The following is a 54682-nucleotide window of genomic DNA, read 5'->3' as shown; positions in this document are numbered from 1 at the left end:
GCGCCGGTGCCGCGCAGGCTTTCCAGGGCGTCGCTGAGGCTCTGGGCGAGGCGGTCGGCGTCTTCGTTGTCCAGGCCGGGGGCGAGCAGGGTGAATTCGCCGCCGCGGCTGCGGGCGGCCAGCCAGTCGGGGTTGCCGCGCTCCTCCACCCGCTTCTTCAGGAGTTCGCCGATCGCGCCGATCAGGGCGTCGGTGCGCTGGCCGCCGAGGCGCTGGTTGAGGCCGCCCAGGTCATTGACCCGCAGCAGCAGCAGGTAGCCGGCGGCGTTCTGCTCGGCCACGGCCAGCTGGTTGCCCAGGCGGATGTCGAACTGGCGGCGGTTGGCCAGGCCCGTGAGGCTGTCCTGGTAGGCCTCCTCGCGCAGCTTCTCGCTGCGCGCGGCCTCTTCGGCGAACAGGGTCTTGAGCTTGTCGACCATCTGGTTCATGGCCAGCACCACGCGCTTGAGTTCGGGTGTGCGCGGCACCCGGGGCAGGGTGAGGAACTCGCGGCGGCTGATGGCCTGGGCCTGCTGCACCATGTTGTCCAGCGGGCGCAGCTGGGTGCGCAGGAGGAAGCCGCCGAGCACGGCGCTGACCAGGCCGCAGAGCAGCAGCCAGAGGAGGCTGCCGATGGCGCTGTCCCACAGCTTGGCCAGGGCGAATTGCGGGTGGCTGAGCACCTCGACCCGCGCGGCCTGCTCCCAGCCGCGCATGATCAGGGCGTCGCCGCCCTGGGCACGCAGGTCGACCAGTTTCACGAACCAGGCGGGCACCTTGTCCGAGGTCGGGTCGGCCTGGCGTTCGACGATGACCTTTTCGTCGGCGATGTTGACCACGCGGATGCGGGCGAAGTAGCCGCTGTCGAAGATGGAGCTGACCATCAGCTCGATCATCGCCGGGTCGTCCACGTGGGGCGTCATGGACAGGGCGAGGGCGGTGGCGGCGTCCTGGGCGTGGGAGCGCAACTGGCTGCGTAGCTGTTCCCGGGAGCTTTCCACCCCGGCGAGGAAGCTGCCGGTGAAGGCCACCACCAGGAACAGGCAGATCGCCAGAAACAGCTGCTTGAGTAACGACATCGTCTATCCCTCTCCAATGGCGAAGCCTTCGGCGCGCATCTTTTGCAGGATGTCCTGCCAGCGCGAAAGCTTCTTGCTGTCACCACTGCGCTTGCCGGCGGTGTACAGGCCTTCGGCGTTGAAGGCGTACACGGGCAGCAGGTCCTTGCGTTGCGAGGCCGGCCTTATTTCGCCGATCAGGTTGTCCAGCACCAGCGGGTCCGAGCTGGGGCTGGCGTAGTAGGTGAGCACCATGTGCGCCTGGTTGTAGTTGAGCGCCTTGACGTAGGTGATGCGCAGCTTCTCGGACGGGATGCCGAGCCGGCGCAGGGTGAAGTACTTGGCGATGGAGTAGTCCTCGCAGTCGCCGGCGCCCTTGACCAGGGCTTCGACGGGGGTGGCCCAGTAGTCGTTCTGGCCCCAGTTGCGCTGGTCGTCGACGAAGCGCAGCTGGCGATTGAAGAAGCGATTGACGGCGGCGAGCTTGTCTTTCTCCGGCAATGCGCCGCTGCCGTCGATCAGCACGCTCCAGGCTTCGATGCGTTCCTTGGCGGTGCCGAGGCTGCCGTAGCGCTTCTGCGCGTTTTGCAGGATCAGGCCGAAATCCCAGTTGGCGGCGACCGCCGAGACCAGCAGGCAGGCGAGCAGGGCCAGCCACGTCGTCCGTGGCCGTCCTTGCTTCGCTTTCGCACGCCGCCCTAGCCGCATCATCAGGGTCTCCGCCCTTGGATCAGTGCAGTCTAGGTGGTGGTCGGGCTTTTTGCCGGTGGGCTCGAAGGATGTTGCGGGGTGGGCTCAGTCGCGCCCCAGGGTCTTCTGGCGAAGGATGTAGAGGGTGACCAGCACGGCGCTGGTGAGCATGAAGCCGCGCGCCCAGGGCAGGGGCACGAGGTAGCAGGAGAAGGCGATGCTGATCCACATCAGGCCGATGGCGTAGACCTTGCCCTTGAGCGGGATGCCGTTGCCTTCGAGGTAGTCCCTGATCCAGGGGCCGAGATGCCTGTGGTTGACCAGCCAGAGGTAGAAGCGCCGCGAGCTGCGCACGAAGCAGGCGGCGGCGAGGAGGAGGAAGGGCGTGGTCGGCAATACCGGCAGGAAGATGCCGATCACGCCCAGGGCGACGGCGAGCCAGCCGACCACCAGCAGTACGTAGCGCACTGCCGGGCTGCGGCTCTGGCGGATGTCACCGTGCGCCATCAGCGCGACCGTCTCAGTGACGCGGCTTGAGCAGGGCGGGCTTTTCTTCCGGGGCGTTGCACAGCAGGAACAGGGCGGTCAGCAGCTCGGGGATCTGCTCGATCATCTCGTCGACCAGGTTGCGATCGGCGGCGATATCGGCGAATTCGGGCTGTTCGTCGAACAGGCCGGAACCGACCATGATCGGCAGCAGCAGCTCGCTGACTTCCTCTTCGGCGTCTTCGAACCACACGGATTCGCGCAGGAACACGCCTTCCATGAAGCCGATGCACCAGCCGCGCAGGTCGGAATCATCCGGGTCGTCGCCCAGGTCGAGGTCGCAGGGCATCTCCGGGTCTTCGTCGCTGGCCAGCTGGCGGGCGATGTGGGCCTTGAGCAGCAGCAGGGTGGCTTCGATCTCCTCGCGCTCGGCGTCGCTGCGGTAGTGCGGCGGCTCGGCGAACAGGGCGTCGATCCACTCGCGCTCCGGAACCTGGTCCGGGCAGATGCACAGGGCGGTCAGGTAGCCATGGGCGGCCACGTAGTCCAGGGCTTCTTCGTGCAGGTCATCGGCATCGAGGAAGGCTTGCAGGCGGGACAGTTGCTCAGCGAAGGACATCGTGGGACTACCTTGAGGAATAAACGAGGGTGGATTCTAGTCGAGTGGAAGGCCCGCGGCAAAAGCGACCCCGATGGGCGAGGGCTTCCTCGGGCGTTTGCTGTCGTATAATGCGCGGCTTCCTTCGGAGACCCGCATGCTCGACCACGCCCAGCGCATCCTCAAAGACGTATTCGGCTACGACGCCTTCCGCGGCCACCAGGCGGCGATCATCGACCGCGTGGCCAAGGGCGGCGATGTGCTGGTGCTGATGCCCACCGGCGGCGGCAAGTCCCTGTGCTTCCAGGTGCCGGCGCTGATGCGCGACGGATTGGCGGTGGTGGTTTCGCCGCTGATCGCACTGATGGAGGACCAGGTCGCCACCCTCGACGAGCTCGGCGTGGCCGCCGTGGCGCTGAACTCCACCCTGAGCAACGACGAGCAGCGCGATATCGCCGACCGCATCCGCCGGGGCGAGATCAAGATGCTCTACCTGGCGCCGGAGCGCCTGGTGCAGCCGCGCATGCTGGCCTTCCTGCAGAACCTGGACATCGCTCTGTTCGCCATCGACGAAGCCCACTGCGTATCCCAGTGGGGGCACGATTTCCGTCCGGAATACCTGCAGCTGGGCCAGCTCGCCGAGCTGTTCCCCGAGGTGCCGCGCATCGCCCTGACCGCCACGGCGGACATGCGCACCCGCGAGGAGATCGTGCAGCGCCTGCACCTGCAGAACGCCGAGCGCTTCCTGTCGAGCTTCGACCGGCCGAACATCTTCTACCGCATCGTCGCCAAGGACAGCCCGCGCAAGCAGTTGCTGTCCTTCCTCACCGAGCGCCGTGGCGACGCCGGCATCGTCTATTGCCTGTCGCGCAAGAAGGTCGATGAGGTCGCCGCCTTCCTTTCCGAGCAGGGCTACCCGGCGCTGCCGTACCACGCGGGCCTGCCCAGCGACCTGCGTGCCTACCACCAGAAGCGCTTCCTCAACGAGGAGGGGCTGATCATGGTGGCGACCATCGCCTTCGGCATGGGCATCGACAAGCCCAACGTGCGCTTCGTCGCCCACCTCGACCTGCCCAAGTCCCTGGAGGCCTATTACCAGGAGACCGGCCGTGCCGGCCGTGACGGCCTGCCCGCCGATGCCTGGATGGCATACGGCCTGCAGGACGTGCTGCTGCTCAAGCAGATGCTCAACAATTCCGAGGGCGACGAGCGCCACAAGCGCATCGAGCAGCACAAGCTCGACGCCATGCTGGCGCTGTGCGAGGAGATCCGCTGCCGCCGCCAGGCGTTGCTGGCCTATTTCGACGAGGAACTGCCGCAGCCCTGCGGGCATTGCGACATCTGCGTCGACGGCGTGCAGACCTGGGACGCCACCGAACCCGCGCGCCAGGCGCTCTCGGCCATCTACCGCAGCGGCCAGCGCTACGGCGTCGGCCATCTGGTCGACCTGCTGCTGGGCCGCGACAACGAGAAGGTCCGCGCCGCCGGCCACCAGCACCTGTCGGTCTTCGGCGTGGGCAAGGCGCTGTCCGAAGGCGAATGGCGCACGCTGTTCCGCCAGCTGGTCGCCCGTGGCCTGGCGGATGTCGACCTCGACGGCTTCGGCGGCCTGCGCCTGACCGATGCCTGCCGCCCGCTGCTGCGCGGCGAGGTGAGCCTGCAACTGCGTCGCGATCTCTCGACCAAGGCGCCCAAGCCGGCGGCCAGTGCCGCCAGCCAGCTGGTGCGTGGCGAGGAGCGCGAGCAGTGGGAGGCCCTGCGCGCCCTGCGCCGCAAGCTGGCCGAGGAGCACAGCGTGCCGCCCTATGTGATCTTCCCCGACGCCACCCTGCTGGAGATGCTGCGCAGCAAGCCCGGCACCCTGGCGGAAATGGCACGGGTCAGCGGCGTCGGTGCGCGCAAGCTGGAGCGCTACGGCGAGGCCTTCCTCGAAGTGCTCAACGGCGGAGCCGACGCCGCGCCGGCGCCGCGCGCGGTGGCCGACCTGCGTCACGAACTGGTCAGCCTGGCCCGTGCGGGCATGACCCCGGCGCAGATCGCGCGCCAGCTCGACTGCACCGAGAAGAACGTCTATTCGCTGCTGGCCGAGGCCATCAGCGAGCAGCAGTTGAGCCTGGAACAGGCGCTGGACCTGCCCGAGGAGATGCTCGGTGCGGTGCAGGACGCCTTCCTCGATGGCGAGGGCGAGCTGCCCAGCGTCGCCGAGGTGGCCGAAATGCTCGGCGGCAAGGTCCCCGATGGCGTGCTCCACTGCGTGCGTGCCGCGCTGCAGGCCGAGTTCGAGTCCTGAGGCCGCCGTCACGGGGGCGCCGCATAAGACGCGCCCGACGACTTGTGGCGGATTCCGCCTGCTACTAATGTGCACCTAGGCCTCCGGCCGGCGATGTGAGGTCGCCGGCCCCGACAGGAGGCGCAGGGCCCGCGACGATGGACCGTCTATGTGAGGTAGGCGGTGTTCCGCACGGGCCCGAGGCTGCAAGGCCGGGCGCAGCAGTATGTCCCGGGCCCATAAAAAGAAGAGGTGGCAGTGTCGACACTCAACGCCTGGCTGGACGAAGTACGCCCCAATCCCTATGCCGATCAACTTGCCCTGGGATTCCGGCAACTGCGGTTCGTCCGTCCCCTGGAGCAGGAATACCGCAATTTCTTCCTCGAGCAGACCTTCGACCTCAAGCGCATCGCGCTGCTGCTCGGCTTGCCGATCTGGCTGGCCTTCGCCTTTCTCGACTTCCACCTGATCGCTTCCTCCGAACGCTGGTGGATGCTCGCCGTGCGCCTGGGCGTGCTGGTGCTGCTGGTGGTCTGCGGGCTGCTGATCCTGCAGCGGCGCCATGTGCACCTGCTGGTGCCGCTGAGCCTGGTGTGCGTCGGTGCGCTGGGCATCGGCGCGGCGGCGGTGGTGGCCATCGCCCATCGGGTCGACCCGTCGTTCCCCTATGAAGGGCTGCTGCTGGTGTGCATGGCGGCCTATTTCGTGGTCGGGCTGCGCCTGGGCGAGGCGTTGCTGGTGTCGGTCCTGATCCTGGTGGCCTATGTGGCGCTGGAGCTCTGGGCCGGGCTGCCCTGGCCGCGTCTGGTGAACAACCTGCTGTTCCTCGTGTTCGGCAACCTGGTGGGGGCGGTGGGCTGTTACCTGCTGGAGTTCAAGTCCCGCGAGCACTTCCTCGTCAGCCGGCTGATGCGCATGCTGGCCGAGCACGACAGCCTGACCGGCCTGCACAACCGGCGCAGCTTCAACCGCCAGCTGGAGCGCGTGTGGCGCCAGGCCCAGCGCGAGGGGCTGCCCCTGGCGCTGCTGCTGTGCGATGTCGACCACTTCAAGGCCTACAACGATCTCTACGGCCACCAGGGCGGTGACCAGGCCCTGCAGCGGGTCGCCGAGGTGCTGGAGGACGCGGCGCGACGACCGCTGGACATGGCGGTGCGCCTGGGCGGCGAAGAATTCGCCGTGCTCCTCTACGGCACGCCGGAGGCTGAGGCACGGCAGTGCGCGGAGAACGTGCGCGCGGCCCTGGAGCGCCTGGCCATCCGCCACGAGGGCTCCCAGGTCGCCGAGGTGCTGACGATGTCCATCGGCCTGGCCTGCATCGCGCCGGGCAGCGACACGCCGCTCGGCCAGCTCTACGAACTCTACGAACATGCCGACCGGGCGCTCTACGAGGCCAAGGCCTTCGGGCGCAACCAGGTGGTGGCGTAGTTCGTCCCCCGGGGTGGCGCGGTGCGTGACTGCGTGGACTGGTACGCCGGTGCTAGGATCTGCGCCTTCCCCACCGACGAGCCCCGCCCATGGACACGCTGATCAGCGCTGACGGCCAGCCGCACTACGGCCTTTTCGACGGCACCCCCGGCCTGGTTAATCACCGTGACTTCGATTTCCGCTCGCCCATGGGCCGTCGTCTCGGCGCCCTGGCGAAGTGGCGGCGCTTTCACCAGTTCCAGTATTTCGGCCTGATCAGCGACCAGCTCATCGGCGGCTGCGCCCTGGCCGACCTGAGCCTGGCGGGCGTGGGCTTCGTCTACCTGTTCCACCCGGCCAGCGGGCGCATGATCGAGCGCCAGTTCAAGCTGCCGCTGGGGATGGGTACGCGCTTCTCGCAAGCCCCGGACGACGGCGTCTGCGAGCTGCGCCAGGGCCGCAACCTGCTGCGCCTGGAGAACTCGCCGAACCCGAAGGAGAAGCGGCTGCTGGTGGAGCTCGACGACGGCACCCGCATCGACGCGCATTTCTCCGAGGACGAACCGGCCTTCCAGCCCATGAGCCTGTGCACGCCTACCGCGGTGAACGGCTGGGTGTATGCGCGCAAGGTGGCGGGCGTCACCTGCCGGGGCGAGGTGCGCTGCGAGCTGGGGGATTTCGACCTGCAGGCCATCGGCGCCTTCGCCCACCACGACTGGTCCGCCGGCTACATGCGCCCGGAGACCTTCTGGAACTGGGCCTGCCTGTCCGGCGAGGCGCAGGGGCGGCGGGTAGGGCTGAACCTGTCCTGCGGGGTCAACGAGACCAGCTTCACCGAGAACTGCTTCTGGATCGATGGCGAGCTGATCAAGGTGGATTGCGTGCGTTTCGCCTTCGATCGCGACCGGCCGCTGGAGGAGTGGCGGATCACCTCCGCCGACGGCCAGGTGGAGTTGCGCTTCGTGGGCACCGGGTTGCACAAGGAGCGTCTGAACCTGGGCTTCATCGCCAGCAACTTCAAGCAGATCTTCGGGCGCTTCGATGGCGTGCTCCGGCCGCATGGGCGGCCGGCCCTGGAGATCGATGGGCTGTGGGGCTTTGTCGAAGATCAATATGTGAAGTGGTAGATACAAAGCTGCGCTTGCTCCCGGCTGTCGCCTATGGTTAGCTCGCTAATTATTAGTTTAGGCAGTTAGAGTTCGTTTCAATGTCCCATACCGATCAACACCGCTTCGCCATGCAGCTCGCGCAGATGTCGCGAGCCTGGCGGGCGGAGCTGGATCGCCGGCTCGTCGACCTCGGCCTGTCCCAGGCACGCTGGCTGGTTCTCCTGCATCTCGCCCGCTTCGAAGAACTCCCCACCCAACGTGAACTGGCGCAGAGCGTCGGCGTCGAGGGCCCGACCCTGGCCCGGCTGCTCGACAGCCTCGAGGCCCAGGGGCTGGTGCAGCGCCTGGCCGTCGCCGAGGACCGCCGGGCGAAGAAAATCACCCTGTGCCCCAAGGCGCGGCCGCTGATCGAGAAGATCGAGGCCATTTCCAACCAGCTGCGCAGGGAGGTCTTCACCGGCATCGATGAAGACGAGCTGCGTCGCTGCCAGCAGATCCACGCGCAGATACTGGCCAACCTGGAACGGCGTTGATGCAGGACCTCGAGGCCCTGCACACGCGCTTCGGTCCGCGTTATCCGCAGTTGCTGCTCGGCCTGCTGATGGTCGGCAGCATGGCGATGATCCTCGCCTCCACCAGCATCAACGTCGCCCTGCCGGCGATCATGGCGGACTTCGCCATCGGTCGGCCCCTGGCCCAATGGCTCGCCACCGGCTTCCTCGCCGCGATGACCGCCGGGCTGTTGCTCGCCGCCTGGGCCCAGTCGCGCCTGGGCGCGCGACGCACGGTGCAGGTCGGCCTGCTGGTCTTCACCCTCTGTTCCCTCCTGGCGCTCGCCGCCACCTCGGCCTGGGAGCTGATCGCCCTGCGCATCGTCCAGGGCGCCTGCGCCGGGATCATCCAGCCGCTGGCGATGGTGCTGATCTTCCGCATCTTCGCCGAGGGTGGCCGGGGCATGGCCCTGGGCATCTACGGGCTCGGGGTGATGATCGCGCCGACGCTCGGCCCGACCATCGGTGGCTACCTCATCGACCACTTCGGCTGGGAGGCGGTGTTCTGGTTACCGCTGCCCATGTGCCTGCTGGCGGCGCTCGGCGCCCAGTGGCTGATGCCGTCGGACCGCGACCGGCGCACACCGGGCGTCGACCTCGTCGCCTTCCTCTACCTCGGCGTCGCGCTGTTCGCCCTCCTCGGCGCCCTGGCCGAGGCCCAGCGCTTCGGCTGGCTGGCGCCGAGCTGCTGGATTCCCGGGCTGCTCGGCGTGCTGGCGACCCTGGCCTTCGTCCTGCGCAGCCGTGCCAGCGAGCGACCGCTGCTGCCCCTGTCACTGTGGCGGCACGCCGCGTTCCGCAAGGCGAGCGGGGTGGCGCTGGTGCTCGGCCTCGGTCTCTACGGCTCCACCTACCTGATCCCGTTGTTCCTGCAGACGGTCGAGGGCTACAGCGCCGGCCGCGCGGGGCTGTTGCTGCTGCCCACGGGCGTAGTGCTGGGCCTGGCGTCCTTCATCGGCGGCTGGCTCAGCGACAAGCTTTCCGCCGCACTGCTGCTGGTGGCCGGCCTGCTGGTGTTCGCGGCTTCGAGCCTCGGGCTGGGGCTGGTGGAGAGCGGTGCGTCCTTCGTGTTGCTGTGCTTCTGGGCCTGCGTCGGCCGCCTCGGGCTGGGGCTGCTGCTGCCGGCGCTGAGCACCGGTTCGCTGGATGTGCTGAGTGCCGAGGAACTGGCCCTCGGAGCGGGCGCCATCACCTTCGTGCGCCAGCTCGGCGGTGCCTTCGGCGTCAACCTGGTGACCTTCTTCCTGGAGTGGCGCCACCATGCCGGCGGCGGTGATGCGCTGGCCGAAGCCCTGGCGTTCCAGCAGACCTTTTGGCTGGTCGCGGGGCTTTTCCTGCTCGCTCTGTGGCCCGCCTGGGGCGTCAAAGCGACAAAAGGCTGACGTGGCTCTATAAATGTTCGCCAAGGGTGTGAAATACGTCACTTTCATGGCGAACTTGAAGTAAGATTCCTACAGCCTGATGGCCCAAGGCCGGTACGCCGGGCAATCTGGGAATTTGCATCCATACTTATTTTCTGTTGGGTTTCAGGGATCGTTTCCCAACGCGTCCACTTTCAATGCCAACGCCTGACTTTCGCCCCTCCATGGATACCGGATCGTAGGGAGGTGGCCGTGGCGTTCGAGCCGGCATGACCGGGGGAGGGCACATGGCTCGAGTCAACAGGATCCTCGTTGCGTTTGCATCGGGACCCATCCTTTATTCCGGCCTGGCGTCCGCCATCGGCCTGGGCGAGATCACCCTGCATTCCGCGCTGAACCAGCCCCTGGAGGCGGAAATCGGCCTGCTCGACGTGGGCGACCTGACCGACAGCGACATCAAGGTCAGCCTGGCGTCGGCCGAAGTCTTCGAGCGTTCCGGCGTCGACCGCGTGCTGTTCCTCAACGACCTGCGCTTCAGCCCCATGATCCGGGGCTCCAGCGGCCGCATCCGCGTGGTTTCCAACAAGCCGGTGCGTGAGCCCTACCTGAATTTCATCGTCGAGGTGGCCCGGCCCAACGGCCGCCTGCTGCGCGAATACACCCTGTTGCTGGACCCGCCGGAGTTCTCCGCCTACAACCCCGTGGCCGCGCCGCTGGGCGCTGCCGCCAGCCAGCGCGACGGCCGCCGCGGCGATGCGCCCAGCAGCACCCGCCAGCCTGCCCCTGCAGCCGCGCCGCCCGCCACCCAGGGCAAGCGCTACACGGTGGTCAAGGGCGACAGCCTGTGGGCGATCGCGCAGCGCCAGAGTGCCGGTAGCGGCATGAGCACGGCGCAGATGATGAACGGCATCCATGCGCTCAACCCCAGCGCCTTCGCCAATGGCGACCCGAGCCGCCTGAGCGTGGGCCAGAGCCTGCTGCTGCCGGATGCCGCGACGCTGTCCGCGAGCACCTCGACCGCTCCGGCCACCGCGCCGGGCAGTGACGTACGGGCGACCTCGGGTAGTGCCCCCGGCCCGGTCCCCGCGCCCGCCAACCCGGGCCAGCCGGCGCCGCTGCCGCAGCAGATCGCCGAAGTACAGCGTCGTGTCGACACCGAGCTGCTCAACAGCGAGAACGAACGCCTGCAATTGCGCCAGGACATCGCCGACCTCCAGCTCAAGCTGGAGAACCTGCAGCGCCAGATGGAGCAGAAGGATGCCCAGCTGGCGCGCCTGCAGGGCGCCCTGGACACCCAGGGTGCCGAAGGCGCGAGCGTGCCGCCGGCAGCCGATGCCGTCGCAGCGGACGCCAGTGTTGCGGGCAGCCAGGCCCAGGACCCCGTCGGTTCCCAGCCGCCGATCACCCCGGGCGAAACCCAGGCGCCGGCCTCCAGCGAAGCGCCCGCGCCCGACCCCGTTGCCGACGCCGTGCAACCGCAGGCGGCTTCGCCGGACGCCGCGCCCCAGGTGGCGGTCGAGGCGCCGGCTGGCCCGGACGCCTGGTCCCGTGGCCTGCTGGCCATCGGTGGCGTGCTGCTGTTGGCCGTCCTGGCCCTGGTGCTGCTGCGCCGCCGCCAAGGGGCTCGCCCCGAGGAAACCGGGCTGGAGCACGAACCCGAGCCCAGGGTGCGCCCGGCTGCCGTGGCCGTCACTGCCGAGCGCCCGCGCATCAGTGCCGTGCCCCGGTCCCGGGCGGAGCCCGTGGCCGCCACCGCCGCTGCGGTGGCCGCCGTGCCCGCGCCTGCACCGGCGCAGCGCCCGCAGCCCCAGCCCGTTGCCCCGCGTGCCTCCAGCGATTCCCTGGATGGCGCCAACATCTACATCGCCTACGGTCGCTTCAGCGATGCCGAGAGCGCTCTGCGCGCGGCCATCGTCCAGGAGCCCAAGCGCACCGACCTGCGTTTCCGCCTGCTTGAGGTGCTTGGCGAGCTGCGTGATCCGAGCGGCTTCGCCGCCGAGGAGCGGAGCCTGCTGGAGATGGGCGTCGGCCCGGCGCGTATCGAGCAGATCAAGGCCCGCTACCCCGGCATCGATCAGAACCACAGCGCCGAGCCGATGCTGGCCGATCCGGAGTTCGTCCTCGCTGACGAGGCTTCCGACCAGCCCCCGGCCGCGCTTGTCGTGCACCGTGACGACGAGCTGACCGACGAGTTCCAGCTCAACCTCGACGACCTGCCGCTGGATGCCGACTGGGACAGCCTCAGCCCCTTCAAGACCGAGGCGCCCAAGGCCAAATCTGCGGGCAAGGCCGAGCCGGTGCAGCACCACGTCGACCCTGCGTTCCGCAGCAACCTGCAGGACATGCCCGAGGTGTTCGAACTGGATGACCTGGAGCAGGCCGACCGCCTCGAACTGCCGGACCTGCCCCAGGCCGAAGAGTTGGGCGAACTGACCTTCGACTTCGAGGACCCGCTGGAGGCCGATGACGACCTCGACCACCTGGCCGCGCGCCAGGAGAACCTGATGAAGCTCAACCTGGCCCTGGCCTACATCGACCAGGGCGACGTCGAAAGCGCCTGCAGCATCCTCAACGAGGTGATCGATGGCGGCGACGAGGAGCAGAAGCAGGAGGCCCGCCAGCTGCTGGCGAAGATCGCCTGACCGCTTGCGCAACACCCCAAAGCCCGGACTTCGTTCCGGGCTTTTTCATGGCTGAACCCTGCACGTATTGCCTGGCAGCGCTTCGCGGGCAGAGCCCGCTCCTGCAGGGAAGAGAGTCGGAGGCTTAGAACACGCGGCCGAGCTTGAGGTAGAGCGCCTGCTCGGACGCGTCGTTGAGGCCGTAGCTGAAGTCGAGCGGGCCCAGCGGCGTGTCGAAGCTTATGAACAGGCTGCCCGCATTGATGTAGCCGCTGTCGAAGCTGTTGTCGTGGTTCCAGGCCCGGCCGCGTTCGAGGCTGGCGCCGAGATAGAAGGGGAAGTCCAGCGGCAGGAACGAGCGCTGGGTCATGCGCCGGTAGTAGACCAGCCGTGCCAGGGCGACGTTCTGCCCGGAGATGGAGTCCTCGCGATAGCCCGACAGCTGGCGTGCACCGCCGAGCTGGAAACTGGAGGTGACCACCTCGGCGCTGTCCAGCGTGCGTCCGTAGCGGCCGCCGAGGACGAAGGTGTTGGCGTCGCTGGAGAGTGCCTTGTCCAGGCTCAGCTCCCACTGGCGGTAGCGGTCGTCGGAGCCCAGTTCGGGGTCGTACTGGCGCAGGGTCACCTTGATGTCCTCGCCCTCGTGCGGGTAGTCCACGTTGTCGAGGGTGTCGAACGAGTACTTCGCCTCGTAGTAGCCCTCGCTGAAACTGAAGCTGGGCAGGCGGCGGTCGCCGATCCGCACGTCGGCATCGCCCCAGGCCTGGCCGATGCCGAGGCGCAGCTCGCCGTTGTTGGCGATCTGCCGGCCGATGTTGAAGCCATAGCCGTAGCGCTGCAGGCGGTATTCGGCGATGGGGTCGTTGTCCAGGGTGGCGTCCACGTTCTGCGCCTCGGCGGCGAGGTAGGGGGCCACGAAGTAGCGCGAGCCGTAGTCCAGCGGCTGGTAGAACTCGCTGTAGAGCTCCTGGTCGCTGCCGATCTGGGCCCGGGTGAGCCATTCGGCGCCGAGCGTATTGATGCCGTTGACCCGGTAGCTGGCGCCCAGGTTGAAGGTACTGCCGCCGCGCATGTCGTCGTCCAGGCTCAGGCCCAGGCGCAGGTAGTCGGTGCCGGTGCGCTTGCCGCGCGCGTTGATCACCAGCACGTTGCCGTCCTTGCGCTTGACCACGCGGTAATGCACCTGCTCGAAGTAATCCAGGCCGTAGAGCGTGCCCATGTCGCTCTGCAGGCGCTCCAGGTCCAGCGGCTTGCCGGTTTCCTGGCGGATGATGCGGCGGATCACCTCGTCGCCCACCTTGGAGTCGTTCTCCACGCTGATGCGGGCGATCACCGGGCGGCGCTCGACCGGCAGGCGCGCCTCCTCCAGCACGGCCTCCTGCCGGCCGCCCGGATGGGCCAGCGGAGCGAAGCGGTTCTTGAGGATGGTGGCGGCGCGGTAGCCGGCGTCGATCATCTCCCGCGCGCGGCCGAAGTCGGTGGCGGAGAAACCGGCCAGGGGCGGCTGCACCAGGATGTCGTCCGGGCCGAGGGTGGCCAGTTGCGCCTCGGAGTTGCGCCGGGTCATCAGGGTCACCGACTGGTTGAGCACATCGACCACCGTGAGCAGTTCCTTGCGCCCGCGCAGCGGGGTGCCGATGTCGACGGTGATCACGAGGTCGACACCCATCTCCCGCGCCACATCCACCGGGATGTTGTCCACCATGCCGCCGTCCACCAGCAGCTGGCCGTCCACCTCCACCGGGGCGAACACCGCCGGGATCGACATGCTGGCGCGGATCGCCTGGGGCAGGTGGCCCTTGCGGAATACCACCTTCTCGCCGGTGGAGATGTCGGTGGCCACGGCACGGAAGGGGATGGCCAGGCGGTCGAAGTCACGTGTGTCGCTGGTGTGCACCAGCAGGCTCTCCAGCAGCAGGGCGAGGTTCTGGCCCTGGATCACGCCGAGCGGCAGGCCCAGGCTGCCGTCGTCGCGGAAGCTGAGCTTCTGCTTGACCAGGAAGTCGCGGTCGTCCTGCTTGCGGCGGAAGGGGACGTCGTCACGCAGCGGCGCATCGGAGAGCGCCTGGCGCCAGTCGATGGCCAGGGCCAGCTTCTCCAGTTCGTCGACGCTGTAGCCCGAGGCGTAGAGGCCGCCGATCACCGCGCCCATGCTGGTGCCGGCGATGGCATCGATGTGCACGCCCTGTTCCTCCAGCGCCCGCAGCACGCCGATGTGCGCCAGCCCGCGCGCGGCGCCGCCGGACAGCACCAGGCCGATGCGTGGGTGGGCCTGCTCGGCCAGCGCGGCCAGTGGCAGGACAATGAGAGCGAGGAATAGAAGCACGCGGCGCATAACGCATCCCTGGTCAGGCGGGGAGGAAAAGGCCGCTATTATAGGCACCCCGCACTCCACCACCGAGCATCGCCATGCCCAGCGCCAGGCCCGAAATCGTCATCACCTATTGCACCCAGTGCCAATGGCTGCTGCGCGCCGCCTGGCTGGCCCAGGAGCTGCTCAGCACCTTCGCCGAGGACCTCGGCCGGGTGGCCCTAGAGCCGGGCACCGGCGGTGTGTTCCGCATCACCTGCGATGGCGAGCAGATCTGGGAGCGCAAGGCCGATGGCGGCTTCCCCGAGGCCAAGGTGCTCAAGCAGCGGGTCCGCGATCGCATCGATCCGACGCGTGACCTGGGCCACAGCGACCGGCCCTGAACCTTCTTGCCCCAGGTCAAGCCCGACCCGTTGGTGCAGGCATAGCCTGACGGCATTCCCCTTTCCTGGAGTGCCGTCATGAGCATCATCGTCACCGGTGCCGCCGGCTTCATCGGCAGCAACCTCGTCCGGGCCCTCAACCAGCGTGGCGAGACGGACATCATCGCCGTCGACGACCTGACCGAGGGCGACAAATTCCGCAACCTCGCCGATTGCGAGATCCGCGACTACCTGGACAAGCGCGACTTCGTCCCGCGCTTCGCCGAGGGCGCCTTCGGCATGGTCCGCGCGCTGTTCCACCAGGGGGCCTGCGCCAGCACCCTGGAGGCGGACGGGCGCTACATGATGGACAACAACTACCGCTACAGCTGCGAGTTGCTGGACGCCGCGCAGCGTCGCGGCTCGCCCTTCATCTATGCCTCGTCGGCCGCCGTCTACGGCGCGGGGCGGGTCTTTCGCGAGGCCCGCGAGCACGAGCGGCCGCTGAACGTCTACGGCTACTCCAAGTTCCTCTTCGACCAGCGCGTGCGTCGCCTGCTGCCCCAGGCCCGTGCCCAGGTGGTCGGGTTGCGCTACTTCAACGTCTACGGCCCGCGCGAGGGGCACAAGGGACCGATGGCCTCGGTGGCGCTGCATTGCTTCCAGCAATACCGCGCGCACGGGCGGGTGCGGCTGTTCGAGGGCTGCGACGGCTTCGCCGATGGCGAGCAGCGGCGCGACTTCGTCTCGGTGGAGGACGTGGCGCGGGTCAACCTGCATGTTCTCGACCACCCTCAGTGCTCGGGCATCTTCAACCTCGGCACCGGTATCGCCCGGCCCTTCAACGCGGTGGCCATGGCGGTGATCAACGCCCTGCGCGCCGAGGCCGACCAGCCACCGCTGGGCCTGGCCGAGCTGGTCGAGCGCGGGGTGCTCGTCTACGAGGCCTTCCCCGAAGCCCTGCGCGGGCGCTACCAGAGCCATACGCAGGCGGACATCGACCTGCTGCGCGAGGCCGGTGCCGGCGAAGGGTTCCTCGACCTGGAGACCGGCGTGGCGCGCTACTGCCGCTGGCTGCTGGAGCAGGAGCGGGCCTGAGGCGGGCGTGTATCAGGACGTTTACCCCGGCTTTACACAGGGCTGACGCCCGCCGGTGCGGCCCCGGCGAATAATGCTCTCGGGCGGCCGCGATCCTGCTGCCGCCGTGCAGCGAGGTGAACGATGTCCTTGAAAACAACCATGACGCTGGCGTTGCTGGTGCTCGGCCTCTCCACCCAGGCGTTCGCCGGCCCGGGCCCGGGAGGTCCCGGCGGGCCCGGTCCGGGCGGCCCCGGCGGCTGGGGCCCTGGTCCGGGCGCTGGCGGGCACGGTCACGGCCTGCCTTCGGGCGCACGGGAGCTGTGGATCGGCAGCGCGCTGTATTTCGTCGCCGCCGGCACCTACTACCTGTGGAACGCCGACGTGCAGCGCTACGAGGTGGTGGCCCCGCCGCCGGTGGTGCAGGGCAACAGCGTGGCCAGCTACGAGGTGATCGCCTATCCGGCCAACGGCCAGAGCGTCGAGCAGCAGGGCCGCGATCGTTACGAATGCCACGGCTGGGCGGTGTCCCAGAGCGGCTTCGACCCGGCCACCATGACCCGCCCGGTGGGCAGCGACAGCACCGAACGCTACCGCCGCGCGCTGGGCGCCTGCCTGATGGGACGCGGCTACAGCGTCAACTGAGAAGCCGGGCCGCGTTGAACCGTGGCCCGGACTCCAGCCTGGGGCCCCGGCGGCCTCGCTTCTGTGCTGAAGCACGGGCTAGGGTTCAGTGCGCCGCTTCGGCGGGCTTCACAGCGTTGGCTTTGCGCGTCGGGAAGGCGATGGCGATGATGATCAGCGCGCCACCGGCGAGCATGCGCAGCGAGGGCTCCTCGCTGAACAGCCACCAGGCGAAGGCGATGCCGTAGACCGGCTCCAGCGCGAAGATCACCGCCGTGGTACGGGCGTTCAGCACCTTCAGGCTGGCCACGAACAGGCTGTGGGCGAGGCCGGTGCAGAGCACGCCGAGCAGGGCGATCCACAGCCAGTCGATGGCCCGTACCGTGGGCAGCAGCGACCAGCCCAGGGGCAGCACGCAGACGACGATGCAGAGGTTCTGCCAGAGCGCCACCTTCACCGGGTCCAGCCCACGGGTGCTGGCGCGGTTGAGCAGCGACAACAGGGAGAACAGCAGGCCGGAGAGGATGGCCGCGATCAGCCCCTGGGTGGCGTCGCTGGCGAAATCGAAGGCCGGGGTCACCAGCACCAGGCCGACGCTGACCAGGACGACCACCAGCATCTCGCGCAGGTGGATGCGCTCGCGGAACAGCAGCCCCTCCAGCAGCAGCGTGAAGGCCGGGAAGCTGGCGAAGCCCAGGGTGGCGATGGCCACGCCGCCGACCTTCACCGCCTGGAAGAACAGCACCCAGTGCCCGCCCAGCAGCAGGCCGCCGAGCAGCAGCAGGGGAACCTGGCGCCGCGACGGGGAGCCGCCCCGGGCGCCGCCGACCAGCCGGGCGAACAGCGCCAGGGCGAGGACGGCGAACAGCGCCCGGCCCAGAGTGATCACCAGCGGCGTGGTTTCCGCCAGCTTGCCGAAGATGCCGGAAAGGCCGAAGAGCAGGGCACCCAGGTGGATGGCGAGCAGCGCGTTGCGTTCGTTCATGCCAGGCGCGCACCGTTGGGCAGCGGCTTGTCGAAGCCGGCCAGCACCACCTTGCCCTCGGCGTCGTGGACGCCGGTCACCAGCACCTCCGAGCGCACTCCGGCGATGCGCTTGGGCGCGAAGTTGCAGACGCACAGCACCTGGCGGCCGACCAGCTCCTCGGCCCTGTAGTGCGCGGTGATCTGCGCGCTGGAGGTCTTCACCCCGAGTTCGCCCAGGTCCACCTCCAGTACGTAGGCCGGCTTGTTGGCCTTGACGTTGGGTGCGGCGGAGACGACGGTGCCGACGCGCAGCTCAACGCGTTCGAAATCCGCCCATTCGATGGTCGATGACATACAGCCCCCTTGTTTGACGATGGCCGCAGTCTAGAGGGCCGAGCGTCGGCTTGTCTGTCGCAGGGCTCGCGGGTTTCGTCGCGATACTCGCGTCACTCGCGCGCGCGACGCAGCGTGCGCGGCGTCACGCCGAACTCGCGCGACAGCGCGGCGGTGAAGGCGCTCTGCGAGGCATAGCCCACGCGGGCGGCGACCTCGGCCACGCTCAGGGCGCTTTCGAGCAGCAGGCGGCGGCCCTGGAGCAGGCGCCGGGTACGCAGGTAGTCCATGGGCGTCTGCCCGGTGGCGGCGAGGAAGCGGCTGTGGAAGCGCGCCACGGAAAGGCCGCAGAGCCGCGCGAGGTCAGCCACCTGCAACGGGCGTGCGGCGTGCTGGTCGATGTGGGCGTCCAGCGCCGCGAGGGGCAGTTCGCCGGGCTCCGTCGCGGCTTCGCTGCCCGGTGCCACCAGGCTGGCGAGCAGCAGGCCGACGCCCTGGGTGGCGATCACCGGGTCGTCGATCGGGCTGGCGGCGAGCCAGCCCACCAGCTGGCTCTGGGCGGGATTGAGCTGCAGCGCACCGGGCGTCTCCAGCAGGCGCCGGCTGGCATCGAAATGCCCGCCGAGCGTGCGTTGCAGCCAGGTGTCGTCGGGCACGTCCAGCACCAGGCACAGGCTGCCGCGCGGGCTGCCGCAGGCATGGTGCTCACCCGGCGGGACCACGGCGAGGTTCTGCCGTTCGACCCGCGCGCCGATGCCGCCCACCTCGAACTCCAGGCTGCCGGTGAGGCCGAACACCAGTTGGGCGTGGTCGTGGCTGTGGGCGAGCAGGTCGTGGTTGTAGCGGCGCAGGGTCAGCATCGGGTTCATGGGGCGGTCCTCGGCAGGCCGCCAGTCTACTCCGTGGCGCGGGCGCCGGCAGTGTCATCGTTCTGCAAGCTAACCGTCACCTGCACTTCACCGGGCCTGCGCAAGATCGGAAAAACCCAGCTGGAGGCCGCCCATGAGCAGCGTTCAACGCCTGGAGCCGGTCGACCCGGCTCGTCCCCGCAAGCAACGCGTCCGCACCCTGTGGATTTCCGACGTTCACCTCGGCACCCGCGACTGCCAGGCCGAGCACCTGGCGCGCTTCCTCAAGCGCCACCACGCCGACCGCATCTACCTGGTGGGCGACATCATCGACGGCTGGAAGCTGCGCAGCGGCATCTACTGGCCCCAGGCGCACACCAACGTGATCCGCCGCCTGCTGACCATGAGCAAGCGTGGCACCGAGGTGATCTACGTCACCGGCAACCACGACGAATTCCTGCGTCGCTACTCCAGCCTGCTGCTCGGCAACATCCAGCTGGTGGACGAGGCGATCCACGAGACCGCCGACGGTCGCCGCCTGCTGGTGATCCACGGCGACCAGTTCGACGTCATCACCCGCTACCACAAGTGGCTGGCCTTCCTCGGCGACTCGGCCTACGAGTTCACCCTGACCCTCAACCGCTGGCTCAATCACTGGCGCGAGCGCTGGGGCTACGGCTACTGGTCGCTGTCGGCCTTCCTCAAGCACAAGGTCAAGACGGCGGTGAACTTCATCAGCGACTTCGAGGAGTCCATTGCCCACGAGTGCGTCAAGCGTGGGCTGGACGGCGCCGTCTGCGGCCACATCCACCACGCCGAGATCCGCCAGGTGGGCGGCGTCGAGTACATGAACTGCGGTGACTGGGTCGAATCCTGCACCGCGCTGATCGAGCACTGGGACGGCACCATCGAGCTCTACCGCCTCGCCGACGACCAGGCGCGCCTTGCCGCCGATACCCGGCAGCCCGCCCTCGAGCCGGCTGCATGAGGGTCCTCATCGTCAGCGATGCCTGGGCGCCCCAGGTCAATGGCGTGGTGACCAGCCTGCAGGCCCTGGTGGCCGAACTGCGCGGGCTCGGCCACCTGGTCAAGCTGCTGTCGCCCCGCGACTTCCGCTCGCGCCCCTGCCCGACCTACCCGGAGATCCCGCTGGTGTGGGACCTCTGGCGCGTCGGGCCGGCGATCCGCGATTTCCGCCCGGATTGCGTGCACCTCGCAACCGAGGGGCCGCTGGGCTGGGCGGCACGGCGCTGGTTGGTCAAGCGTGGCCTGGCCTTCTCCAGCGCCGTACACACGCGCTTTCCCGAATATGTGCACGCCCGCTGGCCGGCGGTGCCGCTGGAATGGGGCTACGCCGTGCTGCGCGCCTTCCATCGCCCCAGCCAGACGGTGCTGGTGACCACCGAGCGCCTGCGTGGCGAGCTGGCCGGGCGGGGGCTGGGGCACCTGTCGCTGTGGCGCAAGGGCGTGGACACCCGCCTGTTCCACCCGCGCCCGCAGCAGCCCCGGCCGCTGAAGCCGGTGTTCCTCTACGTCGGCCGCATCGCCCCGGAGAAGAACCTGCGGGCCTTCCTCGACCTGGACCTGCCCGGCGAGAAGTGGCTGGTGGGTGATGGGCCGCAGCGGGCCGAACTGGAAGCGGACTATCCCGATGCACGCTTCCTCGGCTACCGCCACGGCGAGGCGCTGGCCGAGGCCTATGCCGGCGCCAGCGTGCTGGTCTTCCCTTCGCGCACCGACACCTACGGGCTGGTGATGCTGGAGGCCCTGGCCTGCGGCACGCCGGTGGCCGCCTTGCCGGTGCCGGGTCCGCTGGACGTGCTGGAGGCGGATGTCTCCGGGGTGCTCGACGAGGACCTGCAGAGTGCCTGCCTGCGCGCCCTGGAGCTGGACCGTGCCACCTGCGCCGAGCGGGCCGCGCGCCTGTCCTGGCGGGCGTCCGCCCAGGAGTTCCTGGCACGCCAGCCGCTGCTGGACGGCGAGCTGTGTGGCGAGGCGGTGGCGGAAGGGTCGTTGTCGTAGGGCACGCAGCAATGTATCCGCGTAGCCGCGCGGTCTGGCGCTCCGCATTGATGGGGTTCGCTCCGCTCTACCCATCCTACGAAAGCTCGAAGCTTCGTCGTAGGAGGTGACGTGCGCACCGAAGAGCGCCCGTGAGCGCAGCGCAACCGTCCTCGCGGTGCCTGATGCCTGCACCGCGCCCATGAAAAAGGCCGCCCGAGGGCGGCCTTGCTGTGACCCATTCGGTCAGAGAATGACCTTGTCGCGCAGTTTCTCGGCGGCCAGTTGCAGCGCCTGGATGACCTTTTCCTTGTCGTAGTTCTGGATGCCGTTGGTGTCCAGGTACATGGAGAAGCCCGGCAATTCGTGCTCGACGTAGCTGGAGGTGGCGCCCAGGTCGCGGCGGAAGTCCACCACCTGGTAGATCTGCACGGGGCGAGCGAAGCCCTTGACGGTGATCTGGCCCTTGTCGCGGCACATGATCACGTCCTTGATCAGCGAGTAGGTCTCGTGGGAGATGAGGATCTCGCCGGCCTCGGAGGCGCTTTCCAGGCGGCTGGCCAGGTTCACGTCGCGGCCGATGATGGTGTAGTCCATGCGCGTGTCGGCGCCGAAGTTGCCCACCGTGCAATACCCGGTGTTCAGGCCCATGCGGATTTCCAGGGGCTTGGTGATGCCCTGGGCGCGCCACTGCTGGCGCAGCACCTTCATGTGCTTGCGCATGGCGATGGCCATGGACACGGCGGCCACGGCGTCCTTCTTGGCGCCCTGGGTGGAGGGGTCGCCGAAGAACACCATCACGCAGTCGCCGACGAACTTGTCGATGGTGCCGCCGTATTTCAGGGCGATCTTCGACATCTCGTTGAGGTAGTTGTTGAGCAGGTCGGTCAGGGCCTCGGCCTCCAGCTCTTCGGACAGCTCGGTGAAGCCCTTGATGTCGGAGAAGAACACGGTGAGCTTCTTGCGCTGGGTCTCCAGGCGCACGTGGCGCTTGCCGCTGAAGATCATTTCCCAGACCTGCGGCGACAGGTATTTGGCGAGGTTGCGGGCCAGGCGCGCGGCCTTTTCCTGCTCCAGCTTGATCTCGCTGCGCGCCAGCGCCAGGCGCAGGCCCTGCTGGTGCACGAAGAAGGCGGTGATGCAGACGTAGAGCGTGGTGAAGCAGATGCTAACGAAGGACACCAGGGCCGGGGTCGCGAGCTTCAGGTCCGGGTGCGCGACCACCGTGGTCAGCACCGTGGCGCTGGCGGCCACGAGGATCGCCAGGCCTAGCTGGCGCAGGCCACCGATGATCAGTGCGCTGAACGACAGGGTGAGCATGAACATAAGGCTCGGCACCACCGAGAATCCGAGCAGGGCCGCGCCGGCGCCGGCGTGCAGGGCGTCGATGAACAGCAGGATCAGGTGGGTGCGCTCGGGGTGGTCACGCTTGAAGCGCAGGCTCAGGTGATGGGCCAGGTGCGGATAGAGCAGGGCGTAGGGGACCATCCACAGCACGTCGTAGGAGAAGTACTGGATGTAGCTGCCGGCGGCGATGCTGGCGGCCGTGGCGATATAAGCCAGTACGCGAGAGTAATACTCGCGAAGCGGCGGGGTCGGAAGACTGCTTAGCCGGTCTAGATTGGCTGACTTCATGTAAACGAACGATCCCTGATGATTTTCTGACGCGACGTACGGGCGTCCGATGGTCTGCAAGACCTGAGCCAATGCCTGGCGGGTGCGGGATCATAACCAAGTGCCACTACGGCGGCCAAGCATGGCCGCCGAACGGTGGCACGGCCTGGACGTTCAGCTCGCGTTGCGCTCCATCACGGCCTTGTAGATCGACTGCCGGGGTTGGGCGAAGACGCGGCGCAGCATGGGCTCGAAGAATTCCAGGGGCAGGTGTTCGGCCTCGGGGTCGAAGGCGGCGGCATCGTAGCGTGCGCAGAACTCGATGGTCTGGCGGTACTGCGGGTGGTCCTTGAACTGCTCGCGCAGGTGGCGATCCAGGCCCAGGTGATGGAAGAAGTAGTAGCCCTGGAAGATCGCGTGCTTCTCCACCATCCAGTGGTTCTCGGGGCTGACGAAGGGCTTTAGCATCGCCGCGGCGATGTCGGCGTGGTTGAAGGAGCCGAGGGTGTCGCCGATGTCGTGGAGCAGGGCGCAGACCACGTATTCCTCGTCCTGGCCGTCGCGGTGGGCCAGGGTGGCGGTCTGCAGCGAGTGGGTCAGGCGATCGACCGGGAAGCCGCCGAAGTCCCCATCCAGCAACTTGAGATGGGTGAGGATGCGGTCCGGGAGCTGGGCGGCATAGCGGGCGAAGTCCTGGGCGATGATGCTCCAGTCCTCGGCGGTGCCGTCTTCCATGTGGGTGAAGCGGGCGTGGGCATTCATCAGGGGCCTCTCTTGTTGTTGTTTTCGGGGGTTCGCCGCTAGAAGCGGATGCGGCCGGTGAAGGCGTCCTTGAGCATCACCCAGTCGCCCATCAGGCTGTAGAGCGGGTACTTGAAGGTGGCGGGGCGGTTCTTCTCGAACACGAAGTGGCCGACCCAGGCGAAGCCGTAGCCGGCGACGGGCAGGGCCAGCAGCCACAGCCACTGCTGGGTGGCGAGGGCGTAGGCGAGGATGCTCAGCACCAGCAGGCTGCCGACGTAGTGCAGGCGGCGGCATACGTCGTTGCTGTGTTCCTGGAGGTAATAGGGGTAGAACTCGGCGAAGCTGCTGAAACGCTCGGCGGGCGCGGTGCTCATGGGGATGTCTCCTCTTTCTTGTAGGAAGAGAGTGTAGGACTGGTACCTTTCCAGACCAGTGACATTAGGTGCCAGTTTAGTATCCTGGCGCGCCGCCCCATGTTTCGGGCCTTACAGCCCGATTGCTGCCATCTCTGTGGCATTTCCACCGAATAGACGTACTGCCTTCTCACCTGCGCCTGGGTCTGCTGACGGTATCCATCGCCCGTCAATCCTGGCGATCATCGTCCAGTCTTTGTGCCCCATCTGTTTGGCTGCCCACATTGCTCGACGGATATCCTCAGAGCTGTCCCAGGGAGGCCGCTGATCGGGTTGATGAACATCCGCCCGCCGGCGAGGAACGTCTGGCTGCTTTGCAGTAGCAGCGCTTCTCGCGCCGGAGCTTCGGCGCAGCCGGCACCTTGGCCGCTCTTATCTCTGCCCTCACTACCCGGAACTCACCGGCCGGCCAGTCGATATTCCCCCGCTCCAGCGCAATGAGCTCGCTGTGCCGCGGGCCTGTCCAGAAGGCGAAGCTGTGCACGCAGATCCTTCGGAGCAGCCGCCAAGATGGCTTCCTGCTCCTCAACGGCGAAAGGGGCTACATCATCGTCCTGTTGATCGCACCTTTAGTTCGATACTCACAGCCAGCAAGAGGTTGGAATCGATCAGCTCATCGTCCACAGCATCGCTCAAGGCTTTGCGCAGATAACTCCGCAGGTTGGATAAGGTCGTTTGTCGGCCAGTCGGGCAGGCGTCGCGACAGTGGTCTATGCCTCTCTACGCGATCAAGCATGGAGGGCACGGAAATGCCTGAGTACAGAGATGTCGATGGAAGAAGTTGGAATATCGACGATTGGCCTGGCCATTCGTATAAGGCGATGGTCATCAATCGCGCTTACCGTCAATCGCTATTCGCCGTAGAGGATATTCGTGGGCAGAGGCAGATTTTCTTCCGGTGCGAATGGTGTCAGCGCTGGATCACCTCGGCCGGTATACAGGGCGATCACACAGCGCCGCAGCGATTGGAACAGGACGCCGTGCAAGGTCTGACAGCTGGCCTATTTTCGGATTCGCTCTATAACCTCACCCTGTCCTGCCAGGAGTGCAACGGCGGCACCCGGAAGAAGGCTGCTCGACAGAGTCGTAGTTCCTTTAAGCGCGACCGCGAGGCTCAAGATCCGCAACCTGTCGGCGGGCAGTAGAGCTATAGCCAGGACTTCGAGTCCTGGCTTCAAGAGTTTTTGGTGTGATGCAGCTGCGGTTCGTAGCTGTTGATCTCGTCTCTAGTGTGCGCTTTGTGGCGCTTGGCAGTGTTATGGCTCAATGATTCTGGATACCCCGATAGGGCGTTAAGCTTTGCCCAGCCATGAGATGTGTGCGTAACCACACATTGGATCGGCAGTTCACAGTGAGCGACCCCAACCAAGTGTGGTGCGGTGATGTGACATACATCTGGGCGGGTAATCGCTGGATCTATCTGGTAGCAGTCATGGATTTGTAGCGTGGCTATGCCAGCCAAGGACAAGCTGGGGCTGATGTGCTGCGCTACCTGACGGATTACTACAACCATCAATGGCCACACAAGCTACAACGGCAACAGAACGCCAGCGGAAACTAATCACTGGCCGGATAAACCTAAACGAGTGTCCAGTTTTCGTTGACCACAACACCCCTCGAAATGGTGCAGGAAGGCTAGACCAGAGGGCTGCCCTAAATATCGGCGAAGTAGACCATGAGGAGGAACGCGACTCCAGGAAGGACCGAAAACAGCCCGAAGCGAATGCTGATTGCTTTGAGGAACTCCGACGGCTTGGAAGGCAGCTTACGCAGAGCGCCCCAAGCAGCTCCAACTGCGAAATAGACCGCGATAAACCTGATTTCCCCCCCCCCAATCGCTTCTGGCAGTAGCCCTACCAGCAACGCAGGCACGACCACTAGCAAGGAGACCCAGTGGACGAGTTTCGGAAGGCAAAAAAGAAGGATGGCGCCCGAGATGATGAATGCGATCCCATTGAGGGCCGCGGAGCTTTTGCGAGAGAACATTCCATGTCCTTGGTGATTTCAGGAGCGGCATTATCGCCGAACCCGGCCAACATCTCGACATCCTTCTACTGGGATAAAGATGGAGAGACCGCCGGCTTCAGGATGAGGGGCGAAAACAGCAAGGGAGGGTTCTGCTGTTCAGGGGGCAATCAGTGGCAGAGCTGACCGGCATGGCCTACTGGGCGACGCGTCCGCACATGATGATCTCCCCACAGAATAGACCAGGGCCTGGGCGGTAGTTGCATTTGCGCGGTGCTGGCCTTGAGCTATACCGGTCAAACCAACATCAGGGAGGATCAGGTATGACTCTAAGAGACATAGGAATGTTTGTGTGGGGTGGCATCACTGTGGGGCTGGCCGCTTTTGCTCTGTATGTACTGTGGCAGGCGGGGGCGCACATAGTACTGGTGGATGGAAAGCCGAAGCTGCAGCCGTTTGAGCTTCTGGGTTTGTACGTGGCCTTGAAGGAAAACGACAGCTTGGTGGCTGGAATCTTGGGTTTCAGCGGTCTGGCTTGGTCTCACTTCTACAAGGGTTCGGATGCCGGCTAGCTGAGTCGTATGAGGTGTAGGGCGGAATGAAAAAGCCCCGCACTGGGCGGGGCTACTAGCTCATGGTTGGTACTGGTATCCGCGGGTTGTTGCGATGCCTCTGAGCTCTTTAGCCTTCCTTTCGATCTCTTTCTTTGACTTCCCTTCGAAGTCTATAACTGCGTGCTCTGGAAATGGGTCAGGATCTGGCTTGGAGGGGAGTTCCAAATCTGTGCATTCCTTAACAGTAACTCCAAGAACACCTGTAGAGCGAAAGCCTAGAGTTTCAGTGAAATGCTGGTGCGAGAGGCGTGCGGTAATCAAGTCACCGTCATAGCATGAAAGTTTGTTTTCATCTTTTGGGGTTGGTGAAAATACTTGTGAAGTGACTCTTCCTGATTGAACAAAGCTCGGATTCACTTGGCGAAGAAGCATAGTGTCATCGTTCATTGAATGTCATCCATGACGAACTTTACAGATTTATTTATGGTCTGCTCCAGTCTCTCAAAATTTTCAAGAGAGAACTCTTCAAACCAATCTTCCTCCTGCTCAGAGGAAAGGTCGTGAACTTCGACGGCTTTACGCCGGAAGTCCAGTTTGATACTGATGTCATGGCTCTTGCTTTCCCATTCAAGTTGCACTCCACCTTCTTCGGTTGGATAAATGAATGGGTAGCAGCTGCTCGGGAATCGCTCAGAAAAAAAGTGCTCCAGCCAATCCAAATCGGAGGCCTTTGGCGCCAATCCGATTCCATCTAGCCAGCCATCTTTTAATAGGCGAAGCTCATCAATTCTTGCAAGTGGATCATTCATATCTATGATGACCACCTCTTCAATACTTTCAATAGACTGCAGTCGGCCTGTTCTGTCGTACCGGCCGACACCTTTTACCGAAATTTTAATGCCATTTCGGTATCCATTGGTAGCTTCCAGTATGGTGTCAAGATGAACGGCATCCATCTTGACATCAATCTTCCTCCCTCCAGGAGTCTGGATCTCAAAACTCATTCGGTTCTGATTTATCTCAGGAACCAATCCTCTTATAATAATTTCGTCTGTGATGATTTGATTCTGAGATGCTAGCAACAGAAGCCGTCTTGTCGGCTTAGTAAGCGTTCCTTTCCTAATGCTGTTCGGGAATAGCTCTAAAGCCTCACCATCTCTGAGACTTCTGCCAAATCGATCAAAATATCCGAGGAGCGCTGTAGGAACATGTTGCGTGATGTTCTCTTTATATACAGCAGCGTCTATGGCTCTGCCAATGCATTCAGTGGCGCGAACGAAGTACTCTTCATTCGCTGGGGGCAAAAGACCTCCGGTGCCATCATCGTATGAAAAGGCAATTGCTGGTATGGCACTTCCATTTCTAACGCCGGATAGCGCAATCGAAAGCGCGGCAGCAAAGCCCTTTGGACTTCTGACCCTTCCGTCGTGATCTTGTACATATAGCCACTTTGCGACGGCAATAATAAACTCCTCCAGTACTGAAATATCCTTAAGTACCTCGAGGGGAATTGTGTGGTCATCGAACCGCCGTCCAATAAGTCTTGGCTCAATCAGCTGTTTTTTCATTTGAATTCCGTTTCATTTATGGCTATTGGCTCTGCAGTTTAGTCAAGCTTTTTTGGCATTCCAGAACACAATGGAATCACCGTTGCACAAACCTGGTAACCACCTGGAGTCACTCCCCCATGATCCTCCGGTACTCCAGCTGGTACTGGTCATATGGGAGGTTCTGCTGCTGGAGTAGCTTGATCCGTTGTTCCTTCGGTAGACTGATTGCCTCCGCAGCGGTCGGCTGCGGCTTTGGCGGCAACGCACGCGCTGTTTTGATCTCCGAGATCATCTCTTTAGAAATGGCCGCGAGCTGCTTGTCAGTCATCGCTGAGAAGATGCCTTCCCAGGCCGTGGATCTAGTGTCATAGGTCCGGCTTCCGTACTCCTGTCCAGTCTCCCCGTCTCGGATTGATACGCTGGACATGACCCAGGCGTTGCCGCTCCACAGGCCTAGGCCGTAGCGCATGCTGGTCGTTACGTAGCGGAACTTGCTGACATCGATTACGAGGAGGAGGGCGGGAGCGTCCGTTGCTCGGGGCGCTCCATACTGATCGATGACCTTGTATCCGTATGGATAGGCCTCAGTTGCCAGTGCCTTCTTCCACATCGTGCGGAACCGACCCCAGTCTTCGCTGGAGGTAACCTTCTGGTCTCCGCGGAAGTTCACAACTAGGTTTGCGCGCGTATCGGCAGGTAGCGCTATATCAGATGAGGAACCTTTCTTCACGTCTGCAGCGCAGCCGCAGAGTAGAGCCAAGCCAGCAGCGAGAATTGCTGCACGCATTGCGACCTCCGTGTCATGTATATGGCGTTACGCAGTCACAATAAATGCACTGTGGCGGGTGAGCAATGGGCCGGGTAGCCTGTCATTAAGCTGGCATAACCAGCCCAATTCAGACCCGTTATACCCCTTTTTCGGTGGAGCAGTTTCGCCGAAACCCGCGTAAACACTGGGCCTTACATTCACCCTCTTGGGTTAGTATCCTTCGTCGCCAGACCCTGTCCTGTGGTCTCCGTCTGACAGAACAAGAAGGCGCCATGAGCGAACGTACCACGTCATCGAGCTGGGCCCTGGGGATCGTCCAGGCGCTGGAAATGGGCGGCGTCGACTGCCGCAACCTGTTCCCCGAACTGGGGCTCGACTACGCCGCCCTGAACGATCCCGATGCCCGCTTCCCCCAGGACGGCATGACCCGCCTGTGGCTGCGCGCGGTGGAGCTGTCGGGCAACCCGGCCATCGGCCTGAACATGGCCAAGGTGGTGAGGCCGGCGTCCTTCCATGTGGTGGGGTATGCGCTGATGTCCAGCCGCACCCTCAAGGAAGGCTTCGCCCGCCTGGTGCGCTACCAGCGGATCATCGCCGAGGGCGCGGACCTGAGCTTTCGCGCCACGGCCGAGGGCTATGCGCTGGTCCTGGCGATCCATGGCGACCGCCTGCCGCCGGCACGGCAGAGCGCCGAGGCGTCCATGGCCTATTCCCTGGCCTTCTGCCGCTGGATGACGGGGCGGCCGATCAACCCGCTGGAAATCCGCTTCCAGGGCCCGCCGCCTGCGGACATGGAGCCCTATCGCCAGGTGTTCCAGGCGCCGTTGCGGTTCAACGCCGAGCACTATGCGCTGCTGTTCGACCGCGCCGACATGGAGACGCCACTGCCCACGGCCAACGAATCACTGGCGCAGTTGCACGACCGCTTCGCTGGCGAGTACCTGGCGCGTTTCTCCGGCAGCCGCGTGACCCACCAGGCGCGCCAGGTACTGTGCCGACTGCTGCCCCAGGGCGAACCCAAGCGCGAGGTGGTGGCCAGCACCCTGCACCTGTCCCAGCGCACCCTGCAGCGCCGCCTGCAGGAAGAGGGCACCAGCTTCCAGCAATTGCTGGACGACACCCGTCGCGAGCTGGCCGAGCAGTACCTGGCGCAGCCCAACCTGACGTTGCTGGAGACCGCCTACCTGCTGGGCTTCGCCGACCCGAGCAACTTCTTCCGCGCCTTCCGCCGCTGGTTCGATGTCACCCCCGGCGAGTACCGCGCGCGCCTGTAATCGCCTTTCGGGGTCTGCAGGACGTAGAAGGCCGTAGGGGCGACTTCAGTCGCCCAGCGGCGCATGCGCCGCCTGGCATCCGCCGCCGCCCGATCTCCACCTGAAAAGCGAGAGCCGATTCGCACGGCACGACCTGCAGGCCTCAGCGCGTGCGGGAGCCTCAATGCCTCCAGAAATACGGCGTGCAGATCACCAGCACGGTGATGATTTCCAGGCGGCCCAGCAGCATGCCCATGGAGAGCAGCCACTTGGCGCCGTCCGGCAGGCTGGAGAAGTTGCCCGCCGGCCCGATCACCTCACCCAGGCCCGGGCCGACGCCGGACACGCTGCTGGCGGCGCCGGTGAGTGCGGTGATCCAGTCCACCCCCATCAGCGACAGCCCCAGGGCCATGACGCAGATGGTGATGGTGAAGAAGAAGGAGAAGGTGAGGATCGAGCGGACGATCTCTTCGTCGAGGCGGTGGCCGTTGTATTTCTGCTTGATCACCGCGCGGGGGTGGATCAGCTGGTAGAGGTTGGCCTTGAGCAGGATGTAGGCGACCTGGAAGCGGAAGATCTTGATGCCGCCGGCGGTGGAACCGGAGCAGCCGCCGATGAAACCCAGGTAGAAGAACAGCATCAGCGAGAAGTTGCCCCACAGGCTGTAGTCGCCCAGGGCGAAGCCGGTGGTGGTGAGGATCGAGGTGGTGTTGACCGCCACGTGGCGCAGGGCGTCGAGCCAATGCAGCTCGGTGGTCGCCCAGTACCAGGTGCCGAGCACCAGCCAGATCACCAGCAGCAGGCCGAGGAAGCCGCGCACCTGGTGGTCCTTGATCAGCGCCTTGCGGTGCCCGCGCAGGGTGGAGACGTAGAGGGCGAAGGGCAGGCTGCCGAGGATCATCACCACCACCGCGACCCAGTGCACGGCCGGCTGGTGCCACTTGGCCAGGGATTGGTCGGAGGTGGAGAAGCCACCGGTGGAAATCGCCGACATGGCGTGGTTGACCGCGTCGAAGGCGTTCATGCCGGCCAGCCAGAAGCCCAGGGTGCCGAGCAGGGTGAAGCTGACGTAAACCAGGACGATGAACTTGGCCACCATGTGCGAGCGCGGCATGACCTTGTCGGAGCGGTCGGAGGACTCGGTCTGGAACAGGCGCATGCCGCCGATGCGCAGCAGCGGCAGGATCGCCACCGCCATGCCGATGAAGCCGATGCCGCCGAGCCAGTGCAGCAGCGAGCGCCAGATGAGGATGCCGGGTGACATGGTGTCCAGCCCGCTGAGCACGGTGGCACCGGTGGCCGTGATGCCCGACATGCTCTCGAAGAAGGCATCGGTGTAGCTGATGTGCTGGGTGAAGAGGAACGGCAGCGCGGCGAAGATCGCCACCACCACCCAACTGGAAACGGTGAGCAGGTACATGTCGCGCGGGCGCAGGTGCACGTGCTCGGGGCGCCCGGGGATGACCAGCGCCAGGCCGGCGAGGAAGGTGATCAGGCTCGACCAGACGAAGGAGTGGATGTCCTGGGTGCGTTCGAAGATGAACAGCGTCAGCACGGGGATGGCCATGCTCACGGCCAGGGTGATCAGGAATATGCCGATGATGAAGCCGATGATGCGCAGGGTCGGCAATGCCATGGGTCGAGCTCTGAGTTGTCGAGGTCGCCATTCTATCCGGGCTGGGCGACCTGTCCATGCTCGCCGCCTCCGGGGTTCAGTGCTTCCAGAAGGCGCGGGTGAAGAGCACCAGGACGGTGAGGATCTCCAGGCGGCCGAGGAGCATGCCGAAGGTCAGCAGCCATTTCGCCGCATCCGGCAGGCTGGAGAAGTTGCCGGCCGGGCCGATGGTCGGTCCCAGCCCGGGGCCGACGTTGCAGACCGCGGTGGCGGCGCCCGTGATGGCGGTGGTCCAGTCGAGGCCGATCAGGCAGAGGCCCAGGGCGATGACGCCTATGGTCACGGTGAAGAAGAAGGAAAAGGTGATCAGCGAGCGGACGATTTCCTCGTCGATGTTGTGCCCGTTGTATTTCTGCCGGATCACCGCTCGCGGGTGCACCAGTTGCTGCAGGTTGGCCTTGAGCATGACCAGGGCGACCTGGAAGCGGAATATCTTCAGGCCGCCGGCGGTGGAGCCGGAGCAGCCGCCGACGAAGGTCAGGTAGAAGAAGAGCATCACCGAGAAGCTGCCCCACAGGGTGTAGTCGCCCAGGGCGACACCGGTGGTCGTGACCACCGAGGTGACGTTGACGGCGACGATGCGGACGGCGTCGATCCAGCTGTTTTCCGAGTTGGCCCAGAACCAGGTGCCGAAGAGCAGCCAGGTGGTGACCAGGAAGAGGATGAAACCCCGCACCTGGTGGTCGCGGACAAGGGCCTTGCGGTTGCCGCGCAGGCTGGCGACATAGAGGGTGAAGGGCAGGCTGCCGAGGATCATCACCGCCACGGCGACCCAGTGCACCGCTGGCTGCCGCCAGTTCGCGATGGAGCTGTCGGAGGTGGAGAAGCCTCCGGTGGAGATCAGCGAGGCGGCGTGGTTGATGGCGTCGAAGGGGGTCATGCCCGCCAGCCAGAAGGCCAGGGTGCCCAGGGCGGTGAGGCTGATGTAGACGAGGAGGATGTATTTGGCCGCCATGTGCGAGCGCGGCATCACCTTCTCGCCCCAGTCGGAGGATTCCGTCTGGAACAGGCGCATGCCGCCGATACGCAGCAGCGGCAGGATCGCCACGGCCATGCCGATGAAGCCGATGCCCCCCAGCCAGTGCAGCATCGAGCGCCACAGCAACAGGCCGGGCGAGGCGGAGTCCAGCCCGGTGAGGACGGTCGAGCCGGTGGTGGTGATGCCGGACATGGTTTCGAAGAAGGCATCGGTGTAGCTGATGTGCTGGATGAGCACCATCGGCAGCGCCGCGAAGCAGCACACGACCACCCAGCTGGCGGTGGTCAGCAGGTACATGTCGCGGGGGCGCATGTGCACGTGTTCGGGCCGGCCCTGGGCCACCAGGGCGACGCCTGAGATGAACGTGATCAAGCTCGACCAGGTGAAGGCACTCAGGTCGTCGGTGCGATCGAACACCAGCAGCGCCAGCATCGGCACCACCATGCTGATCGACAGGGTGATGAGAAAGATGCCGATGATGAAGGCGATGGTGCGGAGGGTCGGCAGCGCCATGGCATGTCTGGACCGGGGAAGGAGGAGCGAGATTCTACGCAGGTACGTCGGGCTGTAAAGCGGCGTGTAGGCCCGGAATGCTTCGCAACTTCGGCTAGAATGCCGCTTCACTCGAATCTGGAGGTGGCCGATGGAGGCTCTCGACGCTCTGCTCAACCGCGTATCCCTGTCCCGGCTGGTGGAGCCGGCGCCCGATGCGGCGCAACGCGAGGTGCTGTTCCGTGCCGCCCTGCGCGCTCCGGACCATGGCTACCTGCGGCCTTGGCGCTTCCTCACCATCGAGGGCGAGGCCCGCAACCGGCTGGGCGAGCTGTTCGCCGAGGCGGTGAAGGCCAAGGACCCGCAGGCTCCCGAGGCGGCGGTGAACAAGGCCCTCGGCATGCCGCTGCGTGCGCCGCTGCTGGTGGTGGTGATCGCCCGCCTGACCGCCGGGCACAAGGTGCCGGAAAGTGAGCAGGTGCTGTCGGCGGGCTGTGCCGCCCACGGCATCCTGCTTGCCGCCCATGCGCAGGGGCTGGGCGCCATCTGGCGCACCGGCGAGCTGAGCTACGACCCTCGTGTCGCCCGTGGCCTGGGCCTGGCCGACAACGAGCAGGTCGTGGGTTTCCTCTACCTGGGCAGTGTGGAGGGCGAGCGCCGCAGCCCGCCGGAGCTGGCTCCGGCTGATTTCGTGAACGCCTGGGGCTGATCATCGACGGCGGCACCGAAGAACCCGGCTGGAGGTGCCTCCGCCGGGTTTTTCATTGCCTGGGGGGCACTCGGCCTTGCGGGTGCAGCGGCAGTTCGATGCTGGCGACGAAGCCACCGCCGGGGTGGTTGGCCAGCGCCAGCGAGCCGCCGTGGCGTTCCACGGCGCGACGGGCGATGGCCAGCCCGAGGCCATGGCCCGCTGCAGCCTGGCCCGGGGCACGGTAGAAGGGCTCGCCCAACTGCGCCAGGTGCTCCGGTGCAACGCCGGGGCCGTGGTCGCGGACCTGCACGCGCAACAGGCCGTCGGCCTGGCTGGCGTCCAGTTCCACCGGCTGTTCGGCCGGGTTGAAGCGCAGGGCGTTGCGCAGGAGGTTGTCCAGGGCGCGCTCCAGCATGTCCGGCCAGCCGTCCAGGCGCAGCTCGGCGGGGCAGCGGATCTCGACGCGCTGCTCGGGGTACAGCAGGCGCGCGTCGTCGGCGAGGCCCGCCAGCAGCGGACGCAGCTCGATCGGGTGGGTCGCACCGGGTTCGGCATCCAGGCGCGCCAGGGCGAGTATCTCGCTGATCAGCGCTTCCAGCCGGTCGCATTCCTGGCCCAGGCGCGGCCACAGGGCCTCGCGCTGTTCGGGCCCCGCGCGTTCGGCCAGGGCCAGGGCGATGCGCAGGCGCGCCAGGGGCGAGCGCAGCTCGTGGGAGACGTCACGCAGCAGCTGGCGCTGGCTGCCGATCAGCCCCTGCAGGCGCTGGCCCATGCGGTTGAAATCGCCGGCCAGCACGCCGAGTTCGTCGCGGCGCCGGGACAGGCGTTCCAGGCTGTCCTGCTGGTAGGCGGTCTTGCCGAGGTCGTGCACGGCACGGCGCAGGCGGTTCAACGGACGGGTGATATAGAGGGTCAGTGCCAGGCTGAACAGGGTCAGCACCACCAGCGCGATGCCCAGGGCGCTGAAGGGCCAGAGCAGGCTGCCGCGGTGCCAGGCTTCCAGTTCGGGGTAGGGGATGCGGTAGATCAGCAGGAACGAGTCGCCGCTGCGCGGGCTGGTGTATTCCTCGGTGAGGCGGCGCCAGGGCAGGCGCTCGTCGTGCTGGCGGGCCTCGAAGGCGGCGGCGCGGGGCGGGAAGGTGCCGCGCACCACCGGCTGGCCGCTGTCGTTGAGGATCTGCACGTCGATGCGGGCGCGGCGCTTGAACTGTTCGAGCAGGCGCTGCACCTCGTCCGGCCCGCCGACCTCGTAGCGCTGCACCAGGGTTTCCGCCAGGCCCTGCAGGGCAGGGTGGCGGCTGAGGATCCAGGCGTCCTGGTTGAGGGCGCGGCCCAGCAGCATGGCGAGGCCGGCGACCAAGGCCAGGGCGAGCCAGAAGGCGGCGAGGATCCGCCAGAACAGTGAACGCACGCGAGTCTCCTCCGGAAACGGCAAAGCCCATCAGGCGGGTGCCTGATGGGCACTGGGGCTGGCGGTCAGGCCGCCAGGGTCATTGGGTCTTCTGCGCGCGCTGGGCTTTCCAGGCCTCGAACTCGGCGCGTTCGGCGCGGCGCTCCTCCATCTTCTTCTGCAGCTCGTCGAACTCCTTCTGCTGCTCGGGCTTGAGCAGCGCGCGGATGTCGGCGCGGTTCTTTTCCTCGCTGGCCTTCAGTTCGTCCTGCATGGCCTTCTTGTCGGCGGCGGGCAGCTTGTCCAGGTACTTCTGGGTGATGTCGTGGCGGCTTCTCATGGAATCGCCCATCAGCTTGCCGACCTGGTGACGCTGTTCGCGGCTCAGGTCCAGCTCCTTGAACAGGCCGGGGCCACCGTGACCGGGGCCGCCGAAGCCGCGCTCCGGGCCGGGGCCGTCTTCGGGCATGGCCATGGCGACGGTGGGCAGGGCGGCTGCGAGCAACAGGGCGGCGATTGTCTTGCGCATGGTCTATCTCCTTGTTTCTGAACCGGCTGGTTGCCGGATGTGCTCAGTCTAGGGAGGGCAAGGTCAAGGGCGGTCAGGCCTGGGTAAAGCTTGGGTAAAGAGAGGTTCAGCTCGCCGATACGAATGGCTCGGGACGAGCCGGGGCGAGGCCCGGGCAGCCTGCCTCAGGTGCTGTAGTAATAGCCGCGGCTGCGCAGGGCGACGATGCGCGGCCTGCCGTCGGCGTGTGGGCCGAGCTTCTTGCGCAGGTTGCTGACGTGCATGTCCAGGCTGCGGTCGTAGAGGGTCAGCTTGCGGCCCAGGGCCAGTTGCGCGAGTTCCTGCTTGTCCAGCGGCTCGCCGGGCTGGCGCAGCAGGGCTTCGAGCAGGCGGCCTTCGGAGACGGTGAGGCTGATCTCGTGTTCGCCGACGTTGACCACGCCACGCACCGGGCTGTAGCAGAGGTCACCCAGCTCCAGCTGGCTGGATTGCGATGGCGGCTGGGTGCGGCGCAGCACGGCGCGCAGGCGGGCAGTGAGCTCGCGCGGGTCGCAGGGCTTGGCCAGGTAGTCGTCGGCACCCAGTTCCAGGCCGAGGATGCGGTCCAGCGGCTCGCCTCGCGCAGAAAGCATCAGTACCGGCAGCTCCGGGTGGTCGCTGCGCAGTTGCTTGAGCAGCTCCAGGCCGCTGCCGTCGGGCAGCATCACATCGAGCACCACGGCCGCCGGGGCATGGGCGGCCAGGGCGGCACGTGCGCTGACACCGTCATGGCAGGCGCGCACGCTGAAGCCTTCCTGGCTGAGCCAGCTGTTGAGCAGCTCGCAGAGCTCCTGGTCGTCATCGATAAGCAGCAGTTCGCTCATGGCCGTCGATTCGTCAGTTGATCCACTGCCGGCGCTGGCGTTGCCCGCCACGGGCGAACAGGCCGATCAGCAAGGAAAGCAGTGCCACGCCGCCGCCGATGGCGAACCACATCTGGTCATCGCTGACCAGGCTCGGGGAGCGGTTCGCCTGGGCTTCCTTGAGTTGCAGCTTCAGGCGCTGGTTTTCCTGGCGCAGGCGCGAGAGCAGCGCCGTGTCGCGCTCGGCCGTGGTGCCGTTGGCCAGTTGGGCGGCCAGCTCGTTGCGCTGGCGCTCGCTTTCGGCCAGGCGCTGTTGCAGGACGGTCAGCTCCTGCGCGGCGACGTTCTCCACCGGGCGGGGCTCGACCGACGCGCTAGGAGCGACGGTCGGCAAGGTTTCATCGGCCTGGGCCAGCGGAGCGAGGAGGGACAGGGCGAACAGCAGGGACAGCGAGGCGTGGCGCATCGGAACTCCTGTTTCCTGAATGGATTCGGTGTGCTGCTGTCAGAAGACCTGCTTGAAGGGTTTGACGATCACGCTGGCGTAGACGCCCGACGTGCGGAACGGATCGGCTTCGGCCCAGGACTGGGCGGCGACCAGGGATTCGAACTCGGCGACGACCAGGCTGCCGGTGAAGCCGGCGCTGCCCGGGTCGTTGCTGTCCACGGCCGGGTGCGGGCCGGCCAGCACCAGGCGGCCTTCGGCTTTCAGCTGCTCCAGGCGGGCGAGGTGCGCGGGGCGGTTGGCCTGGCGCTTTTCCAGGGAGTCGGCAACGTCGGAGGAGATGATCGCGTAGAGCATGATGGTCCTTATTCTTGAGTTTTTTCGGATTCGGGATCGTGCATGTGGCGCGCCAGGAAGATGCCCTGGCCGATGAGGAACAGCAGGGTCATGCCCAGGCTGCCGAAGACCTTGAAGTCGACCCAGAACTCTTGGTAGGTGAAGGCGACGAAGAGGTTGGCGCAGCCGCAGAACAGGAAGAAGACGATCCAGGCCAGGTTCAGGCGCACCCAGATGGCCTGGGGCAGCGAGACGGCGTGGCCCATGACGCGCTGGATCAGGGGCTTGTCGCCGATGAAGTGGCTGGCGGCGAAGCCAAGGGCGAACAGCCAGTTGACCACCGGTGCCTTCCACTTGAGGAAGGTCTCGCTGTGGAAGGCCAGGGTCAGGCCGCCGAATACCAGGCAGGCGGCCAGGGTCAGCCACTGGCCTTTCTCCAGGCGGCGCTGGGTGAGGAAGATCGCGCCGTAGACCACCACCGAGGCGGCGATCAGTACGGCGGTGGCGCTGAAGATGCCGCCCAGCATGACGCTGTGCCCGGCGAATTCGATGGCGCGGGGGTCGAGCTTGTAGACGATGAAGAAGAGGATGAGCGGGATGAAGTCGATGAATTGTTTCACGGCGGCAGCCAGAAGCGGGATGTGCCGGCATAATAACAAACCATTCCCTTAGCGAAAGCGCATGCCATGCACATTGATCTGCACTGTCACAGCACGGCCTCCGACGGCGCCCTGGCGCCCGCCGTGCTGGTGGCGCGCGCCCATGAAAAGGGCGTTCGGGTGCTGGCGCTGACCGACCACGACACCCTCGAGGGGCTGGAAGAGGCCCGCAGCGCTGCCGCCGGGCTGGATATCGAACTGATCGACGGCGTGGAGCTGTCCTGCACCTGGGGCGGCGCGACGATTCACGTGCTCGGCTATGCCTTTCGTCCGGACGCCCCGGAGTTGCGCCAGGCCATCGCCGACCTGCACCAGGGGCGCTGGTCGCGGGCCGAGGAGATCGACCGTCGTCTCGCGGCCAAGGGCATGCCCGGTGCGCTGGAGGGTGCGCGGGCGATCCAGCGCGAGCTGGGTGACAGCGGCAACGCCCCGGCGCGGCCGCACTTTGCCGAATTCCTGGTGCGCGAGAAGCATGTGCGCGATCGCGCGGAGGCCTTTCGCAAGTGGCTGGGCTCGGGCAAGCTCGGCGACGTCAAGCAGCACTGGCCGACCCTGGCCGAGGCGGTGGGTACGCTGCGTGCCGCCGGGGCCTGGATCAGCCTGGCGCATCCCTACCATTACGACTTCACTAAGACCAAGCGTCGCAAGCTGGTAGCGGATTTCATCGCCGCCGGCGGTCATGCGCTCGAGGTGGTGAACGGCATGCAGCCTGCGGAGCAGGTGGGCACGCTGACCATCCTCGCTCGCGAATTCGGCATGCTGGTGAGCGCCGGCAGCGATTTCCATGCACCTGGGGACTGGTCGGAGCTGGGCGTTTACCGACCCATACCGGAGGACCTGTCGCCCCTGGCGGCGCGTTTCCAACATGCACAACGACCAACTGAACGCTGAGCAGGGAGATAACGTGAGTCAGTTTTTCCAGGTCCACCCGGAGAATCCCCAGCCGCGGCTGATCAAGCAGGCGGTGGAGATCGTCAGGGCGGGGGGCGTGATCGTCTATCCGACCGACTCCGCCTATGCGGTCGGCTGCGCCATCGGCGAGAAGAACGGCGTGGAGCGCATCCGCCGCCTGCGCCGTCTGGACGACAAGCACAATTTCACCCTGGTCTGCCGCGATCTTTCCGAGCTGGGGCTGTTCGCCAAGGTCGATACTGCGGCGTTCCGCCTGCTCAAGGCGCATACCCCCGGCCCCTATACCTTCATCCTCAGTGCCACCCGCGAGGTGCCGCGCATGCTGCTGCACCCCAAGCGCCGTACCATCGGCCTGCGGGTGCCGGACCACCCCATCGCCCTGGCGCTGCTGGAAGAGCTGGGGGCGCCGCTGATGAGCGCCACCCTGACCCTGCCCGGCGAAGCGCTGCCGATGAGCGATCCCTATGAAATGCGCCAGATCCTCGAGCACCAGGTGGACCTGATCATCGACGGCGGTTATGGCGGCATGGAGGCCTCCACCGTGGTCGACCTTTCCGAAGGCGAGCCGCGCCTGGTGCGTGCCGGTTGCGGCGACCCCACGCCCTTCACCACGGACGCCGAGGCGTGAGCGCAGAGGCTGCGCCCCAGGTCGACAGCCAGGCAGGAGCCCAGCAGGAGCTGCCCTTCGCCCTGGTCTACGGGCAGGCTGTCACCGAGCTGCCTGTCGACCTCTATATCCCGCCGGATGCCCTGGAGGTGTTCCTCGAAGCCTTCGAGGGGCCGCTCGACCTGCTGCTCTACCTGATCCGCAAGCAGAACATCAACATCCTCGACATCCCCGTGGCGGAGATCACCCGCCAGTACATGGGCTACGTCGAGCTGATGAAGTCCGTGCGCCTGGAACTGGCCGCCGAGTACCTGGTGATGGCCGCCATGCTCGCCGAGATCAAGTCGCGCATGCTGCTGCCGCGCTCCAGCGAGGCCGAGGCGGAGGAGGAGGACCCCCGTGCCGAGCTGATCCGCCGCTTGCAGGAGTACGAGCGCTACAAGGCCGCCGCCGAGGGCATCGACATGCTGCCGCGGGTCGGCCGCGACACCACCGTGCCGCGCCTGGATGCCCCCGAGGCACGGGCGCGCAAGCTGCTGCCGGACGTCAGCCTGGAAGAGTTGCTGCTGTCCATGGCCGAGGTGCTGCGCCGCGCCGACATGTTCGAAAGCCACCAGGTGACCCGCGAGGCGCTGTCCACCCGCGAGCGCATGAGCGAGGTGCTGGAGCGCCTGAAAGGCGGCGCCTTCCTGCCGTTCGTCAGCCTGTTCACCGCCGAGGAAGGGCGCCTGGGCGTGGTGGTGACCTTCATGGCGGTGCTGGAGCTGATCAAGGAACAACTGGTGGAGCTGGTGCAGAATGAGCCCTTCGCACCCATCCACGTCCGTGCAAGAGCCGAGTAGATGAACCTGAACGACCCCAAGGAGCTGGCCTCCCTGCTCGAGGCTTACCTGTTGGCTTCCGGCAAGCCGCTGTCGCTGGAGCGTATCGCAGAATTGTTCGAGGAAGCCGAGCGACCGGAGCTCGCGCAGATCCGTGCCGCACTGGCGATCCTGGCCACGTCCTGCAAGGGGCGCGCTTTCGAACTCAAGGAAGTGGCATCCGGTTACCGTCTGCAGGTGCGCGAGCGCTTCGCTCCCTGGGTCGGCCGCCTCTGGGAGGAGCGCCCGCAGCGCTACTCGCGCGCCATGCTGGAGACCCTGGCCCTGATCGCCTACCGCCAGCCGATCACCCGGGGCGAGATCGAGGATATCCGTGGCGTGACGGTGAACAGCCAGATCGTCAAGACGCTGATGGAGCGCGAGTGGATCCGCGTGGTCGGTTACCGTGACGTGCCCGGCCGTCCGGCGATGTTCGCCACCACCAAGGCCTTCCTCGATCATTTCAACCTCAAGAACCTCGACGAGCTGCCGCCGTTGGCCGCCCTGCGCGAGCTGGAGCCCGAGCCGGTGCTGGCCCTCGATGATGTCGACGTGCCGGTGCCCGAAGGCCTGCAGGCCCGTGCCGGCCTGGCGGGCGAGGAGCCGGCCGAGCCCCGCGAGGAAACCAGCTTCCGCTCGCTGCTGGCGGAGCTGGACACCATGGAACAGGGCCTGAAGATCGACTTCGACGACCTGCCCGCCCCCGAAACCGAGCAGCCGACCGCTGAGGCGCCTGCCGAGGCGGAGGAGGGCGACGCGGCGCTGTTGGGCGATGGCTCCGACGAGACCCGCCACTGAGGCCGAAAGACGAGGCGCGACGATGAAGGACCCCTGCATCAAGGTCTGCCAGTTCTCCGACGATGTCTGCCGGGGCTGCGGGCGTACCCGTGGCGAGATCAAGGCCTGGAAGAAACTTGGCAAGGCGGAGCGCCGCGAGGTGCTGGCCGAGGCCGACATGCGCCTGCTGGCCCTGGCTGCGACCGGCCGGCGAAAACACTGACGACCCCTGCGGACTCAGCTAGCCTGAGGTTCGCCCGCCGCGTATGATGCGCGACCTTTTTGAACGACTACACCGGGAGGTGCCCAGATGAACGAAGACGATTACAGCCCCGCTGGGGAAAAGCTGCAGAAGGTCCTCGCCCGCATCGGCCTGGCTTCGCGCCGCGACATCGAGGCCTGGATCACCGAGGGCCGCGTCAAGGTCAACGGCGTCGCCGCGACCCTTGGTCAGCGCGTCGACCGTCATGACGCCATCAGCGTCGACGGCCGCCTGCTCAAGCGCGAGGAAGAGACCGAAGCCGTCCGCCGCGTGCTGATCTACAACAAGCCCGACGGCGAGGTCTGCACCCGCGACGACCCGGAAGGCCGCCCCACCGTTTTCGAACGTCTGCCGCGCCTGCGTGCCGGTCGCTGGATCAATATCGGCCGTCTCGACATCAACACCACCGGCCTGCTGCTGTTCACCACCGATGGTGAGCTGGCCAACCGCCTGATGCATCCCTCCTACGAGATGGACCGCGAGTACGCCGTGCGTGTGCGCGGCGAAGTCACCGAGGAGATGCTGGAGAACCTGAAGAACGGCGTGATGCTGGAAGACGGCCCCGCCAAGTTCACCGACATCCAGGAAGCGCCCGGCGGAGAAGGCTTCAACCACTGGTACCACTGCGTGGTCATGGAGGGGCGCAACCGCGAGGTACGTCGCCTGTGGGAGTCCCAGGGCGTAGTGGTCAGCCGCCTGAAGCGCGTGCGCTTCGGCCCGGTGTTCCTCACTTCCGACCTGACCATGGGCCGCTGGCGCGAGATGGGCCAGTCCGAGGTGGACATCCTCAGTGGCGAGGTCGGCCTCAAGCCGATCCTGCTGCCGGAGGTCTCCACCAAGCACAAGGACAAGGTCGAGCGCATGCAGCGCAAGCTGGTCAAGCCGGTGAGCGGCCGTGGCAATCGCCAGGGCAGCGACCGTCCCGCCCGTGGCCCGCGCAGCGAAGCTGGCGAGCGTCCCGCTCGTGGCCGTGGCGAGGGTGCCGAGCGTCCGAGCCGCGCGCCGCGTGGTGAAGGTGGCGAGCGTCCGGCTCGCAGCCCGCGTGGCGAAGGCGCCGAGCGTCCGACCCGCGCACCGCGCCCGGCCGCCCGTGGCGAGCAGGGCCGCAGCACGCCGCTGGCCGAACGCCCGCGTGACGTCGCCAAGAAACCCCGCGGCAAGCCCCAGGGTGATGCGAGCGAAGTGGCCGAACGCCCGCAGCGCAAGCCGCAGCGCCCGGTGAACAAGCGCACCAACCCGCCGGCGGGCGATGGACAGCGTCCGGGTTTCGGTCGCAAGCGCTGATCCGCCGATGCAATGAAAAAGGGGCCTGATGGCCCCTTTTTCATAGGTGTCGTTCGCGTCGTCGAGCGGTCAGCCGGCCATGGAGAGGCGGTTGCGGCCGTTGCGCTTGGCCACGTAGAGGGCGCTGTCGGCGCGGCGCAGCAGGCTGTCCACCGATTCGGCCGGCAGCAGGGTGGCGCAGCCCAGGCTCATGGACAGCTCGATCGGGCGTCCGCCGACAAGGTGCTGGATTTCCATGACGCCCATGCGCAGGCGTTCGCCGACCATGCCTGCGGCTTCGCGACAGGTACTGGAGAGCAGGACGAGGAATTCCTCGCCGCCATAGCGGAACACCATGTCGACGTTGCGCAGCTTGGCCTTGAGGGTGGTGGCCACGGCCTTGAGCACTTCGTCGCCGGTGCTGTGGCCGTATTCGTCGTTGATGCGCTTGAAGTGGTCGATGTCCAGCATCAGCACCGACAGCGGCTGCTGGCTGCGACGCGCCAGGTCCACCTCGCGTTGCAGCGCCTGGTCCATGGCGATGCGGTTGCCGGTGTCGGTGAGCGGGTCGCGCAGCGCCGATTGCACCGCGGTGCGATAGAGCAGGGCGTTGCGCAGCGGGAAGAGCATGCAGGCCAGCAGGGATTCGAGCTGGCCGAGTTCGGCCTCGTCGAAGCGCTGGCGGCGACGGAAGATCAACTCGCCCAGGTATTCGCCTTCGTGGCTCAGGCGGTAGCCGGCCGAATGCGCGGCGCGTTCGCCATATTCCAGGCGCAGGTCGCTGCTCTGATGCACGTAGGCCAGGGCATCGAGTGGCACCAGGCGCTGCACTTCACGGAAGAACAGGCTGACGATGCGTTCCACATCCAGGCTGGTCTGCAACTGCATGCTCAACTGGCGGCGCAGTTCCAGCAGCGTCATCTGCCGGAGCTTGCTCTGGGCCGGGCTGGTGAAGCCCAGGCGCTGCAGCTTGGCGGCATCGAAATCTATGGTGTTGGTAGGGGTGGACGGGACCATTTGGCGAACCTCTGACGCTCGAAGCGACGACGAGGTGGTCAGAGCGATTTCCGTGCCAAAGTCCGATTTCGAACGCAAAAGCGTTTGGATTCAATGTCTTGAGGATGCTGGCAAAACGCCGGTGGCAAGCTCTTGCCGGTGATTTGGCGAACGGCTGGCAATGTGATGCCGTTCACGCGTGTGCGGTGCCGGTTTAATGGCGGAAGGCGCGGCGACCTCGCCGGTCGCCGCGTGGGGCGGGTTATTGCGCGTCGAACGCCTGGCCATTGACGCCGGTGCTGTCCGCTCCCATGAGGTAGAGGTAGACCGGCATGATGGCTTCGGGCTCCGGATTGACCTCCGGGTTCTCGCCCGGGTAGGCCTGGGCGCGCATGCTGGTACGGGTGGCGCCGGGGTTGACGCTGTTGGCGCGCACGTTGGCGATGCCGTCCAGTTCGTCGGCCAGTGTCTGCATCAGGCCCTCGGTGGCGAACTTGGAGACGCCGTAGGCCCCCCAGTAGGCGCGCCCCTTGCGACCGACGCTGCTGGAGGTGAAGACCACCGAGGCGTCACTGGACAGCTTCAGCAGGGGCAGCAGGGTGCTGGTCAGCATGAACATGGCGTTGACGTTGACCTGCATGACGCGCATGAAGTTGTCGCCCGACAACTGCTCCAGCGGCGTGCGCGGGCCGATGATCGAGGCGTTGTGCAGCAGGCCGTCGAGGCGCCCGAACTCGTTCTCCACCATGGCCGAGAGCTCGTCGTACTGGTGCGGCTGGGCCGTTTCCAGGTTGAAGGGGATGACCGCCGGCTGCGGATGACCGGCTGCTTCGATCTCGTCATAGACCTGGTTGAGATTGGCCTCGGTCTTGCCCAGCAGCAGTACGGTGGCGCCGTGGGCGGCAAAGGTCTTGGCGGCGGCGGCGCCGATGCCTCGGCCGGCGCCGGTGATCAGGATGACCCGGCCCTTGAGCAGGTCGGGGCGGGCGGAATATTGAAACATATGAAACTCCTTCGGAGAGCTGGAAGCTTGAAGTTGAAAGCTGGAAGCATGCGGATCGCTTCCTGCTTCAGGCTTTCAGCTTCCGGCTCAGCATGAGCACAGCGCGCGATCGAGCACGGCGCGCAATTCGAGGGGGTGGTCCACGACCACGTCGGCGCCCCAGTGGCTGGGGTTGTCGTCGGGGTGGATGTAGCCGTAGGTGACGGCGGCGGTGCGGGTGCCGGCGGCGCGGCCGGACTCGATGTCGCGCAGGTCGTCGCCAACGAAGAGCACGCTGGCCGGGTCCAGTTGCAGGCGGCTGCAGGCCAGCAGCAGGGGTTCGGGGTCGGGCTTGCTGTGCGTCACGTGGTCCGGGCAGATGAGGATCGCCGAGCGGTCGGCCAGGCCCAGCTGCTGCATGATCGGCTCGGCGTAGCGCACCGGCTTGTTGGTGACCACGCCCCAGATCAGGCGGGCCTTCTCGATGTCCTGCAGCAGTGCGTCGATGCCGTCGAAGGGGCGGGTGAACACGGCGCAATGAGCCTGGTAGCGCTCCAGGAATTCCTGGCGCAGGGTTTCGAATCCCACGGCCTCCGGGTCCATGCCGAAGGCGGCGGCGACCATGGCGCGGGCGCCGCCGGAAACCTGGTCGCGGATCAGCTTGTCGTCCAGGGCCGGCAGGCCCCGGTCCGTGCGCATGGCCTGGGCGACGGCGATGAAGTCCGGCGCCGAGTCCAGCAGGGTGCCGTCCATGTCGAAGAGAACCGCTCTGAGGCGCATGGCCGTCACTCCTCGCGCAGGGTGTGGATCATGTAGTTGACGTCCACGTCGCTGGCCAGCTTGTAGTGCTTGGTCAGCGGGTTGTAGGTCAGGCCGATGATGTCCTTGACCTGCAGGCCGGCGGCGCGGCTCCAGGCACCCAGTTCGGAGGGGCGGATGAATTTCTTGAAGTCGTGGGTGCCGCGTGGCAGCAGGCCCATGATGTATTCGGCGCCGACGATGGCGAACAGATAGGCCTTGGGATTGCGGTTGATGGTGGAGAAGAACACCTGGCCGCCGGGCTTGACCAGGGTCTGGCAGGCACGGATCACCGAGGACGGGTCGGGCACGTGCTCGAGCATCTCCAGGCAGGTGACCACGTCGAACTGCCCGGGCATTTCGGCGGCCAGTTCCTCGGCGGTGATGCGGCGGTATTCCACCGGTACCCCGGATTCCAGCTGGTGCAGGCGGGCCACGGCCAGGGGCGCTTCGCCCATGTCGATGCCGGTGACCTTGGCGCCGCGCTGGGCCATGGCTTCGCTGAGGATGCCGCCGCCGCAACCGACGTCCAGCACCGTCTTGCCGGCGAGGCGGGCGCGCTCGTCGATCCAGTTGACCCGCAGGGGGTTGATGTCGTGCAGCGGTTTGAATTCGCTTTCGCGGTCCCACCAGCGGTGGGCGAGGGCCTCGAATTTGGCGATTTCGGCGTGGTCGACGTTGCTCATGGAGACACCTTTTCCATCAATCAGAATTCAGTGGCCGGCGATCCGCTCGCCCCAGGCTTGCGCGGTGGCGATCAGGCGGTCTTCGTCCTGGCGGGTGAGGCGGCCTGCATCGAGCAGGGCCTTGCCGTCGACCCACACGTGCCGGACGCGGTCGCGGCCGGTGGCATAGATAAGTTGCGATACCGGGTCGTACACCGGTTGCTGGGCCAGCCCGGTGAGGTCGAAGGCGACCATGTCGGCGGCCTTGCCGATCTCCAGCGAGCCGGTGTCCTGTTCCATTCCCAGTGCCCGTGCACCATTGAGCGTAGCCATGCGCAGCGCGCGATGGGCGTCCAGCGCGGTGGCCGAGCCTGCGACCGCCTTGGCCAGCATGGCGGCGGTACGGGTTTCGCCCAGCAGGTCGAGGTCGTTGTTGCTGGCGGCGCCATCGGTACCGACCGCGACGTTGACCCCGGCGAGCCACAGGCGCTCCACCGGGCAGAAGCCGCTGGCGAGCTTGAGGTTGGATTCGGGGCAGTGGATGACGCTGGTGTTGCTTTCTACCAGCAGTGCCAGGTCGTCATCGCTGATCTGGGTCATGTGCACGGCCTGGAAGCGCGGGCCGAGCAGGCCGAGGCGGGCGAGGCGGGCCATGGGGCGCTCGCCGCGCTGCTCCAGGCTCTGCTGGACCTCGAAGGCGGTCTCCTGGACGTGCATGTGGATGCCGGCGTCCAGTTCCTCGGCGAGCATGCGGATGTTCTCCAGCTTGTCGTCGCTGACCGTGTAGGGCGCATGGGGGCCGAAGGCGACCTTGATGCGCGGGTGGTGCTTGAGGTCGCTGAACAGCTCCAGGCCGTGGCGGATGGCCTCGGCGGCGTCGAGGGCGCCTGGGATCGGGAAATCGATGACCGGGATGGTGATCTGCGCCTTCACGCCACAACCGTGCACCGCTTCGCTGGCGATGGCGGGGTAGAAGTACATCTCGGAGAACGTGGTGATGCCGCCCTTGATCTGCTCGGCGATGGCCAGTTCGGTGCCGTCGCGGACGAAGGCCTCGTCGACCCACTTGGCCTCGGCCGGCCAGATGTGCTGTTCCAGCCAGGTCATCAGCGGCAGGTCGTCGGCCATCCCGCGGAACAGCGACATCGCGGCGTGCCCGTGGGCGTTGACCAGGCCGGGTGCCAGCAGCATGCCGGGCAACTCGCGTACCTCGGCGGCCGGCCAGCGCAGTGCCTCCTCGCGCTTGGCGATGAGCGCGATCCGGCCGTCGCGGACGCCCAGGGCATGGTCGCGGAGGACGACGCCCGCCGGTTCCACGGGGACGATCCAGGTTGGCAGCAGGAGCAGGTCGAGCGGGGCTTTGGCGTCGGGCATGGTGGCGCATCCTGGGCGCAGGAAAATATCGCGGCAGTATACCCGAGCCAGACGGGCGCCGGATCGCTATAATCCGCGGTTTTTCCGCGGGTTTATTGGTGGCGAGGTGTTCCATGCGTGAGCAACTGTTGGCAGCCGAGAAGGTGATCGCCATCGACTGGCGGGACGGGGTCCTGCGTCTGCTCGACCAGCGCCTCCTGCCCCAGGAGGAAACCTGGCTGGAATATGGCACCGCAGCCGGTGTCGCGGAGGCGATCCGCCTCATGGTGGTGCGCGGTGCGCCGGCCATCGGCATCAGTGCCGCCTACGGGCTGGTGCTGGGCGCCCGCGCACGGCTGGCGGCGGGCGGTGACTGGCGCGAAGCCCTCGAGGAGGACTTCGGTGTGCTGGCCGATTCGCGACCCACGGCGGTCAACCTGTTCTGGGCGCTCAACCGTATGCGCGAGCGCCTGGATCGGCTCAAGGAGGGCGAGGAGCCGCTGCAGGCGCTGGAAGCGGAAGCCATCGCCATCCATGAAAGCGACCGCGAAGCCAACCTGACCATGGCCCAGCTGGGCATGGAGCTGATCCGCAAGCACCAGGGCAATCCCCAGGCGCTGCTGACCCACTGCAACACCGGCGCCCTGGCCACCGGCGGCTTCGGCACCGCGCTCGGGGTGATCCGTGCGGCCCACCTGGACGGGCTGGTGGAGCGGGTCTACGCCGACGAGACGCGCCCCTGGCTGCAGGGTGCTCGCCTCACGGCCTGGGAGCTGGCGAACGAAGGCGTGCCGGTGAGCCTCAACGCTGATGCGGCGGCGGCCCATCTGATGAAGACGGCCGGCATCACCTGGGTGATAGTCGGGGCGGACCGCATCACCGCCAATGGCGATGTGGCCAACAAGATCGGCACCTACCAACTGGCGGTCTGCGCCATGCACCACGGCGTGCGTTTCATGGTCGTGGCGCCAAGCTCGACCATCGACATGGCGCTGGAGAGCGGGGACGACATCCCGATCGAGGAGCGCGACGGGCGCGAGTTGCTCGAGTTGGGCGGCAGGCGCGTGGCGGCCGATGTGCACGCGGTGAACCCGGTGTTCGATGTGACCCCGGCCGACCTGATCGACGCGATCGTGACCGAGAAGGGTATTGTCGAGCGTCCCGATACTGCCAAGCTGGCCCAGTTGATGTGCCGCAAGCGCCTGCATTGAGGCTGAGGCCTGCGCCCGGCGGGGCTGGGTGCAGGGCGGTGACTATGGTAAGCTCCGGCAGTTATCGAGCCTCCCTTTGCAAGGTCGGCATTCCGTGCGGATCCGTGGCTTAACTCGTTGATTTGTCGTGAGTCGTGCTGGCGCTGCCAGGCGACGAGCCCTGCGTCATCCAGGATGGATGTGTCGGGGCTTCACTAGAAAAAGGAATCAGGCTTCTCATGGGCGAACTGGCCAAAGAAATCCTCCCGGTCAATATCGAAGACGAGCTGAAACAGTCCTACCTCGACTACGCGATGAGCGTGATCGTCGGGCGCGCCCTGCCGGATGCGCGCGACGGTCTGAAACCGGTTCACCGTCGCGTGCTGTTCGCCATGAGCGAGCTGGGCAACGACTGGAACAAGCCGTACAAGAAATCCGCCCGTGTGGTCGGTGACGTGATCGGTAAGTACCACCCCCACGGCGACACCGCCGTGTACGACACCATCGTGCGCATGGCCCAGCCCTTCTCCCTGCGCTACATGCTGGTTGACGGCCAGGGCAACTTCGGTTCGGTGGACGGCGACAACGCCGCGGCCATGCGTTACACCGAAGTGCGCATGTCCAAGCTGGCCCACGAGCTGCTGGCCGACCTGGACAAGGAAACCGTCGACTGGGTGCCCAACTACGACGGCACCGAGCTGATCCCGGCGGTCATGCCGACCAAGATCCCCAACCTGCTGGTCAACGGTTCCAGCGGTATCGCCGTGGGCATGGCCACCAACATCCCGCCGCACAACCTCTCCGAGGTCATCGACGGTTGCCTGGCGCTGATGGACAACAGCGAGCTGACCGTCGACGAGCTGATGCAGTACATCCCCGGTCCGGACTTCCCGACCGCAGGCATCATCAACGGCCGTGCCGGCATCATCGAGGCCTACCGCACCGGTCGCGGCCGCATCTATATTCGTGCCCGCGCCGAAATCGAGGACATGGAGAAGGGCGGCAACCGCCAGCAGATCATCGTCACCGAGCTGCCCTACCAGTTGAACAAGGCGCGTCTGATCGAGAAGATCGCCGAGCTGGTCAAGGAGAAGAAGCTCGAGGGCATCACCGAGCTGCGCGACGAGTCCGACAAGGACGGCATGCGCGTGGTGATCGAGCTGCGTCGCGGCGAAGTCGGCGAGGTGGTGCTCAACAACCTCTACGCCCAGACCCAGATGCAGAGCGTGTTCGGCATCAACGTCGTGGCCCTGGTGGACGGCCAGCCGCGCACGCTGAACCTCAAGGACATGCTCGAGGTGTTCATCCGTCACCGCCGCGAAGTGGTGACCCGCCGTACCGTCTTCGAGCTGCGCAAGGCGCGCGAGCGCGGCCATATCCTCGAAGGCCAGGCCGTCGCCCTGTCGAACATCGATCCGGTGATCGAGCTGATCAAGAATTCGCCGACTCCCGCCGAGGCCAAGGAGCGCCTGATCGCCACCGCCTGGGCGTCCTCCGCCGTGGAAGCGATGGTCGAGCGCGCCGGTGCCGACTCCTGCCGTCCGGAGGACCTGGCCCCGCAATATGGCCTGCGTGACGGCAAGTACTACCTGTCGCCGGAACAGGCCCAGGCCATCCTTGAGCTGCGCCTGCACCGTCTGACCGGTCTGGAGCACGAGAAGCTCCTGTCCGAGTACCAGGAAATCCTGACCCTGATCGGCGAGCTGATCCGCATCCTGACCAGTCCCGAGCGCCTGATGGAAGTCATTCGCGAGGAGCTGGAGAAGGTCAAGGCCGAGTTCGGCGACGCCCGCCGTACCGAGATCGTCGCGTCCCAGGTGGACCTGACCATCGCCGACCTGATCACCGAAGAAGAGCGCGTCGTCACCATTTCCCATGGCGGCTACGCCAAGTCCCAGCCGCTGGCCGCCTACCAGGCCCAGCGCCGCGGCGGTCGCGGCAAGTCCGCCACCGGCGTGAAGGACGAGGATTACATCGAGCACCTGCTGGTCGCCAACAGCCATGCCACGCTGCTGCTGTTCTCCAGCAAGGGCAAGGTGTACTGGCTGAAGACCTTCGAAATCCCGGAAGCCTCGCGCACCGCGCGTGGCCGCCCGCTGGTGAACCTGCTGCCGCTGGACGAGGGCGAGCGCATCACCGCGATGCTGCAGATCGACCTGGAAGCGCTGCAGCGCGAAGCCGGTGACGAGGATGATCTCGATGAAGCCGAGGGCGTCGTGCTCGAAGGCGAAGTGGTGGAGCCGGAAGTCGAAGAAGTCGAAGGTGATACCCCGGAACTGGTGGCCGAGCCCACCGGTGCCTATATCTTCATGGCCACCGCCTTCGGCACCGTCAAGAAGACCCCGCTGGTGCAGTTCAGCAAGCCGCGTTCCAGTGGCCTGATCGCCCTGCGTCTGGACGAGGGTGACACCCTGATCGCCGCCGCCATCACCGACGGCGCCAAGGAAGTCATGCTGTTCTCCAGCGCCGGCAAGGTGATCCGCTTCGCCGAGAGCATGGTGCGCACCATGGGCCGTACCGCCCGTGGCGTGCGTGGCATGCGCCTGGGCAAGGAGCAGCAGCTGATCTCCATGCTGATCCCCGAATCCGGCGCGCAGATCCTCACCGCATCGGAACGTGGCTTCGGCAAGCGCACCGGCCTGGGCAAGTTCCCGCGCCGTGGTCGTGGCGGCCAGGGCGTGATCGCCATGGTCATCAACGAGCGTAACGGTAAGCTGGTCGGCGCCATCCAGGTGCAGGACGGCGAGGAGATCATGCTGATCTCCGACCAGGGCACCCTGGTGCGTACCCGTGTCGACGAAGTCTCCAGTTCCGGCCGCAACACCCAGGGCGTGACCCTGATCAAGCTGGCCAAGGACGAGACCCTGGTCGGCCTGGAGCGCGTGCAGGAGCCGTCCGGTGTCGACGAGGACGACGAGCTGGAAGACGGCGAAGTGACGGCCGATGCCGTCGCCGAAGTCCAGGCGGACGATGTCCAGCAGGACGACGCGCAACCGGCGGGTGACGAGTAACACGCTGCGGAGCGGGCGGGTCCTAGCCGGCCTGTCCACTCGGTAGAAGACCATCAGCGGGGGCGCAGGTGCCCCCGCGCTACCCAGTGAGAGTGGATGTGAGCAAGCGAGCCTTTAACTTCTGCGCCGGCCCGGCCGCGCTTCCGGAAGCCGTCCTGCAACGCGCCCAGGCGGAACTCCTCGATTGGCAAGGCAAGGGCCTTTCCGTCATGGAAATGAGCCATCGCAGTGACGACTACGTCGCCATCGCCGAAAAGGCCGAACAGGACCTGCGCGACCTGCTCTCCATCCCCTCCAACTACAAGGTGCTGTTCCTCCAGGGCGGTGCCAGCCAGCAGTTCGCCGAGATTCCGCTGAACCTGCTCCCGGAAAACGGCGTGGCCGACTACGTCGAGACCGGCATCTGGTCGAAGAAGAGCATCGAGGAAGCGGCGCGTTATGGCCGCGTCAACGTCGCTGCCAGTGCCAAGGGCCTGGACTACTTCGCCATCCCTGGCCAGAACGACTGGACGCTGAGCGCGGATGCCGCCTACCTGCACTACGCCTCGAACGAGACCATCGGTGGCCTGCAGTTCGACTGGATTCCCGAGACCGGCGACGTCCCCCTGGTGGTGGACATGTCCTCGGACATCCTTTCCCGTCCGCTCGATGTGTCCCGCTTCGGCCTGATCTATGCCGGTGCGCAGAAGAACATCGGCCCGAGCGGCCTGGTGGTCGTCATCGTCCGTGAAGACCTGCTGGGCCGTGCCCGCTCGTCCTGCCCGACCATGCTCAACTACAAGGTCGCGGCGGATAACGGCTCCATGTACAACACCCCGGCCACCTTCTCCTGGTACCTCTCGGGCCTGGTCTTCGAGTGGCTGAAGGAGCAGGGCGGCGTCGAAGCCATGGAGCAGCGCAACCGCGCGAAGAAGGAGCTGCTCTACGGCTACATCGACAAGAGCGACTTCTACACCAACCCCATCGCGGTGAATGCGCGGTCCTGGATGAACGTTCCGTTCCGTCTCGCCGACGAGCGCCTGGACAAGGACTTCCTCGCTGGCGCCGACGCCCGTGGCCTGCTCAACCTCAAGGGCCACCGCTCGGTGGGAGGCATGCGCGCCTCGATCTACAACGCGGTCGGCCTGGATGCAGTCGAGGCCCTGGTGGCCTACATGGCGGAGTTCGAGAAGGAGCGCGCCTGATGTCCGAACAGGAATTGAAGGCCCTGCGCCTGCGCATCGACAGCCTCGACGAGAAGATCCTCGAACTGATCAGCGACCGCGCCCGCTGTGCCCAGGACGTCGCGCGCGTGAAGATGGCGGCCTTGCCGGAAGGCGAGAAGCCGGTCTTCTACCGCCCCGAGCGTGAAGCCTGGGTGCTCAAGCACATCATGGAGCGCAACAAGGGGCCGCTGGACAACGAAGAGATGGCGCGGCTGTTCCGCGAAATCATGTCGTCCTGCCTGGCGCTGGAGCAGCCGCTCAAGGTCGCTTACCTGGGGCCCGAGGGCACTTTCACCCAGGCGGCTGCGATGAAGCATTTCGGCCACGCCGTGATCAGCACGCCGATGGCCGCCATCGACGAGGTGTTCCGCGAGGTGGCGGCCGGTGCGGTCAATTTCGGCGTGGTGCCGGTGGAAAACTCCACCGAGGGTGCGGTCAACCACACCCTGGACAGCTTCCTCGAGCACGACATGGTCATCTGCGGCGAGGTGGAGCTGCGTATCCACCATCACCTGCTGGTAGGTGATACCACCAAGACCGACAACATCACACGCATCTATTCCCACGCCCAGTCCCTGGCCCAGTGCCGCAAGTGGCTGGACGCGCACTACCCGAACGTCGAGCGCGTCGCTGTCTCCAGCAATGCGGATGCCGCCAAGCGGGTGAAGAGCGAGTGGAACTCCGCCGCCATCGCCGGCGACATGGCGGCCAGTCTCTACGGGCTGACCAAGCTCTGCGAGAAGATCGAGGACCGCCCGGACAACTCCACGCGCTTCCTCATCATCGGCAGCCAGGAGGTACCGCCTACTGGCGACGACAAGACCTCGGTCATCGTCTCCATGCGCAACAAGCCTGGCGCGCTGCACGAGCTTCTGGTGCCCTTCCATACCAACGGCATCGACCTGACCCGCATCGAGACCCGCCCGTCCCGCAGTGGCAAATGGACCTACGTATTCTTCATCGACTTCGTCGGCCATCACCGTGACCCGCTGATCAAGGACGTGCTGGAGAAGATCAACCAGGAAGCCGTGGCGCTGAAGGTGCTGGGGTCCTACCCGAAAGCGGTTCTCTGAACCCAAGAGATTTCCAAGGAGCGCCCATGAGCTGCGACTTCCTCGCCCTGGCACAGCCGGGCGTGCAGAAACTTTCGCCCTACGTACCCGGCAAGCCGGTGGATGAGCTGGCCCGTGAGCTGGATCTCGACCCGGCCGGTATCGTCAAGCTGGCCAGCAACGAGAACCCTCTGGGCCCCAGCCCTAAGGTGCTCGAGGCCATCCGTGCCGAGCTGGCCGATCTCACCCGCTACCCGGATGGCAATGGCTTCGAGCTCAAGCGCCGCCTGGCCGAGCGCTATGACGTCCAGCCGGACCAGGTCACCCTTGGCAATGGCTCCAACGACATCCTCGAGCTGGTCGGTCGCGCCTACCTGGCCCCGGGCCTGAACGCGGTGTTCAGCCAGCACGCGTTCGCCGTCTACCCCATCGTCACCCAGGCTGTCGGCGCCACCGCCAAGGTCGTGCCGGCCAAGGACTGGGGGCATGACCTGCCGGCGATGCTGGCGGCCATCGACGAGCAGACCCGCGTGGTCTTCGTCGCCAACCCGAACAACCCGACCGGTACCTGGTTCGGCCCGCAGGCGCTGGAAGATTTCCTCGCCAAGGTCCCGGAGACCGTGCTGGTGGTGCTCGACGAGGCCTATATCGAATACGCCTCGGGTGGCGAGCTGCCCGACGGCCTCGACTACCTGTCGCGCTACCCGAACCTGCTGGTTTCCCGCACCTTCTCCAAGGCCTTCGGCCTGGCAGCGCTGCGGGTCGGCTACGGGATTTCATCCGCGCGCGTCGCCGATGTCCTGAACCGCGTGCGCCAGCCGTTCAACGTCAACAGCCTGGCCCTGGCCGCCGCCTGCGCCGCGCTGGCGGACGTCGACTACCTGGCCGAAAGCCGCCGCCTCAACGACGCGGGCATGGCGCAGCTGGAAGCGGGCTGCCGCTCGCTGGGCCTGGGCTGGATTCCGTCTCGTGGCAACTTCATCGCCATCGATTTCGGTCGCGATGCGGCGGGCATCAACCAGGCGTTGCTGGCGGCAGGCGTGATCGTACGCCCGGTGGCGGGCTACGGCATGCCGAACTTCCTGCGTGTTTCCATCGGCCTGCCCGAGGAGAACCAGCGCTTCCTCGACGTCCTGGGGCAGGTGCTCGCCCGTGGCTGATGTCATGCCGCTGCAACAGCGCTCTCCTAAGCTCGGGCGCCTCGTGGTGATCGGGCTCG

55 protein-coding genes and 1 pseudogene (2 of these 56 only partly in view) are annotated in these 54682 nt (G+C 66.2%); 28 read left to right on the top strand and 28 right to left on the bottom strand.

The features are described from left to right. The 4 genes from lapD to DMX10_RS01945 form a co-directional block, all read right to left on the bottom strand. Positions 1 to 1058 carry the 5' portion of a cyclic di-GMP receptor LapD gene (gene lapD / locus DMX10_RS01960; RefSeq protein WP_111259519.1) on the bottom strand. Its footprint begins 898 nt before the window's first position, so the window shows 1058 of its 1956 coding nt (coding positions 1-1058); its start codon is at positions 1056 to 1058; the stop codon falls past the left edge of the window. A gap of 3 nt (positions 1059 to 1061) precedes the next feature. Further along, a complete protein-coding gene (gene lapG, locus DMX10_RS01955) occupies positions 1062 to 1748 on the bottom strand; it encodes a cysteine protease LapG (protein ID WP_021221131.1) in 687 nt (228 codons plus the stop codon). 84 nt (positions 1749 to 1832) lie between these two features. Then, a complete protein-coding gene (locus tag DMX10_RS01950) occupies positions 1833 to 2234 on the bottom strand; it encodes a YbaN family protein (RefSeq protein ID WP_111259518.1) in 402 nt (133 codons plus the stop codon). A gap of 13 nt (positions 2235 to 2247) precedes the next feature. Next, positions 2248 to 2832 carry a YecA family protein gene (locus DMX10_RS01945; RefSeq protein ID WP_111259517.1) on the bottom strand — a complete coding sequence of 195 codons (585 nt, stop codon included), beginning with the start codon at positions 2830 to 2832 and terminating at the stop codon, positions 2248 to 2250. 136 nt (positions 2833 to 2968) lie between these two features. On the opposite strand from DMX10_RS01945, the gene recQ reads away from it, so the two are divergent. From recQ to DMX10_RS01915, 6 genes are all read left to right on the top strand, one after another. Continuing rightward, on the top strand, positions 2969 to 5101 hold the full coding sequence (gene recQ / locus DMX10_RS01940; protein WP_111259516.1) for a DNA helicase RecQ: 2133 nt from the start codon (positions 2969 to 2971) through the stop codon (positions 5099 to 5101). A 237-nt stretch (positions 5102 to 5338) separates the two neighbouring features. Continuing rightward, a complete protein-coding gene (locus tag DMX10_RS01935; protein ID WP_111259515.1) occupies positions 5339 to 6508 on the top strand; it encodes a diguanylate cyclase in 1170 nt (389 codons plus the stop codon). An 89-nt stretch (positions 6509 to 6597) separates the two neighbouring features. Next, the gene (locus tag DMX10_RS01930) at positions 6598 to 7614 is read left to right on the top strand and encodes a DUF2804 domain-containing protein (RefSeq protein ID WP_111259514.1); all 1017 of its coding nucleotides are present in this window, start codon (positions 6598 to 6600) and stop codon (positions 7612 to 7614) included. Between the two features lie 80 nt (positions 7615 to 7694). Next, a complete protein-coding gene (locus DMX10_RS01925; protein ID WP_111259513.1) occupies positions 7695 to 8129 on the top strand; it encodes a MarR family transcriptional regulator in 435 nt (144 codons plus the stop codon). Next, complete coding sequence (locus DMX10_RS01920) at positions 8129 to 9529, top strand: DHA2 family efflux MFS transporter permease subunit (RefSeq protein ID WP_236205384.1); 1401 nt, start codon at positions 8129 to 8131, stop codon at positions 9527 to 9529. Before DMX10_RS01925 ends, DMX10_RS01920 begins: the two co-directional genes overlap by 1 nt. Before the next feature lie 266 nt (positions 9530 to 9795). After that, positions 9796 to 12150 (top strand): FimV/HubP family polar landmark protein, encoded by a 2355-nt coding sequence (locus tag DMX10_RS01915; RefSeq protein ID WP_178082908.1) that lies wholly within the window; start codon positions 9796 to 9798, stop codon positions 12148 to 12150. A gap of 124 nt (positions 12151 to 12274) precedes the next feature. On the opposite strand, the gene DMX10_RS01910 is transcribed toward DMX10_RS01915, so the two are convergent. After that, on the bottom strand, positions 12275 to 14464 hold the full coding sequence (locus DMX10_RS01910; protein ID WP_111259511.1) for a patatin-like phospholipase family protein: 2190 nt from the start codon (positions 14462 to 14464) through the stop codon (positions 12275 to 12277). Positions 14465 to 14538: 74 nt separating this feature from the next. Here DMX10_RS01910 and DMX10_RS01905 point away from each other — a divergent pair, with 74 nt between their 5' ends. The 3 genes from DMX10_RS01905 (at position 14539) to DMX10_RS32920 (ending at position 16524) form a co-directional block, all read left to right on the top strand. After that, positions 14539 to 14823 (top strand): SelT/SelW/SelH family protein, encoded by a 285-nt coding sequence (locus DMX10_RS01905; protein WP_111259510.1) that lies wholly within the window; start codon positions 14539 to 14541, stop codon positions 14821 to 14823. A 78-nt stretch (positions 14824 to 14901) separates the two neighbouring features. Continuing rightward, positions 14902 to 15900: an ADP-glyceromanno-heptose 6-epimerase gene (gene rfaD / locus DMX10_RS01900; protein ID WP_111259509.1), complete on the top strand. Its 999-nt coding sequence runs from the start codon at positions 14902 to 14904 to the stop codon at positions 15898 to 15900. 123 nt (positions 15901 to 16023) lie between these two features. Beyond that, positions 16024 to 16524: a hypothetical protein gene (locus DMX10_RS32920; protein ID WP_178082907.1), complete on the top strand. Its 501-nt coding sequence runs from the start codon at positions 16024 to 16026 to the stop codon at positions 16522 to 16524. An 85-nt stretch (positions 16525 to 16609) separates the two neighbouring features. On the opposite strand, the gene DMX10_RS01890 is transcribed toward DMX10_RS32920, so the two are convergent. From DMX10_RS01890 to DMX10_RS01880, 3 genes are all read right to left on the bottom strand, one after another. After that, a complete protein-coding gene (locus DMX10_RS01890) occupies positions 16610 to 17488 on the bottom strand; it encodes a DMT family transporter (protein WP_111259507.1) in 879 nt (292 codons plus the stop codon). Beyond that, on the bottom strand, positions 17485 to 17823 hold the full coding sequence (locus tag DMX10_RS01885; protein WP_111259506.1) for a tRNA-binding protein: 339 nt from the start codon (positions 17821 to 17823) through the stop codon (positions 17485 to 17487). Before DMX10_RS01885 ends, DMX10_RS01890 begins: the two co-directional genes overlap by 4 nt. A 92-nt stretch (positions 17824 to 17915) precedes the next feature. After that, positions 17916 to 18671: a helix-turn-helix transcriptional regulator gene (locus tag DMX10_RS01880; protein ID WP_111259505.1), complete on the bottom strand. Its 756-nt coding sequence runs from the start codon at positions 18669 to 18671 to the stop codon at positions 17916 to 17918. 133 nt (positions 18672 to 18804) lie between these two features. Here DMX10_RS01880 and DMX10_RS01875 point away from each other — a divergent pair, with 133 nt between their 5' ends. Together DMX10_RS01875 and DMX10_RS01870 are read left to right on the top strand one after the other, a co-directional pair. Further along, on the top strand, positions 18805 to 19638 hold the full coding sequence (locus tag DMX10_RS01875) for a UDP-2,3-diacylglucosamine diphosphatase (RefSeq protein WP_111259504.1): 834 nt from the start codon (positions 18805 to 18807) through the stop codon (positions 19636 to 19638). Further along, positions 19635 to 20672 carry a glycosyltransferase family 1 protein gene (locus DMX10_RS01870; RefSeq protein ID WP_111259503.1) on the top strand — a complete coding sequence of 346 codons (1038 nt, stop codon included), beginning with the start codon at positions 19635 to 19637 and terminating at the stop codon, positions 20670 to 20672. Before DMX10_RS01875 ends, DMX10_RS01870 begins: the two co-directional genes overlap by 4 nt. Positions 20673 to 20897: 225 nt before the next feature. Here the strand turns inward: DMX10_RS01870 and DMX10_RS01865 are convergent, their stop codons facing one another. The 3 genes from DMX10_RS01865 to DMX10_RS01855 form a co-directional block, all read right to left on the bottom strand. Continuing rightward, complete coding sequence (locus tag DMX10_RS01865) at positions 20898 to 22286, bottom strand: adenylate/guanylate cyclase domain-containing protein (protein WP_111259502.1); 1389 nt, start codon at positions 22284 to 22286, stop codon at positions 20898 to 20900. A 153-nt stretch (positions 22287 to 22439) separates the two neighbouring features. Continuing rightward, on the bottom strand, positions 22440 to 23027 hold the full coding sequence (locus DMX10_RS01860; RefSeq protein WP_111259501.1) for an HD domain-containing protein: 588 nt from the start codon (positions 23025 to 23027) through the stop codon (positions 22440 to 22442). A gap of 38 nt (positions 23028 to 23065) precedes the next feature. Beyond that, positions 23066 to 23383 carry an Mpo1-like protein gene (locus tag DMX10_RS01855; protein ID WP_111259500.1) on the bottom strand — a complete coding sequence of 106 codons (318 nt, stop codon included), beginning with the start codon at positions 23381 to 23383 and terminating at the stop codon, positions 23066 to 23068. A 788-nt stretch (positions 23384 to 24171) separates the two neighbouring features. On the opposite strand from DMX10_RS01855, the gene DMX10_RS01850 reads away from it, so the two are divergent. Together DMX10_RS01850 and DMX10_RS33100 are read left to right on the top strand one after the other, a co-directional pair. Next, complete coding sequence (locus DMX10_RS01850; RefSeq protein ID WP_111259499.1) at positions 24172 to 24567, top strand: hypothetical protein; 396 nt, start codon at positions 24172 to 24174, stop codon at positions 24565 to 24567. Between the two features lie 182 nt (positions 24568 to 24749). After that, positions 24750 to 24863 (top strand): annotated as a pseudogene (locus DMX10_RS33100) (IS3 family transposase); the annotation flags it as partial. A gap of 212 nt (positions 24864 to 25075) precedes the next feature. Here DMX10_RS33100 and DMX10_RS01845 read toward each other — a convergent pair. Further along, positions 25076 to 25408 (bottom strand): hypothetical protein, encoded by a 333-nt coding sequence (locus DMX10_RS01845; protein WP_111259498.1) that lies wholly within the window; start codon positions 25406 to 25408, stop codon positions 25076 to 25078. 302 nt (positions 25409 to 25710) lie between these two features. Here DMX10_RS01845 and DMX10_RS01840 point away from each other — a divergent pair, with 302 nt between their 5' ends. Then, the gene (locus DMX10_RS01840) at positions 25711 to 25959 is read left to right on the top strand and encodes a hypothetical protein (protein ID WP_111259497.1); all 249 of its coding nucleotides are present in this window, start codon (positions 25711 to 25713) and stop codon (positions 25957 to 25959) included. A 60-nt stretch (positions 25960 to 26019) separates the two neighbouring features. Here the strand turns inward: DMX10_RS01840 and DMX10_RS01835 are convergent, their stop codons facing one another. The 3 genes from DMX10_RS01835 to DMX10_RS01825 form a co-directional block, all read right to left on the bottom strand. Further along, positions 26020 to 26388 (bottom strand): hypothetical protein, encoded by a 369-nt coding sequence (locus DMX10_RS01835; protein ID WP_111259496.1) that lies wholly within the window; start codon positions 26386 to 26388, stop codon positions 26020 to 26022. Continuing rightward, the gene (locus DMX10_RS01830; RefSeq protein WP_111259495.1) at positions 26385 to 27509 is read right to left on the bottom strand and encodes a hypothetical protein; all 1125 of its coding nucleotides are present in this window, start codon (positions 27507 to 27509) and stop codon (positions 26385 to 26387) included. Before DMX10_RS01830 ends, DMX10_RS01835 begins: the two co-directional genes overlap by 4 nt. 109 nt (positions 27510 to 27618) lie before the next feature. Continuing rightward, entirely contained in the window at positions 27619 to 28278 is a 660-nt protein-coding gene (locus tag DMX10_RS01825; RefSeq protein ID WP_111259494.1) for a hypothetical protein, read from the bottom strand. A 254-nt stretch (positions 28279 to 28532) separates the two neighbouring features. On the opposite strand from DMX10_RS01825, the gene DMX10_RS01820 reads away from it, so the two are divergent. After that, the gene (locus tag DMX10_RS01820; protein ID WP_111259493.1) at positions 28533 to 29534 is read left to right on the top strand and encodes an AraC family transcriptional regulator; all 1002 of its coding nucleotides are present in this window, start codon (positions 28533 to 28535) and stop codon (positions 29532 to 29534) included. Positions 29535 to 29694: 160 nt separating this feature from the next. Here DMX10_RS01820 and DMX10_RS01815 read toward each other — a convergent pair whose 3' ends face one another. Both DMX10_RS01815 and DMX10_RS01810 read right to left on the bottom strand, forming a co-directional pair. After that, entirely contained in the window at positions 29695 to 31149 is a 1455-nt protein-coding gene (locus DMX10_RS01815) for a TrkH family potassium uptake protein (RefSeq protein WP_111259492.1), read from the bottom strand. A 76-nt stretch (positions 31150 to 31225) separates the two neighbouring features. Then, positions 31226 to 32680 (bottom strand): TrkH family potassium uptake protein, encoded by a 1455-nt coding sequence (locus DMX10_RS01810; RefSeq protein ID WP_111259491.1) that lies wholly within the window; start codon positions 32678 to 32680, stop codon positions 31226 to 31228. Between the two features lie 130 nt (positions 32681 to 32810). On the opposite strand from DMX10_RS01810, the gene DMX10_RS01805 reads away from it, so the two are divergent. Beyond that, a complete protein-coding gene (locus tag DMX10_RS01805) occupies positions 32811 to 33368 on the top strand; it encodes a nitroreductase family protein (RefSeq protein WP_111259490.1) in 558 nt (185 codons plus the stop codon). Positions 33369 to 33420: 52 nt separating this feature from the next. Here the strand turns inward: DMX10_RS01805 and DMX10_RS01800 are convergent, their stop codons facing one another. From DMX10_RS01800 to DMX10_RS01775, 6 genes are all read right to left on the bottom strand, one after another. Continuing rightward, entirely contained in the window at positions 33421 to 34761 is a 1341-nt protein-coding gene (locus tag DMX10_RS01800; protein ID WP_111259489.1) for a HAMP domain-containing sensor histidine kinase, read from the bottom strand. Between the two features lie 79 nt (positions 34762 to 34840). After that, positions 34841 to 35269: an LTXXQ domain protein gene (locus DMX10_RS01795; protein ID WP_111259488.1), complete on the bottom strand. Its 429-nt coding sequence runs from the start codon at positions 35267 to 35269 to the stop codon at positions 34841 to 34843. Positions 35270 to 35433: 164 nt separating this feature from the next. After that, positions 35434 to 36111: a response regulator transcription factor gene (locus tag DMX10_RS01790; protein ID WP_111259487.1), complete on the bottom strand. Its 678-nt coding sequence runs from the start codon at positions 36109 to 36111 to the stop codon at positions 35434 to 35436. Positions 36112 to 36124: 13 nt separating this feature from the next. Further along, positions 36125 to 36556 carry a hypothetical protein gene (locus DMX10_RS01785; RefSeq protein ID WP_111259486.1) on the bottom strand — a complete coding sequence of 144 codons (432 nt, stop codon included), beginning with the start codon at positions 36554 to 36556 and terminating at the stop codon, positions 36125 to 36127. Between the two features lie 39 nt (positions 36557 to 36595). After that, positions 36596 to 36892 carry a YciI family protein gene (locus DMX10_RS01780; RefSeq protein WP_111259485.1) on the bottom strand — a complete coding sequence of 99 codons (297 nt, stop codon included), beginning with the start codon at positions 36890 to 36892 and terminating at the stop codon, positions 36596 to 36598. Positions 36893 to 36900: 8 nt separating this feature from the next. Further along, entirely contained in the window at positions 36901 to 37491 is a 591-nt protein-coding gene (locus DMX10_RS01775; RefSeq protein WP_218281304.1) for a septation protein A, read from the bottom strand. Positions 37492 to 37557: 66 nt separating this feature from the next. Here DMX10_RS01775 and DMX10_RS01770 point away from each other — a divergent pair, with 66 nt between their 5' ends. The 6 genes from DMX10_RS01770 to rluB all read left to right on the top strand — a co-directional run bounded on the left by DMX10_RS01770 (position 37558) and on the right by rluB (position 42232). Next, positions 37558 to 38421 carry a PHP domain-containing protein gene (locus DMX10_RS01770; protein WP_111259483.1) on the top strand — a complete coding sequence of 288 codons (864 nt, stop codon included), beginning with the start codon at positions 37558 to 37560 and terminating at the stop codon, positions 38419 to 38421. A gap of 13 nt (positions 38422 to 38434) precedes the next feature. Next, positions 38435 to 39070: an L-threonylcarbamoyladenylate synthase gene (locus tag DMX10_RS01765; protein ID WP_111259482.1), complete on the top strand. Its 636-nt coding sequence runs from the start codon at positions 38435 to 38437 to the stop codon at positions 39068 to 39070. A gap of 122 nt (positions 39071 to 39192) precedes the next feature. Beyond that, complete coding sequence (locus DMX10_RS01760; RefSeq protein WP_178082910.1) at positions 39193 to 39891, top strand: ScpA family protein; 699 nt, start codon at positions 39193 to 39195, stop codon at positions 39889 to 39891. Next, positions 39892 to 40707: an SMC-Scp complex subunit ScpB gene (scpB, locus tag DMX10_RS01755; RefSeq protein ID WP_111259480.1), complete on the top strand. Its 816-nt coding sequence runs from the start codon at positions 39892 to 39894 to the stop codon at positions 40705 to 40707. A gap of 22 nt (positions 40708 to 40729) precedes the next feature. Continuing rightward, on the top strand, positions 40730 to 40909 hold the full coding sequence (locus DMX10_RS01750; RefSeq protein ID WP_111259479.1) for a DUF1289 domain-containing protein: 180 nt from the start codon (positions 40730 to 40732) through the stop codon (positions 40907 to 40909). An 87-nt stretch (positions 40910 to 40996) separates the two neighbouring features. Continuing rightward, positions 40997 to 42232, top strand: a complete 1236-nt coding sequence (rluB, locus tag DMX10_RS01745) for a 23S rRNA pseudouridine(2605) synthase RluB (RefSeq protein ID WP_111259478.1) — start codon at positions 40997 to 40999, stop codon at positions 42230 to 42232. Positions 42233 to 42301: 69 nt separating this feature from the next. On the opposite strand, the gene DMX10_RS01740 is transcribed toward rluB, so the two are convergent. The 5 genes from DMX10_RS01740 to DMX10_RS01720 all read right to left on the bottom strand — a co-directional run bounded on the left by DMX10_RS01740 (position 42302) and on the right by DMX10_RS01720 (position 47026). Further along, a complete protein-coding gene (locus tag DMX10_RS01740; RefSeq protein WP_111259477.1) occupies positions 42302 to 43228 on the bottom strand; it encodes a GGDEF domain-containing protein in 927 nt (308 codons plus the stop codon). Positions 43229 to 43469: 241 nt separating this feature from the next. After that, positions 43470 to 44210, bottom strand: a complete 741-nt coding sequence (locus DMX10_RS01735; RefSeq protein ID WP_111259476.1) for a YciK family oxidoreductase — start codon at positions 44208 to 44210, stop codon at positions 43470 to 43472. Between the two features lie 87 nt (positions 44211 to 44297). Next, positions 44298 to 44969: an N-acetylmuramic acid 6-phosphate phosphatase MupP gene (mupP, locus tag DMX10_RS01730; RefSeq protein WP_111259475.1), complete on the bottom strand. Its 672-nt coding sequence runs from the start codon at positions 44967 to 44969 to the stop codon at positions 44298 to 44300. 5 nt (positions 44970 to 44974) lie between these two features. Next, positions 44975 to 45673 (bottom strand): bifunctional 2-polyprenyl-6-hydroxyphenol methylase/3-demethylubiquinol 3-O-methyltransferase UbiG, encoded by a 699-nt coding sequence (ubiG, locus tag DMX10_RS01725; RefSeq protein WP_111259474.1) that lies wholly within the window; start codon positions 45671 to 45673, stop codon positions 44975 to 44977. A gap of 27 nt (positions 45674 to 45700) precedes the next feature. Beyond that, a complete protein-coding gene (locus tag DMX10_RS01720) occupies positions 45701 to 47026 on the bottom strand; it encodes a TRZ/ATZ family hydrolase (protein ID WP_111259473.1) in 1326 nt (441 codons plus the stop codon). 113 nt (positions 47027 to 47139) lie between these two features. Between DMX10_RS01720 and mtnA the strand changes: the two genes are divergently transcribed. The 6 genes from mtnA to DMX10_RS01690 all read left to right on the top strand — a co-directional run. Further along, complete coding sequence (gene mtnA / locus DMX10_RS01715; protein ID WP_111259472.1) at positions 47140 to 48216, top strand: S-methyl-5-thioribose-1-phosphate isomerase; 1077 nt, start codon at positions 47140 to 47142, stop codon at positions 48214 to 48216. A 218-nt stretch (positions 48217 to 48434) separates the two neighbouring features. After that, entirely contained in the window at positions 48435 to 51206 is a 2772-nt protein-coding gene (gene gyrA / locus DMX10_RS01710; protein ID WP_111259471.1) for a DNA gyrase subunit A, read from the top strand. A 98-nt stretch (positions 51207 to 51304) separates the two neighbouring features. Then, positions 51305 to 52390: a 3-phosphoserine/phosphohydroxythreonine transaminase gene (serC, locus tag DMX10_RS01705; protein ID WP_111259470.1), complete on the top strand. Its 1086-nt coding sequence runs from the start codon at positions 51305 to 51307 to the stop codon at positions 52388 to 52390. Then, a complete protein-coding gene (gene pheA / locus DMX10_RS01700) occupies positions 52390 to 53484 on the top strand; it encodes a prephenate dehydratase (protein WP_111259469.1) in 1095 nt (364 codons plus the stop codon). The genes serC and pheA overlap by 1 nt, the downstream gene beginning before the upstream one ends. Positions 53485 to 53510: 26 nt before the next feature. After that, positions 53511 to 54623 carry a histidinol-phosphate transaminase gene (gene hisC, locus DMX10_RS01695; protein WP_111259468.1) on the top strand — a complete coding sequence of 371 codons (1113 nt, stop codon included), beginning with the start codon at positions 53511 to 53513 and terminating at the stop codon, positions 54621 to 54623. Continuing rightward, a protein-coding gene (locus DMX10_RS01690) for a bifunctional prephenate dehydrogenase/3-phosphoshikimate 1-carboxyvinyltransferase (protein WP_178082906.1) crosses the window boundary here: on the top strand, positions 54616 to 54682 show its beginning. 2174 nt of this gene lie beyond the right edge of the window; the window shows 67 of its 2241 coding nt (coding positions 1-67); the start codon lies at positions 54616 to 54618; its stop codon lies beyond the right edge, outside the window. The genes hisC and DMX10_RS01690 overlap by 8 nt, the downstream gene beginning before the upstream one ends.

The sequence above is a fragment of the Pseudomonas sp. 57B-090624 genome (assembly GCF_003234055.1).
GTDB classification, from domain to species: Bacteria; Pseudomonadota; Gammaproteobacteria; order Pseudomonadales; family Pseudomonadaceae; genus Metapseudomonas; species Metapseudomonas tohonis.
This window is presented reverse-complemented; position numbering and strand designations above follow the sequence as displayed.

Bases quoted from the DNA above. Each gene is read 5' to 3' on its own strand.
- lapG (WP_021221131.1), bottom strand. From the start codon at position 1,748: ATGATGCGGCTAGGGCGGCGTGCGAAAGCGAAGCAAGGACGGCCACGG.
- DMX10_RS01950 (WP_111259518.1), bottom strand. From the start codon at position 2,234: ATGGCGCACGGTGACATCCGCCAGAGCCGCAGCCCGGCAGTGCGCTAC.
- DMX10_RS01945 (WP_111259517.1), bottom strand. From the start codon at position 2,832: ATGTCCTTCGCTGAGCAACTGTCCCGCCTGCAAGCCTTCCTCGATGCC.
- recQ (WP_111259516.1), top strand. From the start codon at position 2,969: ATGCTCGACCACGCCCAGCGCATCCTCAAAGACGTATTCGGCTACGAC.
- DMX10_RS01930 (WP_111259514.1), top strand. From the start codon at position 6,598: ATGGACACGCTGATCAGCGCTGACGGCCAGCCGCACTACGGCCTTTTC.
- DMX10_RS01925 (WP_111259513.1), top strand. From the start codon at position 7,695: ATGTCCCATACCGATCAACACCGCTTCGCCATGCAGCTCGCGCAGATG.
- DMX10_RS01920 (WP_236205384.1), top strand. From the start codon at position 8,129: ATGCAGGACCTCGAGGCCCTGCACACGCGCTTCGGTCCGCGTTATCCG.
- DMX10_RS01915 (WP_178082908.1), top strand. From the start codon at position 9,796: ATGGCTCGAGTCAACAGGATCCTCGTTGCGTTTGCATCGGGACCCATC.
- DMX10_RS01910 (WP_111259511.1), bottom strand. From the start codon at position 14,464: ATGCGCCGCGTGCTTCTATTCCTCGCTCTCATTGTCCTGCCACTGGCC.
- DMX10_RS01905 (WP_111259510.1), top strand. From the start codon at position 14,539: ATGCCCAGCGCCAGGCCCGAAATCGTCATCACCTATTGCACCCAGTGC.
- rfaD (WP_111259509.1), top strand. From the start codon at position 14,902: ATGAGCATCATCGTCACCGGTGCCGCCGGCTTCATCGGCAGCAACCTC.
- DMX10_RS32920 (WP_178082907.1), top strand. From the start codon at position 16,024: ATGTCCTTGAAAACAACCATGACGCTGGCGTTGCTGGTGCTCGGCCTC.
- DMX10_RS01890 (WP_111259507.1), bottom strand. From the start codon at position 17,488: ATGAACGAACGCAACGCGCTGCTCGCCATCCACCTGGGTGCCCTGCTC.
- DMX10_RS01885 (WP_111259506.1), bottom strand. From the start codon at position 17,823: ATGTCATCGACCATCGAATGGGCGGATTTCGAACGCGTTGAGCTGCGC.
- DMX10_RS01880 (WP_111259505.1), bottom strand. From the start codon at position 18,671: ATGAACCCGATGCTGACCCTGCGCCGCTACAACCACGACCTGCTCGCC.
- DMX10_RS01875 (WP_111259504.1), top strand. From the start codon at position 18,805: ATGAGCAGCGTTCAACGCCTGGAGCCGGTCGACCCGGCTCGTCCCCGC.
- DMX10_RS01870 (WP_111259503.1), top strand. From the start codon at position 19,635: ATGAGGGTCCTCATCGTCAGCGATGCCTGGGCGCCCCAGGTCAATGGC.
- DMX10_RS01865 (WP_111259502.1), bottom strand. From the start codon at position 22,286: ATGAAGTCAGCCAATCTAGACCGGCTAAGCAGTCTTCCGACCCCGCCG.
- DMX10_RS01860 (WP_111259501.1), bottom strand. From the start codon at position 23,027: ATGAATGCCCACGCCCGCTTCACCCACATGGAAGACGGCACCGCCGAG.
- DMX10_RS01855 (WP_111259500.1), bottom strand. From the start codon at position 23,383: ATGAGCACCGCGCCCGCCGAGCGTTTCAGCAGCTTCGCCGAGTTCTAC.
- DMX10_RS01850 (WP_111259499.1), top strand. From the start codon at position 24,172: ATGCCTGAGTACAGAGATGTCGATGGAAGAAGTTGGAATATCGACGAT.
- DMX10_RS01845 (WP_111259498.1), bottom strand. From the start codon at position 25,408: ATGTTCTCTCGCAAAAGCTCCGCGGCCCTCAATGGGATCGCATTCATC.
- DMX10_RS01840 (WP_111259497.1), top strand. From the start codon at position 25,711: ATGACTCTAAGAGACATAGGAATGTTTGTGTGGGGTGGCATCACTGTG.
- DMX10_RS01835 (WP_111259496.1), bottom strand. From the start codon at position 26,388: ATGAACGATGACACTATGCTTCTTCGCCAAGTGAATCCGAGCTTTGTT.
- DMX10_RS01830 (WP_111259495.1), bottom strand. From the start codon at position 27,509: ATGAAAAAACAGCTGATTGAGCCAAGACTTATTGGACGGCGGTTCGAT.
- DMX10_RS01825 (WP_111259494.1), bottom strand. From the start codon at position 28,278: ATGCGTGCAGCAATTCTCGCTGCTGGCTTGGCTCTACTCTGCGGCTGC.
- DMX10_RS01820 (WP_111259493.1), top strand. From the start codon at position 28,533: ATGAGCGAACGTACCACGTCATCGAGCTGGGCCCTGGGGATCGTCCAG.
- DMX10_RS01815 (WP_111259492.1), bottom strand. From the start codon at position 31,149: ATGGCATTGCCGACCCTGCGCATCATCGGCTTCATCATCGGCATATTC.
- DMX10_RS01810 (WP_111259491.1), bottom strand. From the start codon at position 32,680: ATGGCGCTGCCGACCCTCCGCACCATCGCCTTCATCATCGGCATCTTT.
- DMX10_RS01805 (WP_111259490.1), top strand. From the start codon at position 32,811: ATGGAGGCTCTCGACGCTCTGCTCAACCGCGTATCCCTGTCCCGGCTG.
- DMX10_RS01795 (WP_111259488.1), bottom strand. From the start codon at position 35,269: ATGCGCAAGACAATCGCCGCCCTGTTGCTCGCAGCCGCCCTGCCCACC.
- DMX10_RS01790 (WP_111259487.1), bottom strand. From the start codon at position 36,111: ATGAGCGAACTGCTGCTTATCGATGACGACCAGGAGCTCTGCGAGCTG.
- DMX10_RS01785 (WP_111259486.1), bottom strand. From the start codon at position 36,556: ATGCGCCACGCCTCGCTGTCCCTGCTGTTCGCCCTGTCCCTCCTCGCT.
- DMX10_RS01780 (WP_111259485.1), bottom strand. From the start codon at position 36,892: ATGCTCTACGCGATCATCTCCTCCGACGTTGCCGACTCCCTGGAAAAG.
- DMX10_RS01770 (WP_111259483.1), top strand. From the start codon at position 37,558: ATGCACATTGATCTGCACTGTCACAGCACGGCCTCCGACGGCGCCCTG.
- scpB (WP_111259480.1), top strand. From the start codon at position 39,892: ATGAACCTGAACGACCCCAAGGAGCTGGCCTCCCTGCTCGAGGCTTAC.
- DMX10_RS01750 (WP_111259479.1), top strand. From the start codon at position 40,730: ATGAAGGACCCCTGCATCAAGGTCTGCCAGTTCTCCGACGATGTCTGC.
- rluB (WP_111259478.1), top strand. From the start codon at position 40,997: ATGAACGAAGACGATTACAGCCCCGCTGGGGAAAAGCTGCAGAAGGTC.
- DMX10_RS01740 (WP_111259477.1), bottom strand. From the start codon at position 43,228: ATGGTCCCGTCCACCCCTACCAACACCATAGATTTCGATGCCGCCAAG.
- DMX10_RS01735 (WP_111259476.1), bottom strand. From the start codon at position 44,210: ATGTTTCAATATTCCGCCCGCCCCGACCTGCTCAAGGGCCGGGTCATC.
- mupP (WP_111259475.1), bottom strand. From the start codon at position 44,969: ATGCGCCTCAGAGCGGTTCTCTTCGACATGGACGGCACCCTGCTGGAC.
- ubiG (WP_111259474.1), bottom strand. From the start codon at position 45,673: ATGAGCAACGTCGACCACGCCGAAATCGCCAAATTCGAGGCCCTCGCC.
- DMX10_RS01720 (WP_111259473.1), bottom strand. From the start codon at position 47,026: ATGCCCGACGCCAAAGCCCCGCTCGACCTGCTCCTGCTGCCAACCTGG.
- mtnA (WP_111259472.1), top strand. From the start codon at position 47,140: ATGCGTGAGCAACTGTTGGCAGCCGAGAAGGTGATCGCCATCGACTGG.
- gyrA (WP_111259471.1), top strand. From the start codon at position 48,435: ATGGGCGAACTGGCCAAAGAAATCCTCCCGGTCAATATCGAAGACGAG.
- pheA (WP_111259469.1), top strand. From the start codon at position 52,390: ATGTCCGAACAGGAATTGAAGGCCCTGCGCCTGCGCATCGACAGCCTC.
- hisC (WP_111259468.1), top strand. From the start codon at position 53,511: ATGAGCTGCGACTTCCTCGCCCTGGCACAGCCGGGCGTGCAGAAACTT.